The sequence below is a fragment of the Streptomyces sp. NPDC054786 genome (genome assembly GCF_053611685.1).
Genome location: NZ_JBSHAW010000009.1, coordinates 145,157 through 187,851, shown reverse-complemented (window position 1 = coordinate 187,851; position 42,695 = coordinate 145,157). Strand labels below are relative to the sequence as shown.

Here is a 42,695-nt window from a genome sequence, read left to right as displayed (position 1 = left end):
ACAACTTCATCCTGGTTTTTTTCCGCCCCCCCTTGGGGGGGCCCCCCCCCCGCGGGGGGGGGGGGGGGGGGGGGGGGGGGCCCCCCCCCCCCCCCCCCCCCGCCCCACGTACTCCTCGCCCGTCAGGCCCGCGCCCTCAGTCCACCAGCCCCTTGAGCCCCGTCGCCGTCCCGATCGTGACCACGAGCGCGCCCGGCGTACGGGCCAGGTCCCGCGCCACGGCGGACCCGACGGCGGAGGACGGCTCCAGGACCAGGCCCTCCGCCGCCAGCCTCCGGTGCTCCGCCGTGATCGCCTCGTCGTCCAGCGCGACGGCCGTGCCCGCGGTGCGCCACAGCGCGTCGAGCCCCTGCCAGCAGGGCCGCTCCTCCCCGAGGGAGAACGCCACCGTCGGCCCGTGCGCCACCCGCGTACGCTCCTGGTCCGCGCGGTCCTGGCAGCGCAGCGCGGCGGTGAACGGCGCCGCGGCGGAGGGCTCCGCGGCCACCAGCCGGGGCTCATGGGCGATCAGTCCCGCGGCCGCCAACTCCCGGAAGCCGCGGCCGACTCCGGCCAGCAGATCCGCCCGGCTGGTGGGCACCACCACCACATCCAGCCGCTGCCCGGCGAAGTCCCGCGCCAGCTCGTAGGCGACCGACTTGTACCCCTCGTTGGCATACGGATTCCCGCCCGGCGAGGGCGAGGAGTAGCTGGTCAGCGGGTACCACTGGTGTTCCTCGACGGCGCGGGCCATCGCCGCGTTCCGGGCGGCGGTGGTGCCCGGCTGCACCCTCCGCTCGGCGCCCAGCGCATCGATCTGGGCCCGCAGCCCCGCCGGCACCGCCTCGTTGGTGAACACCACACAGCGCAGCCCGGCCCGCGCCGCATACGCCGCGGCCGCCGCCCCCGCATTGCCGGAGGACGCGGCGACCACGGTGCCGGCTCCGGCTGCCACCGCCGCGGCCACGCCGACGGCCATCGCCCGGTCCTTGTGGGAACCGGTCGGGTTCGCGCCCTCGTACTTGAGCCACAACTCCCCGCCGGCACGGCTCTCTTGGGTCCCGTCCGGGTCGCTCCGCAGCCGGACGCACGGGGTGTTGCCCTCTCCCAGCGTGACCGGGGGGCCGGGCACCGGCAGCGCCGTCGGCAGGCCCCATGGCCCGCCCGGATAGGCGGCGAGGTCCACACCGGCCAGCTCCGCGAGCGGCGGCATCGTATTGACGCCGATGCCCTCCGCGGCGCAGGTCGGGCAGCCGGTGAAACCCTCCGCGGCGCGGGCGCAGCGCAGGCAGTGCAGAGGTGGTCGTGAGGTCACCGTGGCTCCAGGGATCGGTTCGGCATCGACTCCGAAAGGTAACAGGTGAAGGTGGTCTTGGCCCCCTACGGTTTCCGTGGGTCTGGCCGTCCGCCCTGAGCTGACGTACCGTCAACTCCCGCCGCGGGGACCGGACCCCGGGCGACGCCCTGCCGACCGCGCGCCCAGGAGGAGACCGTGCCCGACCGCCCGATCGCGCTCGACGAGTACCCGATACACCAGGTCCCGCTGTCCATGCGGCATGTCGCCACCGGCGACCGCAACGCCTACGACCGGTGCATCTTCCACGTCATGGACCACTCCGGCCGCGCCCTGCTGATCGCCGGCCTCGGCGTCTATCCCAACACCGGCGTCATCGACGCCTACGCCACCCTCCGCCTCGGCGACCGGCTGCACGCCGTACGGGCCTCCGACGCACTCGGCGACGACCGCCTCGCCCTCACCGTCGGCCCGCTCACCATCACCGTTGAGGAGCCGCTCGCCCGCCTCCGGCTGACCTGCGCCGCGGACCCCGGCGACCCGGACGGCCTGGCGTTCGACCTGACCTGGACCGCGGCGTTTCCCGCCACCTGGGAGCCGCACCACACCCAGTACCGCGGCAACCGGTTGCTGCTCGAAGGCCGGCGGTTCGTCCAGGCGGGCACCTGCAGCGGCAGCATCCGCGTCGCCGGCCGGGAGCTCGCCGTCACGGCGGGGGAGTGGACCGGCACCCGCGACCGCAGCTGGGGCGTACGTCCGATCCCCGGTGAGGACGCCGGGCGGGCGGCCGAGGAGCTACGGCCCGAGGGCTTCCACTGGATCTGGTGCCCGGTGCGCTTCGACGACCGCTTCGTGATGGTCATCGTCCAGGAGGACGCCGACGGCCATCGCACCCTGAACGAGGCCACCATGGTCCGCGACGGCGTCCACGATGCCCAACTCGGCTGGCCGCACACGGACATCAGCTACCGCCCCGGCACCCGCCACCCCGAACGCGCCGTCATCCACCTCACCGACCCCGCCCGCAAGCCCCTCGAACTCACCGCCGAGATCCTCACCTCCTCACCCCTCGCCGTGGGCGCCGGCTACCCTCCCCGAAGCTCCCAACTCAGTTCGGGCAGGGGGGACCCGCACGCCGACGACTGGCAGCACGGCACCTGGCAGGGGCGCGGCTGGACCGATCGCCGCAGCTACGACCTCGCCGACCCGGCCGCCCACCCCCATGCCGCCTACGGAGTCACCGACCACGCCGCCCGCTTCACCCTCAACGGCCGGACCGGCTACGGCATCTTCGAGCACGGCAGCTTCGGCCGGCACGACCCGAGCGGCTTCACCGGCTATGACTCCGTCGCGGGGGAGGCCGGAAAGTGACCACGGCGCCCCGGCCCCGCACCACCACCCGCGACCCCGAAGCGCTCGCCCGCCGGCTCACCACCTGGCTCGGTACCCGGATCCCCGGCGCCCGCGCCGTCGCCGTGACCGTCCCGGACTCCAACGGCATGTCCAGCGAGACACTGCTCTTCGACATCGACCACCCCCGGCCGCCGTCCCCCACGCTCCCGGCCTCTTCCCCAGGCTCTCCACTCCCCTCGAACCGGGGGAACCCCCACGAGCGAGGAGGGGCGCCCACGGCCTGCGCACTGCGCCTCGCCGCCGACCCCGCCGCGTACACCGTCTTCCCGCGGTACGACATGGCCCGGCAGTACCGCACCATGCGCCTGGTCGCCGAGCACACCGACCTGCCCGTGCCCCGCACCCTCTGGCTCGAAGAGGACCCGTCGCATCTCGGCGCGCCGTTCTTCGTCATGGCCCGCGCCGCCGGCCGCGTCCCACCGGACGTCATGCCCTATACGTACGAGGGGAGTTGGCTGTACGACGCCACCGACGCCCAGCGCGACCACCTGGAAGCCGCCAGCCTCTCGGTCCTCGCCCGACTGCACGACCAAGTCCCGTCCGGCGCGGCCGACTTCCTCGCGACCGCGGGGACGGGAAGTGCGCTGCAGCGTCATATGGAGGCCCAACGGGCCTACTACCACTGGGTCGTTGAGGGGCGTCCTCGCTCCCGGCTCATCGAGCGCGGTTTCGCCCGGCTGGCCGACCACTGGCCCTCGGACCCCGGTGAGACCGTTCTGACCTGGGGCGACGCCCGGATCGGCAATATCGTCTACGACGGCTTCGAGCCGGCGGCCGTACTCGACTGGGAAATGGCCGCCCTCGGCCCCCGCGAACTCGACCTGGGGTGGATGGTCTTTCTCCACCGCTTCTTCCAGGACCTCACCGAGAGCAGCGGCCAACGGGGACTGCCCGGATTCCTGTGCCGCGACCGCATCGAGAGCCGCTACGCCCACCTCACCGGACACCGGCCCCGCGATATGGACTTCCACACCCTCTACGCGGCCCTGCGGCACGCCATCGTCATGCTGCGAGTGGCCTACCGCCGGGTCCACTTCGGCGAGATACCGGTCCCGGCCGACGCCGATGCGCTGATCCTGCACCGGGACACCCTGGAAGCGATGATCGAGGGCCGCTACTGGTGAAGCCGGGCGCCAGTCGCACGGGCCCTGGCGCCGGGACGCTCAGGAGAGCGGGCGCATCCCCGGCACCCGGACCGGGCGGGTCCCGGGCCCGCCGAGGTGCGAGAACGGCTGGCGGCGCCAGTCCAGGCTCTCCGGGAGGGTCAGCAGCATGGCCGCGTCCTGCTCCTGGGTGTCCAGGGTGTCAGCGGTCTCCGGAGCCTCGGACACCGTCCGCCCGGAGCCGTGGCACACCGTCAGACCGAACGGATCCCAGGGCGAGGCGCACAGTGCGTGCTCCGGGAGCGTGTCCTCGTCCGCCAGCAGCGCGATCGGCTGCAGGCAGTCGGGGCAGGTCACGCGGTAGATCTCGTAGGTGTCGAAAGTGTCGTCCGCACCGTCGTCGCCGGAGCTGCCGGGACTGTCGCCCTCCTGGGTGCCGATGTGCGCAGCAGTGGAGTCCTGCTTAAGGCGTCGCATGATGTCCATCCCCCTCGGGTGGGCCGGTCGTACCGCTGACTTCCTGTGACGGGCGGTCCCGGCCACCAGCAGCAATTCCCTTCATGCCGCACGCATAATCGCCGGCACCCCATCGACACCGGGTCACACGTGTGGCATTGGTCACATGGACCGGCGCGGGGGTGTCCACGATCCGGCGCGCGGTGCGCATACGCCCCCGCGCGCAGTAGGTTGAGCGGGTGGAGGAGTTGGACCGACAAATCGTGGATCTGCTCGTCAAGGACGGGCGGATGAGCTACACCGACCTGGGCAAGGCCACCGGCCTGTCCACCTCGGCGGTGCACCAGCGGGTGCGCCGTCTCGAGCAGCGCGGTGTCATCCGGGGCTATGCCGCCATCGTTGACCCCGAAGCCGTGGGCCTGCCGCTCACCGCCTTCATCTCGGTCAAACCCTTCGACCCCAGCGCGCCGGACGACATCGCCGACCGCCTTGCCGAGGTCCCCGAGCTGGAGGCCTGCCACAGCGTCGCCGGCGACGAGAACTACATCCTCAAGGTCCGGGTCGCGACCCCGCTGGAGCTGGAGCATCTGCTCACCCGCATCCGCACCCTCGCGGGCGTATCGACCCGCACCACGGTCGTGCTCTCCACCCCCTACGAGGCCCGCCCGCCGCGCATCTGACCGGCAATCGCCCCCTGCGCGCGGCCCGTCCGTCGGCAGGGGCCAAACTGTCCGGTATGAGCGAGCACCTTCCCGACCCGGCCCGGCAGCACCTTTCCCGCCCGGCCCGGCAGCACTTTTCCCGCCCGGCCCGGCCCCGTACGGTCCTGCTGCGCGGCGGTGAGGTGCACAGCCCCGCGGACCCCTTCGCCACCGCCATGGTCGTGGAAGGTGACCGCATCGCCTGGGTAGGCGAGGAGGGCGCGGCCGACTCCTTCGCCGAGGGTGTGGACGAGGTCATCCAGCTGGACGGTGCGCTGGTCACCCCGGCGTTCACGGACGCACATGTGCACACCACCGCGACCGGCCTCGCCCTCACCGGCCTCGATCTGGTCGGCGTCGGCACGCTTTCCGGCGCGCTCGCCCGGATCCGTGCCTACGCGGACGCGCGCCCCGCGGACCGGATTCTGCTCGGACACGGCTGGGACGCCGCCGTCTGGCCGGAGGGGCGCCCCCCGTCCCGCGCGGAGCTCGACGAGGCCACCGGTGGCCGTCCGCTCTATCTCACCCGTGTCGATGTGCACTCCGCGGTCGTGACGACGGCGCTGCTGGATCTGGTCCCCGGTATCCGCGAGCGGGACGGGTTCCACGACGGTGCCCCGCTCACCGGTGCCGCCCACCACGCGGCGCGCAAGGCCGCCTACGCCACCGTCACCCCCGCCCAGCGGGCCGAGGCCCAGGCGGCCGCGCTCGCCCGCGCCGCCTCGCTCGGCATCGGCAGCATCCACGAGTGCGCGGGTCCCGACATCTCCGGCGAGGACGACTTCACCGGGCTGCTCGCCCTCGCCCGGCAGGGCAACGGCCCTCGTGTCCGCGGCTACTGGGCAGAGGTGATCGCATCCGCAAAGGACGCGGAGCGGGTCCGTGAACTCGGGGCCATCGGCGCCGCGGGCGATCTGTTCGTCGACGGCTCGCTCGGATCGCACACCGCCCATCTGCACGCCCCCTACGCGGACGCCGGCCACACCGGCGCAGCCCAGCTCGACGCCGAGGCCGTCGCCGCCCATGTCGCCGCCTGCACCGAGGCGGGGCTCCAGGCGGGCTTCCACGCCATCGGCGACGCCGCCCTCACCGGCGTCGTCGCCGGGGTACGCGCCGCCGCCGACCGGGTCGGCCTGGACCGTGTCCGCGCCGCCCGGCACCGCGTCGAGCACGCCGAAATGCTCACCGAGCACACCATCGCCGGCTTCGCCGACCTGGCCCTGACCGCCTCCGTCCAGCCCGCCTTCGACGCGGCGTGGGGCGGCGCGGAGGGCATGTACGCCGCCCGCCTGGGCGCCGACCGGGCCCGCACCCTCAACCCGTACGCCGCGCTGCTCAAGGCGGGCGTCCCGCTCGCGCTCGGGTCCGACAGCCCGGTCACCCCGCTCGACCCCTGGGGCACCGTGCGCGCCGCCGTCTTCCACCGCACCCGCGCCCACGGCATCTCCGCCCGCGCCGCGTTCACCGCCCACACCCGCGGCGGCTGGCGCGCCATCGGCCGGGACGACGCGGGCGTCCTGGTGCCCGGCGCCCCTGCCGACTACGCGGTCTGGCGCACCGGCGATCTGATCGTCCAGGCACCCGATGAGCGGGTGGAGCGCTGGTCCACCGACCCCCGCTCCGGCACCCCCGGCCTGCCCGATCTCACCCCCGGCAACGACCTCCCGGTGTGCCTGACCACGGTCGTCGGCGGGCGAACGGTCTTCGGGCCGCCGAACGAGTGACATCGCGCGGGCAGGTGCCGGCGCGGGCTGCGCTTGCCGCTCCTTGCCCCACTTGAGGGCGCTCGCGGCTGACCTGGGACGACGCGAAAACGACGCAGGCGGAGCACCTGTTGACAGCAGGCGGTCGACGGCCGGTAGGTTCGGCCGAGTCCACCACAGGACGTCCGACCGGGAGACCTCCGCGCAGTCGTCGAACGCAGCTGGGCCATGGGGCGGTGCGCCACTTGGGCACACCACCACTGGGAGCCAGGTCCAGCACCAGCGACACGGGGCGACGGAAAGTTTCGGCCGGTCGGCAGGTGCGACCCGGGTGGGGCCCGGACGCTCAGTAGACAACGGCTCTCGGTCGACCCGCAGCCAGCGGGTCCCAGGTCGGCCCGAAGGGCACCGGGCCCCTATCCGCACCGCCGCCCGCCCGCACCCTCCCGCGGTGCCCCCTTCACCTTTTGTGCACCCCATATCCGCAATCCCGGCCTCCCGATGTACGGTCAGCTCACCACCGCACGACCTGCAGGAAGGCCCGCGACCGTGCCATCGGGTTCCGACACCACCGAAGAAGCCGTCAGCGGCACCTCGCCCGACGGCCCGGTGCCACGTGCCGAGACGGGTTCCGCTGACGCACCCCCGCGCCCGGGACGGGCCCGGCGCCTCGCCGCCCTGGTCCGCCGCGAGGCGCTGCGCACCGGCCTCGCGGCCGTCTGTGGCATCGCGCTCGGACTCGCCTTCCCGCCGTACGACCTGTGGCCGCTGTCCCTGGTGGCCGTCGCCGCGCTGTCGCTGCTCACCCGTGGCCGGACCGCCCGGCAGGGCGCCTGGACCGGCTTCGCGTTCGGGCTGCCGTTCTTCCTGATCCTGCTGAAGTGGCTGCATGTCGTCGGCTGGGACGCCGTGTTCGGCCTCTCGGTCGCCGAGGCGCTCTTCGTGACGCTGCTCGGCGCGGCGCTCGCCGTCACCTCCCGGCTGCCCGGCGGACCGCTGTGGGCCGCCTGCCTCTGGGTCGCCGAGGAATGGGCCCGCGACCGGTTGCCGTTCGGCGGTTTCCCGTGGGGCCGGCTCGCCTTCGCCAACACCGGCTCGCCGTTCACCCCGCTCGCCGCGCTCGGCGGCGCCCCGCTGGTGACCTTCGCCGTCGCGCTGGCCGGCGCGCTGCTCGCCGCGTGTGCGGCCACCCTCTGGCAGCTGCGCGACAACGGTTCGCTGCGCCGGGCCGTCCCGGCCATGGAAGCGTTCGGGCTCGCCGCCGCGGTGACCCTGGCCGGCGTCCTGGTACCCGTTCCCACGAAGGCCGATGACACCGTCGACATCGCTGTCGTCCAGGGCAACGTCGAGCAGCCCGGCATGGACTTCCTGGGCCGGCCCATGATGATCACCGACAACCACGCCACCGCCACCGAGAAGCTCGCCGCCGACGTCAAGGCCGGCCGGGCCAAGAAGCCGGACCTGGTCATCTGGCCGGAGAACTCTTCCGACCTCGATCCGTACAGGTATCCGCAGGCTTACGACCGGATCGACGAGGCCGTGAAGGCCATCGGCGTGCCCGTCCTCGTCGGCGCCCTGATCGACCACCCCTCCAAGAAGGGCTATGTCTTCAACGAGGGCATCGTCTGGGACCCGAAGAAGGGGCCGGGCGCTTCCTACACCAAGCAGCACCCGGTGCCGTTCGGCGAGTATGTGCCGTTCCGGGAGCAGCTCAGCAAGATCATCACGCGTTTCCAGCGGGTGCCCCGCGACTTCTACCCCGGTGACCACACCGGCGTTCTCCATGTCGGCCCCGCCCGGCTCGGCGACGTCATCTGCTTCGAGGTCGCCTACGACCAGATCGTGCACGACACCGTCGACGCGGGCGCCCGCGCCCTGGTGATCCAGACCAACAACGCCACCTACGGCCGCTCCGGCCAGCCCGAGCAGCAACTGGCGATGTCCAAGCTGCGCGCCGTCGAACACGGCCGTGCCGTGGTCACCGCGGCCACCAGCGGGATCAGCGCGGTGGTCGCCCCGGACGGCAAGATCACCCACCGGATCCCCGAGTTCACCCAGGGCGTGGTCTCCGCGCGTATTCCGCTGCGCGACGAAACGACGCTCGCCGACCGCGTCGGTGCCGCTCCTGAGTGGGCGCTCGCTATCGTGGGGCTTCTGTCCTGCGCCGCCGCGGTAGTCGTCGGCCGGCGCGGGCGTACGAAGGACGAGAAGGGGCAGCAGTGACAGACGGGCAGCGGCGGTACGGTCCGCTCGGCACCACGTTGGTGATCATTCCGACCTACAACGAGGCGGAGAACATCAAGCCGATCGTCTCGCGGGTGCGGTCCGCCGTCCCCCAGGCGCATGTCCTCGTCGCGGACGACAACAGCCCCGACGGCACCGGCAAGCTCGCCGACGAACTGGCCGTCGGCGACGAGCAGGTCCATGTCCTGCACCGCAAGGGCAAGGAAGGCCTCGGCGCCGCCTACCTCGCGGGCTTCCGCTGGGGCATCGACAACGGCTACGACGTGCTGGTCGAGATGGACGCCGACGGCTCGCACCAGCCCGAGGAGCTGCCGCGGCTGCTCACCGCCCTCAAGGGCGCCGATCTCGTCCTCGGCTCGCGCTGGGTGCCCGGTGGCCGCACCGTCAACTGGCCCAAGTACCGCCGGCTCATCTCCCGTGGGGGCAGTACGTACTCCCGGCTGGTGCTGGACCTGCCGCTGCGCGACATCACCGGCGGCTACCGGGCCTTTCGCGCGGCGGCCCTCGAGGGACTGGGCCTGGACGACGTGGCCTCCCAGGGCTACTGCTTCCAGGTCGACCTCGCCCGCCGTGCCGTGCAGGCCGGGTATCACGTCGTCGAAGTGCCGATCACCTTCGTCGAACGGGAGCTGGGCGACAGCAAGATGAGCCGTGACATCGTCGTGGAGGCGCTGTGGCGGGTCACGGCGTGGGGTGTCGGCTCCCGGGTGGACAAGATCCGCGGCCGCTGACGCCGGACCCGCGCCGGCCGCCCGGAGGCGATCCCTCCCGCGACCCTTGAGGTGATCCCTCCCGCGACCCTTGAGGTGATCCCTCCCGCGACCCTTAGGGGATGCGGCGAAGCGGGCCAGGCACACTTGAGGCATGACGTTCGGAGCCACGCCACCGCCGAGTCCCCGCCCGCCCCAGCGCTCGCGCGCCCGCCGGTTCGTCCCCTTGGCCATCGCCGCCTGGATGGTGCTGGAGATCTGGCTGCTGACCGTGGTCGCGGGGGCTACCAACGGCCTGACGGTATTTCTTCTGCTGGTCGCCGGGGTGATCGTCGGCGGTTATGTGGTCAAGCGGGCCGGCCGCCGCGCCTGGCGCAACCTCACCGAGAGCTTGCAGACCCCCGGCGACCCGGCGGCCGGCAACTCCACCTCGTCCGGCAACGGCACCTCCCGCGACGGCAAGCCGGGCAGCGGCAACACCCTTCCGATGGCCGGCGGGCTGCTGCTGATGATCCCCGGGCTGGTGTCCGACGCACTGGGGCTGCTCTGCCTCTTCCCCCCGACCGGCAAGCTGATCCAGCGCCGTGCCGAGAAGCTGCTGAACCGGCGGGCGGGCCACACCCCGGGCTCGTTCGGCGACGCCTTCCAGCAGGCCCGGATGCACCGGCCTGACGGCAAGGTCGTCCAGGGGGAGGTCATCCGCGACGACGAGCCTTCTCCGCCGCGCCGCCAGGACCCGCCGCTGACGGGCTGAGCACGCCGGTGACCGTGGCGTACGGGCCGAGGACGCAGCAAGGGCCGGGGCCACTGCGAAGTGCAGTGGCCCCGGCCCTTCGTGCTGCTTGGCGCAGGTCCGTTGTCAGGCGGACTTACGGTTGGTGTCGCGCGGATGCACGGCAATGTTCATGGTGCCGGAGCGCAGGACGGCCAGCCTTTCGGCCAGCACCTCCTCGAGCTCCTCGCGGGTGCGCCGCTCCATGAGCATGTCCCAATGCGTACGCGCGGGCTTACCCTTCTTTTCCTCAGGGCCATCGCCATCCACCAGAAGCGAAGGTGCACCGCATACCTTGCACTCCCACTCCGGCGGAATCTCGGCCTCAACCGAGAACGGCATCTCAAATCGATGTCCGTTCTGGCATGCGTACTCCACCGCCTGGCGCGGGGCCAGGTCGATGCCGCGGTCGGTCTCGTAGCTGGTCACCACGAGTCGCGTGCCGCGGAGAGCTCGCTCACTCATGAATCGTGCCTCCCGGGCTTGTCGCCCACAGGACAGGTGTCGCTGTCGTCGTCATCCGGTCAACGTCCGGTCGGCGGTGAAGATTCCCGTAATCGTGATTCGGGACATGCGCCCACCCGTCGCCCACCACCGCCCATGATGGAGGCGCTGTGTGCCGCTGCCTTCCTTCGTGCCGCCCCTTGTTGTACCCACCAGCGCCCGGTTTGTCACATCTGGCAGCAGATGTCACCCAGCGCCATCCTTAGTTGAGCGCGCAGTAACGGTCCGCCTGGTGAGCCAAAGGCGTACACTACCCGCCCGCACGCCCTGGGACTAAATCCGGTCAGGCACAGGATTTCCGGCCGCGGCGATCGCCCGCCCCACCGGCACCCTCGCCAACAGGACAAAACCGATCACAAAGAACGCCACCAGGGACACAATGGCGTCCCGGTAGCTCCCGGTGAGTTGAAAGGCCACCCCGAACACCAGCGGTCCCAGCCAGCTCACGCCCCGGTCGCTCATCTCGTACGCGGAAAAATATTCCGCTTCTTTGCCGCGCGGCACCAGATGGGAGAAGAGCGAACGGGACAGCGCCTGGCTTCCGCCCAGGACCAGTCCGATGCCGACGGCCAGCCCGAAGAACCACCCGGGTGCCTTCGCGGGCAGGAAGTAGCCGGCCGCGATCGTCAGCACCCATGCCACCAGGGAGCCCAGGATCGTCCGCTGTGCGCCGTACCGTCCGGCCAGGCGCCCCATCAGCAGGGCGCCCGCCGCGGCCAGCACCTGGACCAGCAGCACCGCCACGATCAGCGTCGTCTGGTCCAGGCCGAGTTCCTCGGACCCGTACACGGACGCCTGGGTGATCACCGTCTGCACGCCGTCGTTGTAGACGAGATAGGCCAGGAGGAAGGAGAGGGTGAGGGGATGGCGGCGCATCTCGCGCAGCGTCCTCCGCAGCTGCTGCCACCCCTGGCCGAGCGCGGCGCCGGCCGGCCCCGTGGTGACGGCCGCCCGCCGGTCGCGCAGCCGGCGCAGCGGAATCACCGAGAAGGCGCCCCACCACAGCCCCGCCGACGCCAGACAGATGCGCACCGCGGTGCCCGTCGACAGGCCGAAGGAGTCGTGCGCGCCGTAGAGCACCAGGTTGGCGACCAGGACCAGGGCCCCGGCCGCGTAGCCGAACGCCCAGCCACGGGAGGAGACCGCGTCCCGTTCGTCGGGCCGGGCGATCTGCGGCAGGAAGGAGTTGTAGAGCATCATCGACACCACGAACGACACATTCGCGATGACCAGCAGCGCCCCGCCCAGCAGATAGCGCTCGCCGCCCAGGAAGAACATCCCCGTCGTCGCCACGGCGCCCGTGTAGGCGCAGCAGCCCAGCAGCGGCTTCTTGCGGCCGGTCCGGTCGGCCAGTGCCCCGGCGAGCGGCATCGCCAGCACCGACAGCAGCAGCGAGGCGGACACAGCATACGCATAGAAGGAGCCCGCGCGCACCGGAATGCCCAGGGGGTGCACAAAGCCGTCCGCGTCCGCCGCGGCCTTCGCCACCGAGGTCAGATACGGCCCCAGGAACACGGTCAGGACGGTGGTCGAATAGACGCTGTTGGCCCAGTCGTACCAGTACCAGCCGCGCTGTTCACGGCGTCGGGCCGCCGTCTCGTCGACGTCCTCGGCCACGACTTGTGCGCTCTCCACGCCCACCCCGTCTTCCTGTCCCCGTTCACGGCGGCGGACGACGGCCGACGGACCCGGGTACCGGGGTGTCCGCACCTACCGTCCGGCTCGCGACATCCCCCAGGCCGTGGCCTAGACCCAGCACCCTCGCTCGGTCAGCACCGTCCGCAGCGTCTCGATGTGGTCCGTCATGATGCCATCCACCCCGAGGTCCAAAAGCGCCGCCATCCGATCCGCGTCATTGACCGTCCAGACATGGACCTGCATGCCCAGCGCATGCGCGGCGCGCAGGAAGAGCGGGTCGACGACGGGGATGCCCGACTGCCGCTCGGGGACCTGTACGCAGATCGCGCTGCGCCGCACCGCCGCACCCAGCAGCCGGTCCAGCGGCAGCACCCCGCGGCCGTACGACCGGAGCCGCAGACCGGCCACGCCACGCGTGCCGAGCGAGCTCGCCATCCGCCGTCCGGCCAGCCGCTGGGCCCGGGCCACCCGGGCCTCCGAGAACGAACCGACGCACACCCGGTCCCAGGCTTTCGTGCGGCGCAGCAGGCCGAGCAGCGGCGCGAGCGCGGCCTCCGCCTTGAGGTCGACGTTCCAGCGTGCCCCGGGGAACTCCTCCAGCAGCTCCTCGAACAGCGGCAGCGGTTCCTGGCCGCCGACCCGGGCCCGGCTCACCGCCCGCCAGGGGAGCTGCCCGATCGCGCCGCGGGTGTCGGTGACGCGGTCGAGCGTCGCGTCGTGGAAGGCGACGAGCTTTCCGTCCGATGTGGCATGCACATCGGTCTCCAGGTAGCGGTAGCCGAGGCCGACCGCGCGGCGGAAGGCGGCGGCGGTGTTCTCCAGGCCCTCGGCTGCCCCGCCCCGGTGGGCGAAGGCGAGCGGCACGGGGTGGTCGAGATAGGCGTGGCGGGTGCGTATCGCTGAGGTCACTCCGGCAGTATTGCGTGCTCGGGTGAAGGCCCTCCGCGGGCCACCACCTGCGACGGCTTCGCGGGCCCGTCCTTGATCGCGAAGCCGCGGAGGAAGAACTGCGCCAGCGGTCCGATGGCCAGCGCATAGACCACCGTGCCGGCCCCGACGGACCCGCCGAGCAGGAAGCCGGCCGCCAGCACCGTCACCTCGATGCAGGTCCGCACCAGCCGCACCGGACGGCCGGTCCGCAGATGCAGCCCGGTCATCAGCCCGTCGCGCGGCCCCGGGCCGAAATCGGCGGCGATGTACAGACCGGTCGCGGCACCGTTGAGGAGCACGGCGCCCGCCAGCAGCGGGATACGGGCGCCCAGCGAGTGCAGCTCCGGTGTCCAGGCCAGCGTCGCGTCCATCACCAGCCCGAGGATCACCACATTGGACACGGTGCCCAGGCCGGGGCGCTGGCGCAGCGGGATCCACAGCAGCAGGATCAGCGCGCCGGACACGATGGTGACCGTGCCGATCGACAGTCCCGTATGGCGGGATATGCCCTGGTTCAGCACGCTCCATGGCTCCAGGCCCAGCCCGGCCCGCAGCATCAGCCCCATGCTCACGCCGTACAGCGTCAGTCCCGTGTAGAGCTGGACCAGCCGGCGCACCGGCAGTCCCCTCCCCGGGCCGGCTTCCCCGAATATGGACACGATTTTTCCCCCTCCTGGCAGGATTGGACCGACGCATGACACCATGTGGCATGTCCGGGCTCGGGAAGTAGAGCCAATTCGGGGAAGGTGGACTGATCTTCATGGCTCAGTGGACTTCAGCGGTGGGTGCGCCCCAACTCGCCCGGCTGCTCCGGTCGCAGGACCCGCGCGATGCCCAACTCACGGCCGCCGGGCGCCGGTTGCCCGCCTATCGCAGCCTCGCCGACGGCGTCCGCCTGCTCGTACTGGAGGGCCGGGTACCGGTCGCCGCGCGGTTGCCCGCCGAGCGCGAGCTGGCCGCGGCCTTCGGTGTCAGCCGCACCACCGTCGCCGCTGCCTACGAGGCGCTGCGCGCCGAGGGATTCCTGGAGTCCCGGCGCGGCTCGGGCAGTTGGACCGCCGTCCCGGCCGGTAACCCGCTGCCCACCCGTGGCCTGGAACCGCTGCCCCCGGAAGCCGCCGGCTCCATGATCGACCTCGGCTGTGCCGCCCTCCCGGCTCCCGAACCCTGGCTCACCCGCGCCGTCCAGGGCGCCATGGCCGACCTGCCGCTCTACGCCCACACCCACGGCGACTACCCGGCCGGTCTGCCCGTCCTGCGCCAGGCCCTCGCGGACCGCTACACCGCCCGCGGTATCCCCACCATGCCCGAGCAGATCATGGTGACCACGGGCGCGATGGGCGCGGTGGCCGCGATCTGCCGGCTGTGTACGAGCCCCGGCGAGCGGGTGGCCGTCGACTCCCCGTCGTACGCCAATATCCTCCAGCTGATGCGGGACGCCGGCGCCCGGCTCGTCCCGGTCGCGCTCGCCGACAAGCTGGCCGGCTGGGACATCCCGGCCTGGCGCCAGGTGATGCGTGATGCCGCGCCCCGTATGGCGTATGTCGTCGCCGACTTCCACAACCCCACCGGCACCCTCGCCACCGAGGAGCAGCGCCGACGCCTCGTCGATGCCGCCCGGTCGGCCGGCACCCTGCTCGTCGTCGACGAGACCATGACCGAACTCCAGCTGGACCAGGACACCGCACCGCCCCGTCCGGTCTGCGCGTTCGACCCCGCCGGCAGCGCGGTGATCACCGTCGGCTCGGCGAGCAAGGCGTTCTGGGCCGGGATGCGGATCGGCTGGGTGCGCGCCGCCCCCGACATCATCCGCAGTCTGGTCGCCGCCCGCGCCTACTCCGATCTGGGCTCACCGGTACTCGAACAGCTCGCCATCGCCTCGCTCCTGGAGACCGGCGGCTGGGAACAGGCCGTCGACATCCGCCGCGAGCAGGCCCGCGAGAACCGCGACGCGATCGTCGCCGCGCTGCACCGGCACCTCCCCGACTGGGAGTTCAGCGTCCCCCGCGGCGGCCTCACCCTGTGGGCGCGTACGGGCGGACTCTCCGGCTCCCGGATCGCCGAGGCGGGGGAGCGGCTCGGGGTGCGGGTGCCCTCCGGCCCGAGGTTCGGTGTCGACGGCGCCTTCGAGGGCTTCGTACGGCTGCCGTTCACGGTCAACGGAGCCGTCGCCGACGAGGCCGCGGTCCGGCTGGCCGGCGCCGCGCAACTGGTCGCGACGGGCGCACCGGTGGACACCGAGATGCGGCATACGTTCGTGGCCTGACGGCAGACCGGTGGGCGGGCCCGCCGGGCCGACGGGGCTCACCTCTCCGTGCGGACGGCCTCCGCCGACCCGTTGACCGCGCGGGGTTCGCCGCTCTTGCCGGTCCGCACCCGCGGGGCCGCGCCCACCGGCTCGGCGGCGGACCCGGACTTCCCGGCGTCCGGTGCCGCGTCGGCCGCCGCGGCACCGCCGTCCGGCTCCGCCACAGAGGCATCCCCGGGCTTGCTGACGCTCACCGGCCTCCGGGCGTCCGCGGGTTTGCTGACGCTCACCGGCCTGTTGGCATCCGCATCCGCGGAGGCGCTCGCGGCGCCCGGCTTGCCGCCGGCCACCGGCTCGGCCGGGCCCGCCCCGTCGGCCGGGACCGTACGCTCCGGCAGCAACGACAGGACGGCCTGCCGGTGCGCCTGACCGGTGGCGTCGTCGAGCGGGTCGGGCGTGGCCGGCACCTGGAGGCGCAGCACCGGAGCGGACCCCAGGCGCGCATAGCCGCGGCCCGGCGGCACGCTCGCGGTCGGCGTGGTGTGCGGCGGCGCCCCGAGCACCGCCCGTACCTCCTCCGCCGTGGCGGGGCCGAGCACCACCCGCGCCTTGGTGTGCGCCCGTACGGGGTCGCTCAGCAGCTCGGCGCTCTCGAACTGGTCGGCCACGACCACCGTGACGTGGGCGGCCCGGCCGTGCCGCAGCGGCAGCTGAAGCCACCCCTGTGGATCGTCCCGGCCCTCCGCGACCGCGACATGGGCCAGCGCCGTCGGACGGTCCGCAATGATCCACAGGGGCCGCCGGGTGTCCTCCGGCGCGGACCGGCCGGCCTGCCGTGCCCGGTTCGCCGCGATCAGCCGCCGTTCGGTCTCGTGGGACGCCCACTCCAGGGTCGCCAGCGCCCCCGCAAGACCGCTCTCCACCCCCAGCACGCCACGGCGCCCGGCCAGACACCCGTACTCGCCGGTGCCGCTGCCGTCGATGACCAGCACATCCCCGTGCTGCAGCGCCTGCAGCGCGATCGAGCGCAGCAGGGTCGTGGCGCCCGTCCCCGGCTGCCCCAGGACGAGCAGATGCGGCTCGGTGGAGCGCTGCCCGGTACGCCAGACCACCGGCGGCGCATCCCGCTTCTCCTCCCCGGCGGTGACCGGCAGGGTCCGCTGGACGGCGTCCGGGTCGGTGAACCCGAGCACCGTCTCGCCCGGCGAGGTGACGAAGCGCTGCGCACCGATATCGGCGGGCAGCGCGCCGAGCGCGGTCAGGGTGAGCTGATTGGCCAGCTCGTCCCACCCGAAGTGGTACTCCCGGCCACGTCCGGCCTTGGCGTACAGCACCTGCTCGATGCGGACCCGGGACTGGTCCTCACCGTCGGTGAAGTACGCCGGGTACTTCAGCTGCAGCCGGTCGAGCCGCCCGCTGCCGTCGAAGGCGTACTCGGTGAAGACCCGCTCCCAGCCACCGTCGTGCGCATACAGGGGGCTCGGGTCGCCATCGACCGAGAAGTACGGCACCAGCGCCTCGTAGAGCGCCCTCAGCCGTTCCCTCTCGGCCTCACCGGGACCGGTCTCCACCGGCGTACGCTCACGCCCCGCCCAGGCGCCCGCACCCATCACGGCGATCAGGGCGAGCAGCGGCCCGTACGGCACCAGACAGATGACCAGCACACATGCGCCGACGAAGAAGGCCAGTGGACCACGGTGGTCCCGGGGCGTCTCGACCCAGCGCGAGCGGCCGGCCGCAGCCAGCCGGCGCAGCCCCCGGCCGATGGTGATCAGCGGATGGAACACGTCGGAGGCGCTGTCGGCAGCGGTCCGCGCGAGTTCTCGGCTGCGGGCGAGCGAGGTGCTGTTGGCCATGCGGGCGAGCGGTGTGCTGTCGGTCAGGATGCGGGGCAGGGGGCGCCGGGCCACATCGTCTCCTGTTGCTCGTGGCGGTGGTCGTGAGGGCGGGCTCGGTGCGGGCGGCGAGCCGGGAGCGTGCCGCACGCGGAGCCGCCCGGACGGTAGGTGGTACGGCCCGTTCGGGCGGGACCCGTGGAGCGGTACCGGACGAGGACTCCGGGCCCTAGGGCGTGTCGTTTGGATCAGGGCGGATCAGGGAGCGGGGTCTGGTTCGTGCGATCGCAAGGCGGAGGAGGGAGTCGACGCGGAGCGTCGGCGAGTGACGACAACGCGGCGAGCGTGCGTGCCAGACCCCGCGAGCCCGCCATGGTCCAAACGACACGCCCTAGATCTTGATCCCCCCGAGGAGGCTCGCCAGGCTCGCCCCGCCGGCCTTGATGCTGGGCGCGATGGCGGAGCTGGCGAGATAGAACCCGAAGAGCGCGGAGACCAGTGCATGCGACAACTTCAGGCCGTCTTTGCGGAAGAAGAGGAAGACGATGACACCGAGCAGGACGACGCCGGAAATGGACAGAATCATGGGGGTTCTCTCCTGGGTGGTGGGGACGGTCACCATGAGTTCTTCCAGCCTCACAGCACCTATCAAGCCACGAAAAGCTGCAAATGAGTGATTTGTCGTGGAAATTCCCCAAATGGGCGCACTTCCAGGGCGTGCCGCATCGGCGTGTGCTCGGCGTGTCGCGGTCCGGGTCCGCCGACCCGGCACAATCGTGGGGTGTCGAAGCCGAACAAGCCCAACAGGCCGAAGAACGCGCCGCGCCGCCCGGCCGCTGCTGTCGCCCCCGCCGCACCGTGCCCGTGCGGGCGCCCCGAGGCCTACCGCGACTGCTGCGCCCCGTTTCATCAGGGGCACGCCACCGCCCCGACCGCGGAACGCCTGATGCGCTCGCGCTACAGCGCCTTCGCCGTCGGTGACACCGGCTACCTGCTGCGCACCTGGCACCCGACGACCCGCCCCGGCAGCCTCGACCTCGAACCGGCACAGCGCTGGACCGGCCTGGACATCCTCGGCACCACCGGCGGCAGCGCCTTCCACACCGAAGGCACCGTGGAATTCCGTGCGCACTTCACCCTGCACGGCCACGCCGACAGCCAGTACGAGCACAGCCGCTTCGTCCGCGACAACGGCCAGTGGGTCTATCTCGACGCGCTGCCGTCGGTGTAGCCCTGCCCACCGGGCGTCCCCGGCGGACCGAGGCCGGAAGAGCCCCTGTCACCGCTTCGTCCGGCGACAGTTCCTCAGGGCCCCCGGCCCGTCCGGTTCAGAGCCCGCGCAGCTGGTCGATCTCGCGGCGGTCGCGCTTGGTGGGACGTCCGGTGCCGCGCTCGCGCAGCGCGATCACCGGAACCTCCTCGCGCGGCGGGGCCGGCGGACTGTTGTCGATGAAGCACTCGGCGGCGACGGCCGCGCCCACCCGCTTGCGCACCAGCCGCGAGACGACCACGATCCGCTCCCGGCCCGCGTGCCGCAGCCGCACCTCGTCGCCGTTGCGCACGGCATGGGCCGGCTTCACCCGTTCTCCGTTGACCCGCACGTGCCCCGCGCGGCAAGCCGCCGCCGCCAGCGACCGCGTCTTGGTGAGCCGCACGGACCAGATCCAGCTGTCGATGCGGGTGGTCCCCTCGTCTGAAGCCATACCAAGACTCTAGAACGGGTGCCCCGGTGCGCGGCGGCCCAACGGGCCCGGGGCCTGTCCCGCCCTTCCGCCGGACAGGTCCTACGCGGACGACCGCCCGCCCGTCTTCTTGGCCGCGGTTTTCTTGGCGGTGCTCTTCGACGCCGTTTTCCCGGACGTGCCCGCGGCCGTGCTGCGGGTGCTGGTGCTGCTCTTCCTGGCCGTCGAAGCGGCTTTCGCCCGGCCGCCGGAGTCCTTGGGTGCGGCCGCCGACTTCTTCGCGGGAGCTTTCTTCGCGGTGGCCGAGGCGGTCTTCTTCGTCGCCGCCTTCTTCGTGGCCGTGCCGCTCCCCTTGGTGGCGTGCGGCTCCGCCTCGCTCTTCTTCGCCTTCCGTCCCTGTATGGGCGTCACGGACGCCGACTCCGCCTGCGCGTCGGGCTCCCCGCCGCCCCGCGCCGCCCGGACGCTCTTCTCCAGGGCCGCCGTCAGATCGATGACCTGGGCGCCGGATGTGTCCGACGCGGCGGGGGCGGCCGGCTCCTCGCCCTCCAGCTTGGCGGCGACCAGCTCCTCCACGGCCTCGCGGTAGTCGTCGTGGAGTTCGGCGGGGTCCAGCTCACCCAGGGAGTCCATCAGCGTCTCGGCCAGCGTCAGCTCGTTCTCGCGCAGCTCGACATCGTCCGGCGCCACACCGGTGGCGGGCCGGATCTGATCCGGCCACAGCAGCGTATGCATCACGATCGCCCCGTCGTACGCCCGCAGCATCGCCAGCGACTCCCGCCCCCGCATCGCCACCTTGCCCACGGCGACCTTCTGATGGTGCTCCAGCGCCTCCCGCAGCAGCGTGTACGGCTTGGTGGCGGTAGCTCCGTTGGGCCCCAGGTAATAAGCCTTGTCCATCTGGAGCGGGTCGATCTCGGCGGGGTCGACGAACGACAGGATCGACAGCGTCTTGGCGGTCGGCAGCGGCAGCTGGGACAGGTCGTCGTCGGTGATCGGTACGACGGTCTCGTCGCCCGGCGGCTGGTAGCCCTTGCCGACCTCCTCGTTCGGGACCTCCTCGCCGTCCAGCTCACAGATCTTCCGGTACTGGATCTGTGCGCCGTCCTTCTCATGAATGCGTACGAAAGAGACCGACGAGGTGCGGTCGGTGGCGCTGTAGGTCTTCACGGGGATGGTGACCAAACCAAACGATATGGAGCCATTCCAGATAGATCGCATCTTTCATCCCTTATGTGGGATTCTCATCGTATGTCGCCGATCACCGTCGTGGAGGGGCGGCGCCTCCCACTGACCAACCTGGACAAGGTCCTCTATCCCGGGACCGGCACCACCAAGGGTGAGGTGCTGCACTACTGCACCACCGTCGCGGACCCGCTGCTCGCCCACCTCCACGACCGGCCGCTCTCCTTCCTGCGCTACCCCGACGGGCCGGACGGCCAGCGCTTCTTCACCAAGAACGTGCCGCCCGGCGCACCCTCCTGGGTGAAGACCTGCGAGGTCCCCCATTCGACGTCCGGGCCCACCCGGCAGGTCCTGCTGCAGGACCTGCCCGCACTGGTCTGGGCCGCGAACCTGGTCGTCGAACTGCACACCCCGCAGTGGAAGTGCCGGGCCCCGGGCATCGCCGACCGCCTCGTCCTCGACCTCGATCCCGGCGCCCCGGCCACCATCGTGGAGTGCTGCGCCGCGGCGCAGTGGCTGCACGACCGGCTGGCCGCCGACGGCCTGGACGCCTACGCCAAGACCAGCGGCTCCAAGGGCCTGCACCTCACCGTGCCCATCGAACCCACCCCCTCCGAGCGGGTCACCGCCTACGCCAAGACCCTCGCCGTCGAGGCCGCGGCGGCGCTCCCGGACCTTGTCGTGCACAAGATGACCAAGGCCCTGCGCCCCGGCAAGGTCTTCATCGACTTCTCCCAGAACGCCGCCGCCAAGACCACCGCCGTCGCCTACACCCTGCGCGCCCGCCCCACCCCCACCGTCTCCGCCCCGGTCACCTGGGACGAGGTCGCCGAGTGCACCGACCCACGGCAACTCACCTTCCTCTTCAGCGAGATCGCCCCCCGCCTCGCGCACCACGGCGACCTGCTCGCCCCGCTCCTCGACCCCGACCGGGCCCGCCCACTGCCCGGTTCCCCACCCTCCCGTGCGCCCACGGCCCCCGACCGGCCCGGGTCCCCCCGGAGTTCGACGTAGATTGACGGCATGTTGGAGGGGACACCACACACACCACACGACACACTGCCGCTGCGTCTGCCCGACCGGTGGACGGACGGCGGGACAGCCGACGAGGGGCCGGCGCCCGGCGCCGAGGGGGGACCGGACGGGCGGACGCCGCGCCAAGGGCGGCACCGGCAGGCCGACGGCAAACGCGGCGGCGAGGGCGGGGGACTGCAGCGCTCCTCGCTCCTGATGGCGCTGGGGACCGTGGTCTCCCGCGGCACGGGAGTGATCCGGCAGGTGCTCCAGGCGGGCGCACTCGGCACCGGACTGCTCGCCACGACGTACAACACCGCCAACACGGTCCCGATGAGCATCTACACCCTGCTGATCGGCGGCGCACTGAACTCGGTGCTGGTGCCGCAGCTGGTACGCGCCAGGGCCGAGCACGCGGACGGCGGCCGCGCCCACGAACAGCGCCTGGTCACCCTCGTCCTGAGCGTGCTGGCGGTGGGCACCTTGCTCTCGGTCTGGGCCGCGCCGCAGATCGTCGCCCTCTACACACCCGACACGCCCCAACACCACGCCGCCTTCGAGCTCACCGTGGTGTTCGCCCGCTTCCTGCTGCCGCAGATCTTCTTCTACGGTCTGTTCTTCATCCTCGGCCAAGTCCTCAACGCCCGGAGCAAGTTCGGCGCGATGATGTGGACGCCGGTCCTCAACAACCTCGTGCTGATCACGATGTTCGGGATCTACCTCGGCCTGCTGGCCGGGCCCGGCCGCATCGAGGACATCACCTCCGGCCAGATCGATCTCCTCGGCCTCGCCACCACGGCCGGCATCGCCGTGCAGGGCCTGGCCCTGATCCCCTTCGTCCGTGCCGCCGGCTTCCGCTTCCGGCCGCGCTTCGACTGGCGTGGCACCGGTCTGCGCAAGAGCATCACGGCCGCCCGCTGGACCCTGCTGTTCGTGCTCGCCAACCTGGCCGCGATGGTCGTCGTCACGCACTACGCCGGCGCCGCGGACCAGCAACTCCCCACCGCAGGCGTCGGATACAGCGCCTACAGCTACACCCAGATCATCTGGACGCTGCCGCAGTCGATCGTCACCGTCTCGCTGGTGACGGCGCTGCTGCCACGGATGAGCCGCGCGGTCGCCGAGAACCGTCCGGACGAGCTGCGCAGTGACCTCTCCCGTGCGCTGCGCATCAGCGGAGTCGTCATCGTCCCGGCCGCCTTCTTCTTCCTCGCCCTCGGCCCGCAGACCGCCCAACTCCTGTTCGCGCACGGCGCCGTGGACGCAGTGTCGGCCGCGCCCGCCGGGCACATGCTGCAGGCCTTCGGGCTCGGTCTGATCCCGTACTCGGCCCAGTACCTGCTGCTGCGCGGCTTCTACGCCTTCGAGGACACCCGTACACCGTTCTGGATGGCCGTCTGGATCGCCGCCGTCAACATCGTCCTGGCCACCGCGTGCCATCTGCTGCTGCCCACCCGCTGGGCGGTCACCGGTATGGCCGCCGCCTACGCCGTCGCGTACGGCATCGGGCTGGTGGTCACCGCGCTGCTGCTGCGCCGGCGGCTCTCCGGACGCCTCGACGGCCGGCGCCTGTGCCGCACGTACGGCAAGCTGGCCGCGTCCGCCGCCACGGCCGCGGCGGTCGGCTGGCTCGCGGCCCGTGCCTGCACCGGCGTGCCCGTCCCGGCAGGCTGGCTCCCCGCCCTGGCCCTGGCCGCCGGCGGGCTCAGCATGGCGCTGATCTTCCTGGCGCTGGCCCGCGCCATGAAGATCGGTGAGCTGCGCAGCCTGCCCGGACTGCGGTGACCCGGGCGGCGGATCCGCTCACACCGCGCGCGACCGCGGCCAGGACGCCTGAGCGGCCACCGCGAGCCAGCCGATAACCGCACCGACCGTGGTGTCACCCAGGCCCGCGATCTCCGCCAGGGCCGCCAGGTCCGCGTCAGCCGGAGCGACACCTGCCGCGGTCAAGGCGGCCCGGAGGTCCAGCCGCCGGTGGTCGGGCATCGCCACCGGCCCTTGCCGCTGCTGCTCGGGGCGCGGGGGAGCGGGCAGGTCGTAAGGCCGCGGAGGCTCGAAGGGCAGTCGGTCCTCCGGGCGGGGCGGCGGGAGGAAGGGGTGTGCGGTGTACGCGGACGGGTGCGGCGGTTCGTGCGGGTGCGCGGGCGCACCGAGGCGCTCCTCGGGGTGCGGGGGAGCGAGCACATATTCCGGCGTCGCACCGTACGGCGGGGGAGTGGGGCGGAAAGGCGACATGGGGGCCTCCACAACTCGCGGTCCGAAGGGTTCAAGGGATTCGGCGAAGACTGCGTCAGTTCTTCGGAAGCCGGACGGCGCCCATTCGGTTGCGGATGAGGCTCGGGTTCACCCGATGGGCCCAAGGGGCACCGGCCGCTCGCGTCACTGTCGCCGGATGTCCCGCCCGCCCTGACGCACCGTCGCATGCGCACGGGAACCACACGGTGCACCACCACCGGCCCGTGCCGGACGGCTGCGGCCGGGCGCTGGACATCGGATGGCCGAGCTGCTCGCCCCTCCTGGACCCGACGCCGGGACCGGCTGCTTTTTCGGGCCTTCGAGCCGAAAACGGGGTGCGTAAAGCACTTCTGACGAACGATCGGTGATCGACGGCCGTGCGGCATTTTCGGGGGAATTCTGCGGTTGCCACGGTGTGGACACATAACTCACCCTTTCTGTTCACACCGTGGTGATTACCGCAATGGAAAGCTTTCTGCGGCCGTATTCCCAACGGCCGGCGCCGGTCGTGCCCCACATTTTCGCGACTCGGTGCCACAAATCGGGGAGAGGACACCCTTCGTGGACAACACCCGCGTGAACCGTCGCGCCCGTATCGCGCTGGCCGTCGCTGCCGGAACGGTATTGACGGCGGTGGTCGCACAGATCCCGGCCGGTGCGGCGGCCACTCCGGCCGCACATCACCGTGCAACTGCCGCGTCCGTCACCCAGCACTCATCCATATCCGTCGGCGCCTTTGACGACACGTACTACAAAGACGCCATCGGCAAGACCGGCCAGGCGCTCAAGGATTCGCTGCACCGGATCATCAGCACCACCCAGACCGGAAAGCTGACGTATTCCCAGGTCTGGGATGCCCTCAAGGACACCGACCAGGACCCGGCCAACAGCGCGAACGTCATTTTGCTGTACACCGGCCGATCGCAGAGCAAGGACGCCCACGGCGGAAATCCCGACGACTGGAATCGCGAGCACGTCTGGGCGAAGTCCCATGGCGACTTCGGTACCGCCACCGGTCCCGGCACCGACATCCACCATCTGCGCCCGGCGGATGTGTCCGTCAACAGCGCCCGCGGCGACAAGGACTTCGACAAGGGCGGTACGGAGGTCGGTGAGGCGCCGGGCAACTACACCGACGGCGACTCCTTCGAGCCCCGTGACGCGGTCAAGGGCGATGTCGCCCGCATGATTCTCTATATGGCCGTCCGCTACGACGGTGGCGACGGCTTCGCCGACCTGGAGCCCAATGACCAGGTCGGCAACGGCTCCCAGCCGCACATCGGACGGCTCTCCGTCCTGAAGCAGTGGAGCAAGCAGGACCCGCCGGACTCCTTCGAACAGCGCCGCAACCAGGTGATCTTCGACAAGTACCAGCACAACCGGAACCCGTTCATCGACCACCCGGAGTGGGTCGACGCGATCTGGTAGACCGCATCCGGCCGGTCGGGCCGGGGCCGGCGGTCAATTTCGCCGGCCCCGGCGTGGCGCGTACGGCAGTCGGGGCGCTCGCGCATCGGATGGCGTAGGCCAACCAGCGCCCGGCCGAGGTCGTTTTTAGCGTGGGCCACATGTCGACCGCGAGTTGGGCCCCCGTCAGAGTCGTTACCGCAGCCACCGTTTGTGCCGTGAGCCTGCTGGCCGTTCCCGGCCCGGCGGCCGCCGATGGCCCCCATGGCATCGACGACCTGCGGGCCGCCGCGCACGTGGCCGATCCGGTCCACGCCACCAGCCGGCTGGACGGCCGGGGGGTGCGGTTCCTGCCCAGGCCGGACGTGCCGGAGCCACCGGATGTCTCCGCCCTGTCCTGGATGGTGACGGACATGGCGAGCGGCAAGGTCCTCGCGGCCAAGGACGCCCACCGGCCACTGCCCCCCGCCAGCACCCTCAAGACGCTCTTCGCCGTGACGGTGCTGCCGAAGTTCTCCCAGGGGGAGGTCCACACCGTTTCCTTCCAGGACCTGGCCGGTATCGAGGCGGGCAGCTCGCTCGCCGGCCTCAAGGAAGATTTCCCCTATCGCGTCGCGGACCTGTGGCACGGCGTCTTCCTCCGCTCGGGCAGCGATGCGGTACACACCCTGGCCGGCATGAACGGCGGCTGGGACAAGACCATCGACGATATGCAGGAGATGGCGTACAGACTCGGCGCCCGTGACACCACCGTGGCGTCCGCCGACGGGTTCGACACACCGGGCCAGTTCTCGTCCGCCTATGACCTGACGCTCTTCGGGCGGGCCGGCCTGACCGACCCCGACTTCGCCCACTTCGCCTCGACGAAGCAGACGGAGCTGCCGGAGGAAGGTGGTCCGGACGCGTTCGGCATCCAGAACACCAACCGGCTGCTGGTCGGCTCGCACGGCGTCAAGCCGTACGACGGCCTGATCGGGGTGAAGAACGGCTATACGAGCCACGCAGGCAACACCCTGATCGCCGCCGCCCGACGCGACGGCCGGACGCTGCTGGTCACCGTGATGAACCCGCAGTCCGGCAGCCGCAATGCCGTCTACGAGGAAGCCCGCAACCTGCTGGACTGGGGATTCGAGGCGGCTCCCCGGGCCGCGGCCGTCGGCGCGCTGCCCACCCTGGAGCTCGGCGAGGGCAGTGGCCGGTCGCAGCCCGTCGCCCACCGGCCGCGGTCCGTCATGCCGCTGCACAGGGCAGCGGTCGCGGCGCAGCCGGACGTCGACGCCCATGCGCGGTACTGGTGGTTCCTCTCCGCCGCCGGAGCCGTCGGGGTCATTGCCCTCGCCGGGCTCGGCACCGGTCTGTGGTGGCGTCGGCGCAAGCCGCCCGAGGGGGCGGGCGAGGCGTCCGACTGAGGCCGTGCCCTCCCGCCGCCGGTCGTCGTACATCCATCCGATCGGTCAGGGATACGGAGGACGCACGATGGCCTTGCCCGGTGAAGGGCGACGCGTCCGTCACGGTTGTGCGGCCTGCCGGGCGTCGCTCGGTGTAGCGTCCTGATCAGCTGTCGTGGTTCCGAAGTGCCGGGCGCCCGTGTCGCATTCACGGGCGTCCTTGCTGTGTAGCGCGTCTCCGGACCAGGGCGATCACCTCCGGGGTCCGCAGTACGCGGAACCCGATTCGAGCCCATTGAACGAAGGAGACGGAAATGGCGTCCGGCACGGTGAAGTGGTTCAACTCGGAGAAGGGCTTCGGCTTTATTGCGCAGGACGGCGGCGGCGCCGACGTTTTCGCGCACTACTCCAACATCGATGCCACGGGCTTCCGCGAGCTGCAGGAGGGCCAGAAGGTGACCTTCGAGGTCACCCAGGGGCACAAGGGCCCCCAGGCGGAGAAGATCCGCCTGGCGTAGGTCCGGCGGTCTCGCCGTCGGCGCCCGGTCCCGGCCCGGGGGCGGGCGCCGACGCGTGGCACGCCGCGGGCCTCACCCGATCGGCCGCAGACGGCAGCAAAGGGCCGCCTGCCCTCGCGGGCGGGCGGGCCTCCGCCGAGGAGCCGCCGGCTCAGGTCTGCGGCGGCCGGTCCTGGCCCTGTCCGCCGAACTGGTCCTTCATCTTCTCCTGGCCCGTATCGACCTGGCCCTTGTATTTGCCCTGGGTCTTGTCGTCGGCCATGTCGCCGGCCTTGTCGATGCCCTTGTCCGTCTGGCTTTCGTGGCCCTTCAGCATGTTCTTGATCTTGTCCATCATGGACATGAGTCGTCCTCCTCACCACGGTCCCCCCACGTCTCCAGCATCGCCCTCCCCCAGGTGATCTGCATCCGCGCGGCGGGGCAGCGCCGGGGCTTCCCCGGCCCGCCGTGGCGCGCGGTTCAGGAGCCGCTCGGTACCGGTGCCTTCATCCGCTCGCTGATGAACTTGATCGAACCGGCGGCCATGCCCTTCTGGTAGTCCCAGGCGTTGTGCCGGCCGCCCGGTATCAGCTGCAGGGCGGTGTGGATCGGGCCCTTGCCGTAGGTCCGGCAGAACCGCTGTACGGGGGCGGTGACGGCGGTGGACTCCTTGGTGCCGGCCTGGAAGGCGAGGTAGACGTCCGGACCGCCCTTCCGCAGCAGCCGCTGGGCGAGTTTTTCCGGACTGTTGGCTTCCTGCTGTGCCCGATGCCCCGCCCACAACGGCGAATCCGGCACCATGTCCGGGCCGCCGGCTATCGCCGCCTTGAACTTCTCCGGGTGTTTCAGCACGGACTTCAGCCCGGCGAAGCCGCCCGAGGACGACCCCATGAAGGCCCAGCCGTCACGGGACTTGAAGGTACGGAAATTGGCCCTGGCCAGCTGGACGACGTCGTCCGTCAGCCAGGTCCCCATCTTCTGCTGACCGGGTATGTCGCTGGCGTCGTGATAGCGGGTGTCCGGGTTGAGCATCGGCATCACCACGATGAACGGGAGGCTCTTGCCCTCCGCGGTCCACCGGGTGAGGTTCTCCGGCAGCTCGATATCGCCGCCCACCCAGTAATTCGTGACACCGCCGGGCTCCTTCGGGCTGCCCAGGCCATCCGGCAGGGCTATCAGCACCGGAAATCCGCTCTTGGCGTATTTCGGGTCGTGGTACTCCTTCGGCGCCCAGACCCAGACGCTTCCGGTGACGCCGGATTTCGGGCCCCGCAGCGTCGTCCGCGCTATATGGGTGCCGTCGTCCAGTGTCCGGGTGCTACGGAAGTCGCTCTTGGGGCCGGTCGGCATGAGCGTGTCGTCGTCGACGGGCCGGACCCGCGCGGCGCCGCCGTTCTTGGCGCCGGCGTCGAAGTCGACCGGGTTTCCGGTCTCCGAGCAGCCGGTGAGCAGTGCGCAGGCGGCGACGGGCATGGCCGTGAGCGCGACGGCGTGAGGGCGTTTCAAGGGGACTCCGCGACTGGATGATCAAGTGCAAGTGCCCATAAAGAGGGAAAAGAGGCGTCGGAGGTTCCCTTGCCGTGAGCCGTCCTTACGGGCCCGGTTCACCCATGTGGAGCAGTGCGGCCCCGGCGGTATCCTCCGGGCGGCCGTCGGTTCACTCGACGGGCACGGCCGCGCGGTCCGGCCGAGAATGCAGCAGTGAGCGATGAACACCGCAGTGCCGATGACCCCGCGCCGCACGCCGTGCCGTGCGACGAGGAACGACGGCTCGCCAGGAAGGCGCTGGCCGGCCGTGCGCGGGACGGGAACGATCTGTCCTTGTTGATGGACATGCTGGGCCTGGACCCGGGCCGCGATCCGGACCACGAAGCGGCATACGGCCGCCCACCGGACCGTGGCCGGGGAGCCGGGCGCGGCACCGGGCGTGAGCGGCGGCAGGAACAGCGCCGTGACACCTGCCGTGACGCACGGCGGCCCTCGGGCGGGCCCGGGGCGTAAGCCGCACCCCGGCCCGCCCGGCGTTCCCCGGCTGCTACCGGCCGCCCGCGCGGACCATCCGCACCGTCACGATCTGGAACGGGCGCAGCCTCATCCGGACGGCGTGCCCCTGCCGGTCGAGCACCGGACCGTCGTCGGCGGGGCGCTCCAGCAGATCGGTGGCGATGGCGTCGGCCGGCTCGAAGGCGGTGGTCAGGGTGGCCGTGGCGCGCCCGCCGTGTGCCTCGTGGAGGCGGACGATCAGATCGCCGCTCGCATCGTCGGCAAGCTTGACCGCGGTGACCACCACCGCGTCGTTGTCGACCGTGACCAGGGGCGCAACCGCTCCGGCACCGGTGATCCGGCGCTCGGGCAGGTTGATCCGATGGCCCTCGCGCACCGCGTCGCCGATGGCGGCGCCGGGGACGAGCGCATAGCGGAAGCGGTGCAGACCCTGGTCGGTCTCCGGGTCCGGGAACCGCGGAGCCCGCAGCAGGGAGAGCCGGACGGTCGTGGTGGTGCCACGGTCGCCGTCCTCCCGGACGGTACGGGTGACGTCATGGCCGTATGTCGCGTCATTGACCAGGGCCACGCCCCAGCCCGGCTCCTCGAGATGGACGAAGCGGTGCGCACAGGCCTCGAACTTGGCGGCCTCCCAGCTGGTGTTGGTGTGGGTGGGCCGGTACAGATGGCCGAACTGGGTCTCCGCCGCATAGCGTTCGGCATGCAGGTCCAGCGGGAACGCGGCCTTGAGGAACTTCTCGGTCTCGTGCCAGTCGACCTCGGTGTCGATGTCCAGCCGCCGCTGCCCGCGCGCCAGCGTCAGCGACTGCACCACGCGGGAGTCGCCGAACGTACGGGTGACGCGCACCGCCGCGCCGTCCCCGGACACCTCGCCGAGCACGACCTCGTCCGCATCCGTCAGATCGGTGACGACATTGCGGTAGAAGGCGTCGACGTCCCAGGCGTCCCACATGTTGGGGAAGTCCGGATGGATCTGCAGCAGATTCGCCGCACCGCCGGGCGCGACGGTCTCGCGTCCGGCCGCCCGGTCGTAGGCGGAGACCACCAGGCCGCGCCCGTCGATCTCGATCCGCAGCAGATCGTTGCTGAGCGTGAACCCTCCACCGTCGCGTGGCATGGCTACCACCTCGGACCCCTCGCCCACCGAGGGGGCCACGGCCCCGGCCGCGACCCCGCCGCGGGCGTGCGGCGCGGAGTTCACCACCAGCTCCGCGTCTCCGCGGCCGGCCAGCGCGGCCACGGCGGAGGTGATGATGTCCTCCAGCTCGGCGGCGACCGCCGCGTAGGTCGCCGCCGCCTCCCGGTGCACCCACGCGATGGAGGACCCGGGCAGGATGTCATGGAACTGGTGGAGCAGCACCGTCTTCCACACGCGGTCCAACGCCGCGTAGGGATAGGGGTGTTCCGCCAGCACCGCCGCCGTCGCCGACCAGAGTTCGGCCTCCCGCAGCAGCTGTTCGCTGCGCCGGTTGCCGCGCTTGGTCTTCGCCTGGCTGGTGAGGGTCGCACGGTGCAGTTCCAGATACAGCTCGCCCACCCACACCGGCGCCTGGGGATACTCCGCCTCGGCCTTCGCGAAGAAGTCCGCGGGCCTCTCCCACTCCACCGTCGCCGAACCGTCCAGATCACGCAGCCTGCGGGCCTTGGCGATCATCTCGCGGGTGGTGCCACCGCCGCCGTCGCCCCAGCCGGTCGGTGCGAGCGAGTGCCTGGCCACCCCCTTGTCCTTGAAGTTCCGTGCCGCATGGGCGATTTCGCTGCCCGCCATCTGGCAGTTGTAGGTGTCCACCGGCGGGAAGTGGGTGAAGATCCGGGTGCCGTCGATGCCCTCCCAGCGGAAGGTGTGATGCGGAAACGCATTGATCTGACTCCAGGAGATCTTCTGCGTCAGCAGCCATTTCGACCCCGCCGCCTTGATGATCTGCGGCAGCCCCGCGGCGAAACCGAAGGTGTCCGGCAGCCATGCCTCCTCGTTCTCGACGCCGAACTCCTCCAGGAAGAACCGTTTCCCGTGCACGAACTGCCGCGCCATCGCCTCCGATCCGGGCATATTGGTGTCCGACTCCACCCACATACCGCCCGCCGGCACGAACCGCCCCTCCGCGACCGCCTTCTTGACCTTGGCGTAGACCTCGGGCCGATGCTCCTTGATCCAGGCGTACTGCTGCGCCTGCGACATGGCGAAAACGAACTCCGGCTCGTCCTCCAGCAGCGCGGTCATGTTCGACGTCGTACGGGCCACCTTCCGTACCGTCTCGCGCAGCGGCCACAGCCAGGCCGAATCGATATGCGCATGCCCCACCGCGCTGATGCGGTGCGCCGAAGCCCCGGCCGGCGCCGACAGCACACCACGCAGTTCCGCACGGGCCGCCACCGCCGTTGCGTTGACGTCCTGCAGATCCACCGCGTCCAGCGCCCGGCCCACCGCCCGCAGCAGCTCCCAGCGCCGCGGGCTGTCCACCGCAAGCTCCCTCATGAGCTCACCCAGCACCTCGAAATCCTGGATCAGCTCCCACACCTCGGTGTCGAACACCGCCAGATCCATCCGTGCCAGCCGGTACTGCGGCTCGCTGCCCGCCGTCTCCCGGTCACCCAACGGGGTGGGCCGGAAAGGGTGGACATCGAGGACGACGGGGTTGGACGCGGCCTCCAGATGCCACTCGACGCGTTCACCGCCGCGCACCGGCGCACCCACCCGCACCCACTGGTTACGCGGATTGATCGCCTTGACCGGGGTGCCGTCGGGCAGATGGACCAGCGCCTCACACTGGAAGCCCGGCATCCGCTCGTCGAAGCCCAGATCGAGCACCGCCTCCACGGTGCGGCCCGCCCACGCCCGCGGCACCTCACCGCGGACCGTGAACCACGTCGTACCCCAGGGCGCGCCCCAGGCGTCACCCACCGACACCGGCGTATGGGTGGCGGCCAGGCCCTCGGCCACCGGCACGGGCTCGCCCGGTGCGACCCAGGCCGCGACCTCCAGGGGAACCGATTCCGGATACAGCGCGGGCCGGATGCGTTCGTCCAGGACCCGCTGGAGGCGGGCTTCGATCAGTGCGCGGTCGTCATGCATGGGGGAGGGCTCCCTAGCGTTGCGGGTGGGGCGGCGAACCGGTGACCGTCGTGACTTACCAGGGCAGCTGGGTCGTTGACGGCTTCGAGACGGTGAACAGTTCGTGCACGGCGCGCACTTCGAGCCGGGCGGCCGGCTCGCCCGGTGCGGGCCGCAGGCCCGGTACGTAGAAGGCCGTACCGCAGGTGCCGCCGAGGAACTCCCGCTTCCCCTCCGGGAATCGGCGATGCAGCTCGTAATGGCGCACCCGGCCCGTGGCGCGCCGCCAGCTCAGCCGTACCGCGGTCGCCCCGTCCGTGGTGGCGGTGCCGATGACCGTCAGCCCGCTGGGCGCGGCGGGGGATCCGGCGGTATCGCGCACCGCGAGCGCCCCCAGCCGCCAGGCCACCGCGGCGCCCGCGCGGCCGGTCAGCCGCACCCCCAGGGCGTGCACGGTCCCCGGGCCGGCGGAGCCGAGGCGCAGGGACGTGGTGCGCCAGCCGCTGCCGGGCTCCAGGACCCCGGCCGGCAGATAGGAGTACGGGGCCGGTTCGCCCGGCGCCGGCGCCTCCCGCAGCACACGGCGGCGCGGGACGGGGGACGGTTGCCGGCTCATGAGGTGCTCCTCCGGTGGCGGACGGACGGCGACGGCCGGCGGCCCGCCGCGTCGGGTGTGCAGACCTCGGTGATGCCACGGGACGTCAAATGTGCGCTGTCGGCCGCGAGTTCGGCCAGTACGAGAGCCGGGCGGGCGCCCTGGGCGGTGAGTTCGGCCCAGGCCTCGAAGACCGGGCCGCCGGGCGCGCACACCGAGCGGTCGGGCGCGGCCTCGCCCCCGCCGACGTCGACGACCAGAGCGGTGGTCCGCACCGGCGGACGGTGCGTACGGCCGCGCCTCTCCGCGACCAGCGCCGCGAGCGCCTTCCCCGCGGGCTTGACCGTACGGTCGCTGTCGAGCAGCCCCAGCCCGTACTCCAGCTCGGGGAAGTCCGCCAGCGACCGCGACACATCGTGCGAACACCACCAGGTGACGCCCCAGACGTCCGGGCAGTCCAGCGCGTTGACGACGGTGGCCTCGGTGAACCGTGCCGCCCGCCCCTCGGGGATGTGCGGTGCGGGGGCACCGACCTCCTGAAGCCACACCGGGCGGTGCGGGTCCCTCGCCCAGGCCTTGGACAGCTCGATGAGGTAGGCGGCGTGCTGCTCGGTGGCGGTGCCGGTGGGGCCGTGCCGCTGGGCGGTGCCGTTGAACACCCAGGAGTGCACGGCCGTGACGGCGCCCAGCCGGGCGGCCTGGGCGGGGGTGAAGGGATGTCCGTCCCGGTACCAGGCGGCGTCGTACGCGGCATGCAGATGCATCCGCCCCGGCGCGCCCGCCTCGCACGCCGCCAGCATCCGCTCCAGCCAGGCCGTGGCCTGCGCGTCGGTGATCCGGTCGGGGTCCGGATGCGGACCGTCCGAGAACTGGTTGATCTCGTTGCCGAGTGTCATCCCGAGGAAGTTGGGCCGGTCGGCGAGCGCGGCCGCCAGCGTCCGCAGATACTGTTCCTGGCCCGACAGCACCTCGGGGTCGGTGAAGAGGTTGCGGCGGTGCCAGGTCCGCGTCCAGGCAGGCAGGAAGTCGAAGCTCGACAGATGGCCCTGCAGCCCGTCGACATTGACATCGAGGCCGCGTTCGGCCGCGGCGTCCGCCAGCTGCACCAACTGCTCCACGGCGCGCGGCCGGATCAGGGTGCGGTTGGGCTGGAACACCGGCCAGAGCGGGAAGACCCGGATGTGGTCCAGGCCGAGGGCGGCGAGGGAGTCGAGGTCGGCGCGTACGGAGTCCAGGTCGAAGTCCAGCCAGTGGTGGAACCAGCCGTGCGTGGGCGTGTAGTTGGCGCCGAAGCGCGGCCGGGGCCCTTGGCCGGGTGGGGTGTCGGCGCACAAGTGCGCCGGGCGGCGGGTGGTGTGCGGCACGGGCAGGGAGCTTCCTGTGAGTGGGAGCGGGGCGGGGTGTGGCCGGGTGAGCGGTCAGCCCTTGACGGCGCCCTCGCCGACGCCGCGGAAGAAGGAGCGCTGCAGACAGGCGAACAGCACGATCAGCGGGAGCACGGCGATGACGGTGCCCGCCGCGACCAGCCGCTGATTGTCGGCGAAGGTGCCGTGCAGAAAGTTCAGGCCGATGGTCAGGGTGAACTTCGACTGGTCGCTCAGCACGATCAGCGGCCACAGGAAGTCGTCCCAGGCCCCCATGAAGGCGAAGATCGCCACCACCGCGAGGGTGCCCCGGACCGACGGCAGCGCGATCCGCACGAACCGCTGCCAGGCGTTGGCGCCGTCGACGTACGCGGCCTCCTCGACCTCGTACGGCAGACCCGCGAAGGCGTTGCGCATCAGCAGCACATTCATCGCCCCGATGCAGCCTGGCAGCACCACCCCGAGCAGGGTGTTGTTCAGCTGCAGCTCCCGCATCGTCACAAACTGAGCGATCATGATGCTCTCGACCGGCACCAGCATCGCCATGACGAAGACGACCAGCGCGGTCCGACGGCCCTTGAAGCGCATCCGGGCCAGCGCATAGCCCGCGAGCGCCGCGCCCACGCAGTTGGTGAGCACATTGGCGAGGGCGACCTTGAGGGAGTTCAGCGCGAAGTCCCAGACGGGGATGATCCTTGCGACGCCGCTGTAGTTGCCGAGTGTGACCCGGTGCGGGAGCAGGCTCGGCGGAGAGCGGTAGATGTCCTCGCCGGCGCCCTTGAGCGAGGTGGACAGCTGCCACAGGAACGGCCCGATGGTCAGTGCCAGCACGGCGAGCAGCAGGAGATAGCGGAGCAGCAGCTGCCACCGCGGCATCCGCCGCCGCTCGGCACGCTCCCGCCCGGCCCGACGGTCCGGCTCCTGCCGGGCGAGGATGCTCATCGGTCCTCCTTGCGGTTGGCGCGCAGCACCAGCAGCATCAGTCCCAGCGTGAGCACGAAGACCACGACGGACAGCGCGGAGGCATAGCCGACCCGCCCGCTGAGGCCGGTGCCGATCTGCTGGACGAGCATCACCAAGGTGGTGTCCTCACCGCCGGGGCCGCCGGTCGGACCGGCCATCAGATAGACCTCGGAGAACACCTTGAAGGCGCCGACCGAAGAGAGCGCGGCCACCAGCACCATCGTGGAGCGCACCGCGGGGACCGTGACGGTCAGGAAGCGGCGCACCGCCCCCGCACCGTCGACCGCGCATGCCTCGTGCAGCTCCCTGGGGACATTGGCCAGCGCCGCCAGATAAATGATCATGTAGTAGCCGAGGCCCTTCCAGACCGTGACCGCCATCGCGCTGAGCAGCAGCAGCCACGGATCGCTGAGAAAGCCGACCCTGCCGAACCCCAGGCCCTCCAGCAGCGCATTGATCAGCCCGCGGTCGTCCAGCAGCCACACCCAGATCAGTCCGACGACCACGACGGAGGCGACCACGGGCGTGTAGAACGCGGCCCGGAAGAAGGTGATCCCGGGAATCTGCCGCTGCACCAGCATCGCCAGCAGCAGCGGCAGTATCACCAGCAGCGGTACGACGCCGAGGACGTACAGCAGGCTGTTGCGCAGCCCCGTCCAGAACATGGCGTCATGGATCAGTTCCCGGTAATTGGCGCCGCCGACGAACTGCCCCGTGGTGAGGGTGCGCGCATCGGTGAAGGAATGGGCCACCGTGCTCAGGAACGGATACAGGCTGAATGCGGCGACGATCAGCAGCCCGGGGGCCAGAAACAGCCAGGGGCTGGACGGCAGATGCGTACGGATGCCGCTGCGTCGCCGCGGTGCCGGGGGCGGGGGAGCGGTGGCCGGCGAGAGGGCCGTGGCGCCCCGCCTGTGCGGTGTCGTTTCGGTCTTCACCAAGCGCCTCGGTCTCAGCCGGTCTTGAGCAGGCGATTGCACTCGGCGACCGCGCCGTCCAGCGCCGCCCGGGGCGAATGCTTGCCCTGCACCGCCTTGGCGACCGCATTGCGCAGCACGGTCTTCATCTGGTCGCTGAGCAGCACCGGGGTGTAATTCACCGCGGTCTTCAGCGACTTGGCCGAGGCCACCCGCACCCGGGTCGCATCGGTGCCGTCCTCCTTGGTGAAGTACGGGTCGTCCAGCGAGCCCTTGGTGCTGGGGAAGATGGTGACCTCCTTGGCGAAGGCCATCTGGTTCTTCTGGTCGGTGACGAAGTGCGCGAACGCGACCGCCGCCGGCTTGACCTTGCTCTGCGCATTCACCATCAGGCCCTGGACGTACATATTGGCCTTGCCGGTGTTGTTGACCGCGTCCGTGATGCCGATGTGCCGGTAGAGGCTCGGCGCCTCCTTCTTGAAGTTCTCCAGATCGTGCGCGCTGCCCGGATTCATGGCCACGGACTGCTGCTGGAACTTCCGCCCGGCGGACTCGGCCTGCGCGGTGAGCGCCTGCGAGTCCAGCGCCCCGGCCGCATAGAGGTCCTTGTAGTGCCGGAGCAGTTCGACGCCCTTGGGCTCGTTGAAGGTGAACTCCGTACCCTGCGCGTTCATCAGCCGCACGCCATAGCGCCCGAAGTCCTCGATCGACGGGGTGCCGGCGAGCATCGCTATCTTGCGGCCGCTCTTCTTCGCCATCGTCACCGCGTCCTTGAACAGCTGGTCGTAGGACGTCGGCGGCTTCGCCGGATCGAGCCCGGCCTTGGTGAAGAGCTCCTTGTTGTAGAACATCGGCCCGGTGTTCAGATACCAGGGAAAGGCATAGACACCCGGCATCCCCGGCATCCGGTTGCTCCGCCACGCCCCGTCGAGATACTCCCCACGGTATTTCCCCGCCGCCTTTTCCAGGTCGAGCGCGAGCCCGGCCTTGGCCAGCGGATAAGCGAGATCTGGTGACACATTGACGACATCGGGCAGGGTGCCGCCCGCGGCGTCCGCGCTCAGCTTTTCCGGATATCCCTCCGCCGGCTGATCCACCCATTTCACCTTGGCGTCAGGGTATTTCTTCTCGAAGTCCGCAATAACGCCTTCGAAGTAATTCTTGAAGTTGGCCTTGAGATTCCAGGTCTGGAAGGTGACCTGCCCCTCGACCTTCCCGGAGGCGCTGTCCGAGCCGCCGGATCCCTCCGAGGACCCGCATGCGGTCAAGGCGAGCGCCGAGGTGACCAGGACCGCGGTGGCGGCGGCTGCTCGACGGGATAGACGCATGACTGGCGGCTCCTTTGCTTGGATTTGCTCGGATGAGCTCGGACCAGACACGGACGGGGTGGCCGCGACGGGCCGGTTGCCCCCTCGATTTTTGGCAGCCGTAATGAATGCGGCGGACGTTTTCCGGCCGTTGAACCCCCTATTACATGAGGCCTCGGCGACGATGCGGCAGACGCTACTAATGCGTTTTAGTAGGTGTCAATACCTCGGCGTCAAGCTTCCCTGGACGGGACCGGGAAGGTGTTTCCGATCCCGGGCCCGTGCAAGGTTTGACAGGCCACACTGCGCTGATCAGACTGAGGTGCACTAATGCGGTTCAGTTCGAGGGGGAGCCCGCCATGACAGCGCCCGGTGAGGCGGCCCGGCCCAAGCCGGCGCGCCGGCCGACGATCAAGGACATCGCTCGTCGGGCCGGGGTGTCGGAGAGCGCCGTCTCCTTCGCGCTCAACGACCGGCCCGGCGTCTCGCAGGACACCCGCACCCGGGTACGCCGTGTCGCGGAGGAACTCGGCTGGCAGGCCAACAGCGCCGCCCGCGCGCTGTCCGGCGAACGCGCCGGCGCCATGGGGCTGGTGCTCGCCCGGCCCGCGCAGACCCTGGGCGTGGAGTCCTTCTTCCTCCAGCTCGTCTCCGGCATCCAGGAAGTGCTCTCCGCACGGAAGATCGCGCTCCTCTTCCAGGTCGTCGAGGATCTCGATGCCGAGTGCGCGCTCTACCGACGCTGGTGGGCCGAACGCCGGGTGGACGGCGTCCTCGTCGTCGACCCGCGCACCGAGGACCCACGGCCCGAACTGCTCGCCTCACTCGGCCTGCCCGCCGTCGTCGTCGGCGGACCGGCCACCCGCGAGCGGCAGGTCGACGGACCGGGCCGCTCCTCCGAGCCGGCCGCGCCCGGAGCGGCCGCCGCCCCGCCCCACCCGTTGCTCTCCACCGTCTGGGCCGACGACTCCAAGGCCATGGCCCGGGTCCTCGACCACCTCTACGGCCTCGGACACCGCCGCATCGTCCATATCGCGGGGATGCCGGGCCTCGCCCACACCGCACGCCGGATCCGCTCGCTGCGCACCGAAGCCGACCTGCGGGGCCTCGACCACCGGCACGTCCACTCGGTGACCACCGACTACTCCGACGCCGAGGGAGCCGAGGCCACCCGCCGCCTCCTCGACGGCGCCGAACCGCCCACGGCGCTCATCTACGACAACGATGTGATGGCCGTGGCCGGTGCCTCGGTCGCCGCCGAGCGCGGCATCCCCGTACCGGGCACGCTGTCGATCGTGGCCTGGGACGACTCGGCCCTGTGCCGGGTCACCCACCCCCGGCTCACCGCACTCGTCCGTGACACCCCCGGCTTCGGCCGGCTCGCCGCCCAGGAACTCCTCGCGGTCCTCGACGGCGGGCCGCTGCGGACCGTACAGGGTGAACTGCCGCATCTGGAGGCACGGGAGAGCACCGGGCCGCCCGGCGCACCGTAGGCGGCAAAGGCTCCGCCCGCCCCGGGAAGGGCGCCGCGCCGTTCGCCCGGCCGGACGTGCCCGTCCTGCGCCGTGATGCTCCGCGCCGACGCCGGTGCCACACTTGGCGGGCAGGCTCATCGTGCTGCCACCAGCCGGAGGAGGCCGTGCACATGGCCGACAACGGCGAGGTCCCGGCGCCGCCCGCACACCGCCCGCGCGCCCTGGTCACCGGTGCCACCGGCTACATCGGCGGCCGGCTGGTCCCCGAGCTGCTCGGCGCCGGATACGCCGTACGGGCGCTGGCCAGGACACCCGAGAAGCTGCGCGACCACCCCTGGGCCACCCGAACCGAGATCCTGCGCGGCGATGTCACCGACGCCGCATCGGTCCGCACCGCCATGGACGGCGTCGAGGTCGCCTACTACCTGGTGCACGCCCTGGGCAGCGGCCGGACCTTCGAGGACACCGACCGCACGGCCGCGGAGATCTTCGCCCGCCAGGCCCGCGCCGCAGGCGTGCGCCGCATCGTCTACCTCGGCGGACTCAGTCCCCAGGGCATCCCCGAGCGGGATCTGTCGCCCCACCTCCGCTCCCGCGCCGAGGTCGCCGACATCCTGCTGGCATCCGGCGTCCCCACCGCCGTACTGCGCGCCGCCGTCATCATCGGCTCCGGCTCGGCCTCGTTCGAGATGCTGCGCTATCTCACCGAGCGGCTGCCCGTCATGGTCACCCCCAGCTGGGTGCGTACCCGCATCCAGCCGGTCGCCGTCCGCGATGTGCTGCGCTACCTCGTGGGATGCGCCCGCCTCCCCGACGACATCAGCCGGGCCTTCGACATCGGCGGACCCGACACCCTCAGCTACCGCGACATGATGCAGCGCTACGCACGGGTCGCCGGGCTGCCCGAACGGCTGATCCTCCCCGTCCCGATGCTCACCCCACGCCTGTCCAGCCTCTGGATCGGACTGGTCACCCCCGTGCCCCCCGGCCTGGCCCGCCCGCTGGCCGAATCACTGCGCTACGAGGTCATCTGCCACGAGCACGACATCACCCGCTACGTCCCCGACCCGGACCCGCCGGGCCACCCCATCGCCTTCGACGACGCGCTGGAACTGGCGCTGCGCCGGGTACGGGACGCCGAGGTCACCACCCGCTGGTCCAACGCCGCAGTGCCCGGCGCACCGAGCGATCCGCTGCCCACCGACCCCGACTGGTCCGGCGGCAGCCTCTACACCGACCGGCGGGAGCGGACCGTGGACGCCCCGCCCGAGGTGCTGTGGCGGGTGGTCGAAGGCATCGGTGGCGACAACGGCTGGTACTCCCTCCCGCTCGCCTGGTCGGTGCGCGGCTGGCTGGACCGGCTGGTCGGCGGGGTGGGGCTGCGCCGCGGCCGGCGGGACGCGGGCCGGCTCCGGGTCGGTGACTCGCTCGACTTCTGGCGCGTCGAGGAGGTCGTGCCGGGCCGGCTGCTGCGGCTGCGCGCCGAGATGCGGCTCCCCGGTCTGGCCTGGCTGGAGCTGACGGTCGGCCAGGACGCCCAGGGCCGCACGCTCTACGGCCAGCGGGCCCTGTTCCACCCGCACGGACTGACCGGCCACGCGTACTGGTGGTCCATCTCGCCGTTCCACGCCGCGGTGTTCGGCGGCATGGCCCGCAATATCGCGGCCACCGCCGCGGCCGAGCACGCCCGTCCGGCATGAACCGCCCTAGGCGCGCTCCGCGGCCGCTCCCGACGGACTTCGGCCCGCCTGGGATGCTGGGCCCATGACGGAGTGGACCGGTCGTGCGCGCGAGCGGGCAGCCGTGGTGGGGGCGGGGCCGAACGGTCTGGCCGCGGCGGTCACCCTGGCCCGCTGCGGGCTGCAGGTGACGGTGTTCGAGGCGGCCGACGAGATCGGCGGGGGTGTCCGCAGCGGTGAACTGTCCGTCCCCGGTGTGCTGTTCGACCACTGCTCCTCGACGCATGTGATGGGCGCCGGCTCCCCGTATTTGCGTACGCTCGATCTCGCGCCGTACGGGCTGGAGTGGCTCTGGCCCGAGATCGACCTGGCGCACCCGGTGGACTCCGGAGACGCCGGAGCGCTGTACCGGTCCGTCGGGCGGACCGCCGAGGGGCTGGGCGCCGACGGACCTGCCTGGCGGCGGCTGTTCGGGCCGCTGGCCGCCGACGCGGAGGCGCTGACCGACGAGGTCATGCGGCCGCTCCTCAAGGTGCCCCGCCATCCGTTGCGGCTCGCCCGGTTCGGGCTGCACGCCCTGCAGCCGGCCACTCTGGTCGCCCACCGCTTCCGTACGGACGCGGGCCGCGGCCTCTTCGGCGGGGCGGCGGCCCATCTCTTCGGCCCGCTGGACCAGCCGCTCGGAGCCTCCGTGGGACTCATGATCATCGCGGCCGGGCACCGCTACGGCTGGCCGGTGGCCAAGGGCGGCTCCGCCGCCATCGCCGCGGCGCTGGCCGCGCTGCTCACCGAAGCCGGCGGCCGGATCGAGACCGGCGTACCCATCCGCTCGCTCGATGAACTCCCGCCCGCCGCAACGGTGTTGCTCGATCTGACACCGGCGGCCGCGGCAGCGGTGATCGGCGACCGGCTGCCGCCCCGGGTGCGCCGCGCCCACGCCCGCTACCGGCCCGCCCCCGGCGCGTTCAAGCTCGATCTGACGGTCGAGGGCGGTGTGCCCTGGCGCGCCGAGGTCTGCCGGCGGGCCGGGACGGTGCATCTCGGCGGCAGCTTCGAGCAGATCGCCCACGCGGAGCGGGAGGTCCACCAGGGGCGGATGCCCGAGCGGCCGTTCCTGCTGGTCTCACAGCAGTACCTCGCCGACCCCGGCCGCTCCGCAGGAGACCGCCACCCCGTTTCCGCGTACGCGCATGTGCCGTACGGCTACACCGGCGACGCCACCGCCGCGATGCTGGCGCAGTTCGAGCGCTTTGCGCCCGGGACACGGGAGCGCATCGTCGCCGCCACCGCCACCTCGACCGCCGGTCTGGAACGGGGCAACGCCAATCTCGTCGGCGGCGACATCATCGGCGGCGCCAACACCCCGCGGCAGCTGACGATGCGCCCCCGTATCGCCCTCGACCCGTACGGCACCGGCGTCCCCGGCGTCTTCCTCTGCTCGGCGGCCACCCCACCGGGGGCCGGCGCCCACGGGATGAGCGGCCACAACGCGGCACGGTCCGCACTGCGGGCGCTGAGCAGGTATGACCGCGCACGGTGACCGGCAGGGCACTGTGCGCGGTGGCCGTCATCGACGGCGAACCGTCGCACGGCACGCGGACGGCGGGCTCCCGGGCGCGCGCTGCCCGGAAACCCGCCGTCATGGCCGACTCAGTGGTGCTTCACGACGCCGGCTGCCATCCGGCCGCAGTTGGAGCCGGAAACGCTGACGCTGACCGACTCGATCGAGCCGCCCCAGTCCACACAGATGCCCTTCGCGGGCAGATAGACGGGACCGGCGTAGGAGGTGTACTGCCCGCTGTCGTAAACCCAATCGGAACTGCCGTCGGTCGCCGTGAGATACGTGTACATGTACACCGGCTTACCGGGGCTGTTCCGCACCGTCACGACGCAGTTCTTTCCGGTCTTTGCGCTGTACGTCAGGTACACGGTCCCCTTTCCGGTGACCGGCACGGAATTCACTACGCTGTAGCCGCTTCCGCAGGCTCCGTTGTACGCGGCGGCCGTCGTGGCCGCGGATGCGGTGGTGGCCGCTGTCATCGTGGCGATACTCGCCACTGCCAGCACTGCGGATCCTGCGATGGCACGTGAACGCTTCATCGGAATACCCCCGTCGGGTGGAGTGCGTCGCGTGGTCATTTCGCAGTGTTGGACAGCGGTCGGCCGTGGAAGGTTGTACCGCGGAAGTGAATTCCCCGTTGTTCGACCGGTGTTGTCGAAAACGGTGCCCGAGCGGTGCCGCGGCGGACGAGGGCGGAACAACGGCCGGTCCCCGGCGCCGGGGGAGGCGCCGGGGGCCGGCCGGGGGGGCGTGGGGTCGCGGGGGGTTGACTGGGCGGTAGCGAGGACCGTGTGGGGGGTGTAAGTGGCGGTGTATCGGTTTCGGTCACCCACCGGATGG

38 protein-coding genes are annotated in these 42,695 nt (G+C 71.5%); 18 read left to right on the top strand and 20 right to left on the bottom strand.

Annotation, left to right across the window (positions count from 1 at the left end):
• Window positions 1-136: 136 nt before the first annotated feature.
• Window positions 137-1,294, bottom strand: a complete 1,158-nt coding sequence (locus ACWGI6_RS10555; protein WP_453267121.1) for a pyridoxal-phosphate dependent enzyme — start codon at window positions 1,292-1,294, stop codon at window positions 137-139.
• Between the two features lie 177 nt (window positions 1,295-1,471).
• On the opposite strand from ACWGI6_RS10555, the gene ACWGI6_RS10550 reads away from it, so the two are divergent.
• A complete protein-coding gene (locus ACWGI6_RS10550; protein ID WP_453267120.1) occupies window positions 1,472-2,644 on the top strand; it encodes a hypothetical protein in 1,173 nt (390 codons plus the stop codon).
• Window positions 2,641-3,810, top strand: coding sequence for a phosphotransferase family protein (locus ACWGI6_RS10545; RefSeq protein WP_453267119.1), 1,170 nt, complete (start codon window positions 2,641-2,643; stop codon window positions 3,808-3,810). The genes ACWGI6_RS10550 and ACWGI6_RS10545 overlap by 4 nt, the downstream gene beginning before the upstream one ends.
• A gap of 39 nt (window positions 3,811-3,849) precedes the next feature.
• On the opposite strand, the gene ACWGI6_RS10540 is transcribed toward ACWGI6_RS10545, so the two are convergent.
• Entirely contained in the window at window positions 3,850-4,275 is a 426-nt protein-coding gene (locus ACWGI6_RS10540; RefSeq protein WP_453267118.1) for a hypothetical protein, read from the bottom strand.
• 209 nt (window positions 4,276-4,484) lie between these two features.
• Between ACWGI6_RS10540 and ACWGI6_RS10535 the strand changes: the two genes are divergently transcribed.
• From ACWGI6_RS10535 to fxsA, 5 genes are all read left to right on the top strand, one after another.
• Complete coding sequence (locus ACWGI6_RS10535; protein WP_026170119.1) at window positions 4,485-4,925, top strand: Lrp/AsnC family transcriptional regulator; 441 nt, start codon at window positions 4,485-4,487, stop codon at window positions 4,923-4,925.
• Window positions 4,926-4,981: 56 nt separating this feature from the next.
• Complete coding sequence (locus tag ACWGI6_RS10530) at window positions 4,982-6,670, top strand: amidohydrolase (protein ID WP_453267117.1); 1,689 nt, start codon at window positions 4,982-4,984, stop codon at window positions 6,668-6,670.
• Window positions 6,671-7,198: 528 nt separating this feature from the next.
• Window positions 7,199-8,872: an apolipoprotein N-acyltransferase gene (lnt, locus tag ACWGI6_RS10525; RefSeq protein ID WP_453267116.1), complete on the top strand. Its 1,674-nt coding sequence runs from the start codon at window positions 7,199-7,201 to the stop codon at window positions 8,870-8,872.
• Window positions 8,869-9,624, top strand: a complete 756-nt coding sequence (locus ACWGI6_RS10520) for a polyprenol monophosphomannose synthase (protein ID WP_453267115.1) — start codon at window positions 8,869-8,871, stop codon at window positions 9,622-9,624. Before lnt ends, ACWGI6_RS10520 begins: the two co-directional genes overlap by 4 nt.
• Window positions 9,625-9,757: 133 nt before the next feature.
• Window positions 9,758-10,357, top strand: coding sequence for an FxsA family membrane protein (gene fxsA / locus ACWGI6_RS10515; protein WP_453267114.1), 600 nt, complete (start codon window positions 9,758-9,760; stop codon window positions 10,355-10,357).
• Window positions 10,358-10,462: 105 nt separating this feature from the next.
• Here fxsA and ACWGI6_RS10510 read toward each other — a convergent pair whose 3' ends face one another.
• The 4 genes from ACWGI6_RS10510 to yczE form a co-directional block, all read right to left on the bottom strand.
• A complete protein-coding gene (locus ACWGI6_RS10510; protein WP_006601711.1) occupies window positions 10,463-10,840 on the bottom strand; it encodes an RNA polymerase-binding protein RbpA in 378 nt (125 codons plus the stop codon).
• 312 nt (window positions 10,841-11,152) lie between these two features.
• Window positions 11,153-12,514 carry an MFS transporter gene (locus ACWGI6_RS10505; RefSeq protein ID WP_453267113.1) on the bottom strand — a complete coding sequence of 454 codons (1,362 nt, stop codon included), beginning with the start codon at window positions 12,512-12,514 and terminating at the stop codon, window positions 11,153-11,155.
• A gap of 111 nt (window positions 12,515-12,625) precedes the next feature.
• Window positions 12,626-13,426 (bottom strand): glycerophosphodiester phosphodiesterase family protein, encoded by an 801-nt coding sequence (locus ACWGI6_RS10500; RefSeq protein WP_393905784.1) that lies wholly within the window; start codon window positions 13,424-13,426, stop codon window positions 12,626-12,628.
• Complete coding sequence (gene yczE, locus ACWGI6_RS10495) at window positions 13,423-14,106, bottom strand: membrane protein YczE (RefSeq protein WP_453267112.1); 684 nt, start codon at window positions 14,104-14,106, stop codon at window positions 13,423-13,425. The genes ACWGI6_RS10500 and yczE overlap by 4 nt, the downstream gene beginning before the upstream one ends.
• A gap of 101 nt (window positions 14,107-14,207) precedes the next feature.
• On the opposite strand from yczE, the gene ACWGI6_RS10490 reads away from it, so the two are divergent.
• Window positions 14,208-15,713 (top strand): SCO1417 family MocR-like transcription factor, encoded by a 1,506-nt coding sequence (locus tag ACWGI6_RS10490; RefSeq protein WP_453267111.1) that lies wholly within the window; start codon window positions 14,208-14,210, stop codon window positions 15,711-15,713.
• Between the two features lie 38 nt (window positions 15,714-15,751).
• Here ACWGI6_RS10490 and ACWGI6_RS10485 read toward each other — a convergent pair whose 3' ends face one another.
• Window positions 15,752-17,605 carry a hypothetical protein gene (locus tag ACWGI6_RS10485; RefSeq protein WP_453267110.1) on the bottom strand — a complete coding sequence of 618 codons (1,854 nt, stop codon included), beginning with the start codon at window positions 17,603-17,605 and terminating at the stop codon, window positions 15,752-15,754.
• A gap of 316 nt (window positions 17,606-17,921) precedes the next feature.
• Window positions 17,922-18,116 carry a hypothetical protein gene (locus tag ACWGI6_RS10480; protein ID WP_018092434.1) on the bottom strand — a complete coding sequence of 65 codons (195 nt, stop codon included), beginning with the start codon at window positions 18,114-18,116 and terminating at the stop codon, window positions 17,922-17,924.
• Window positions 18,117-18,311: 195 nt separating this feature from the next.
• On the opposite strand from ACWGI6_RS10480, the gene ACWGI6_RS10475 reads away from it, so the two are divergent.
• Window positions 18,312-18,761 carry a YchJ family protein gene (locus ACWGI6_RS10475; RefSeq protein ID WP_453267109.1) on the top strand — a complete coding sequence of 150 codons (450 nt, stop codon included), beginning with the start codon at window positions 18,312-18,314 and terminating at the stop codon, window positions 18,759-18,761.
• 97 nt (window positions 18,762-18,858) lie between these two features.
• On the opposite strand, the gene ACWGI6_RS10470 is transcribed toward ACWGI6_RS10475, so the two are convergent.
• Together ACWGI6_RS10470 and ku are read right to left on the bottom strand one after the other, a co-directional pair.
• A complete protein-coding gene (locus tag ACWGI6_RS10470) occupies window positions 18,859-19,233 on the bottom strand; it encodes an RNA-binding S4 domain-containing protein (protein ID WP_311622382.1) in 375 nt (124 codons plus the stop codon).
• An 81-nt stretch (window positions 19,234-19,314) separates the two neighbouring features.
• Window positions 19,315-20,433, bottom strand: a complete 1,119-nt coding sequence (ku, locus tag ACWGI6_RS10465) for a non-homologous end joining protein Ku (RefSeq protein ID WP_453267108.1) — start codon at window positions 20,431-20,433, stop codon at window positions 19,315-19,317.
• A 30-nt stretch (window positions 20,434-20,463) separates the two neighbouring features.
• Between ku and ligD the strand changes: the two genes are divergently transcribed.
• Both ligD and murJ read left to right on the top strand, forming a co-directional pair.
• Entirely contained in the window at window positions 20,464-21,411 is a 948-nt protein-coding gene (ligD, locus tag ACWGI6_RS10460) for a non-homologous end-joining DNA ligase (RefSeq protein WP_453267107.1), read from the top strand.
• 216 nt (window positions 21,412-21,627) lie between these two features.
• Window positions 21,628-23,196: a murein biosynthesis integral membrane protein MurJ gene (murJ, locus tag ACWGI6_RS10455; RefSeq protein WP_453267130.1), complete on the top strand. Its 1,569-nt coding sequence runs from the start codon at window positions 21,628-21,630 to the stop codon at window positions 23,194-23,196.
• Between the two features lie 18 nt (window positions 23,197-23,214).
• On the opposite strand, the gene ACWGI6_RS10450 is transcribed toward murJ, so the two are convergent.
• Entirely contained in the window at window positions 23,215-23,646 is a 432-nt protein-coding gene (locus ACWGI6_RS10450) for a hypothetical protein (protein ID WP_453267106.1), read from the bottom strand.
• 561 nt (window positions 23,647-24,207) lie between these two features.
• On the opposite strand from ACWGI6_RS10450, the gene ACWGI6_RS10445 reads away from it, so the two are divergent.
• The 3 genes from ACWGI6_RS10445 (at window position 24,208) to ACWGI6_RS10435 (ending at window position 26,959) form a co-directional block, all read left to right on the top strand.
• Entirely contained in the window at window positions 24,208-25,074 is an 867-nt protein-coding gene (locus ACWGI6_RS10445; protein WP_453267105.1) for an endonuclease I family protein, read from the top strand.
• A gap of 197 nt (window positions 25,075-25,271) precedes the next feature.
• Complete coding sequence (locus tag ACWGI6_RS10440) at window positions 25,272-26,462, top strand: D-alanyl-D-alanine carboxypeptidase family protein (protein WP_453267104.1); 1,191 nt, start codon at window positions 25,272-25,274, stop codon at window positions 26,460-26,462.
• A 293-nt stretch (window positions 26,463-26,755) separates the two neighbouring features.
• Window positions 26,756-26,959 carry a cold-shock protein gene (locus ACWGI6_RS10435; protein WP_006601696.1) on the top strand — a complete coding sequence of 68 codons (204 nt, stop codon included), beginning with the start codon at window positions 26,756-26,758 and terminating at the stop codon, window positions 26,957-26,959.
• A gap of 151 nt (window positions 26,960-27,110) precedes the next feature.
• On the opposite strand, the gene ACWGI6_RS10430 is transcribed toward ACWGI6_RS10435, so the two are convergent.
• Window positions 27,111-27,302, bottom strand: coding sequence for an antitoxin (locus tag ACWGI6_RS10430; RefSeq protein ID WP_453267103.1), 192 nt, complete (start codon window positions 27,300-27,302; stop codon window positions 27,111-27,113).
• 116 nt (window positions 27,303-27,418) lie between these two features.
• On the bottom strand, window positions 27,419-28,444 hold the full coding sequence (locus ACWGI6_RS10425; protein ID WP_453267102.1) for an alpha/beta hydrolase: 1,026 nt from the start codon (window positions 28,442-28,444) through the stop codon (window positions 27,419-27,421).
• A gap of 195 nt (window positions 28,445-28,639) precedes the next feature.
• Between ACWGI6_RS10425 and ACWGI6_RS10420 the strand changes: the two genes are divergently transcribed.
• Complete coding sequence (locus ACWGI6_RS10420) at window positions 28,640-28,939, top strand: hypothetical protein (protein ID WP_453267101.1); 300 nt, start codon at window positions 28,640-28,642, stop codon at window positions 28,937-28,939.
• 34 nt (window positions 28,940-28,973) lie between these two features.
• Here ACWGI6_RS10420 and ACWGI6_RS10415 read toward each other — a convergent pair whose 3' ends face one another.
• The 6 genes from ACWGI6_RS10415 to ACWGI6_RS10390 all read right to left on the bottom strand — a co-directional run bounded on the left by ACWGI6_RS10415 (window position 28,974) and on the right by ACWGI6_RS10390 (window position 37,161).
• Complete coding sequence (locus ACWGI6_RS10415; protein ID WP_453267100.1) at window positions 28,974-32,015, bottom strand: alpha-mannosidase; 3,042 nt, start codon at window positions 32,013-32,015, stop codon at window positions 28,974-28,976.
• Window positions 32,016-32,070: 55 nt separating this feature from the next.
• Window positions 32,071-32,610, bottom strand: a complete 540-nt coding sequence (locus ACWGI6_RS10410; protein ID WP_453267099.1) for a GH85 family endohexosaminidase C-terminal domain-containing protein — start codon at window positions 32,608-32,610, stop codon at window positions 32,071-32,073.
• Window positions 32,607-33,923 (bottom strand): glycoside hydrolase 5 family protein, encoded by a 1,317-nt coding sequence (locus tag ACWGI6_RS10405; RefSeq protein WP_453267129.1) that lies wholly within the window; start codon window positions 33,921-33,923, stop codon window positions 32,607-32,609. Before ACWGI6_RS10405 ends, ACWGI6_RS10410 begins: the two co-directional genes overlap by 4 nt.
• 84 nt (window positions 33,924-34,007) lie before the next feature.
• Complete coding sequence (locus tag ACWGI6_RS10400) at window positions 34,008-34,895, bottom strand: carbohydrate ABC transporter permease (protein ID WP_453267098.1); 888 nt, start codon at window positions 34,893-34,895, stop codon at window positions 34,008-34,010.
• Window positions 34,892-35,761: a carbohydrate ABC transporter permease gene (locus ACWGI6_RS10395; protein WP_453267128.1), complete on the bottom strand. Its 870-nt coding sequence runs from the start codon at window positions 35,759-35,761 to the stop codon at window positions 34,892-34,894. Before ACWGI6_RS10395 ends, ACWGI6_RS10400 begins: the two co-directional genes overlap by 4 nt.
• A 107-nt stretch (window positions 35,762-35,868) precedes the next feature.
• Window positions 35,869-37,161 (bottom strand): ABC transporter substrate-binding protein, encoded by a 1,293-nt coding sequence (locus ACWGI6_RS10390; protein WP_453267097.1) that lies wholly within the window; start codon window positions 37,159-37,161, stop codon window positions 35,869-35,871.
• A gap of 338 nt (window positions 37,162-37,499) precedes the next feature.
• Between ACWGI6_RS10390 and ACWGI6_RS10385 the strand changes: the two genes are divergently transcribed.
• The 3 genes from ACWGI6_RS10385 to ACWGI6_RS10375 all read left to right on the top strand — a co-directional run bounded on the left by ACWGI6_RS10385 (window position 37,500) and on the right by ACWGI6_RS10375 (window position 41,834).
• On the top strand, window positions 37,500-38,633 hold the full coding sequence (locus tag ACWGI6_RS10385) for a LacI family DNA-binding transcriptional regulator (protein WP_453267096.1): 1,134 nt from the start codon (window positions 37,500-37,502) through the stop codon (window positions 38,631-38,633).
• Between the two features lie 152 nt (window positions 38,634-38,785).
• Window positions 38,786-40,315: an SDR family oxidoreductase gene (locus ACWGI6_RS10380; RefSeq protein WP_453267095.1), complete on the top strand. Its 1,530-nt coding sequence runs from the start codon at window positions 38,786-38,788 to the stop codon at window positions 40,313-40,315.
• Between the two features lie 64 nt (window positions 40,316-40,379).
• Window positions 40,380-41,834 carry a phytoene desaturase family protein gene (locus ACWGI6_RS10375; RefSeq protein ID WP_453267094.1) on the top strand — a complete coding sequence of 485 codons (1,455 nt, stop codon included), beginning with the start codon at window positions 40,380-40,382 and terminating at the stop codon, window positions 41,832-41,834.
• Window positions 41,835-41,944: 110 nt separating this feature from the next.
• Here ACWGI6_RS10375 and ACWGI6_RS10370 read toward each other — a convergent pair whose 3' ends face one another.
• Window positions 41,945-42,394, bottom strand: a complete 450-nt coding sequence (locus ACWGI6_RS10370; RefSeq protein ID WP_453267093.1) for a spore-associated protein A — start codon at window positions 42,392-42,394, stop codon at window positions 41,945-41,947.
• Between the last annotated feature and the right edge of the window lie 301 nt (window positions 42,395-42,695).

Bases quoted from the DNA above. Each gene is read 5' to 3' on its own strand.
- ACWGI6_RS10540 (WP_453267118.1), bottom strand. From the start codon at position 4,275: ATGGACATCATGCGACGCCTTAAGCAGGACTCCACTGCTGCGCACATC.
- ACWGI6_RS10530 (WP_453267117.1), top strand. From the start codon at position 4,982: ATGAGCGAGCACCTTCCCGACCCGGCCCGGCAGCACCTTTCCCGCCCG.
- fxsA (WP_453267114.1), top strand. From the start codon at position 9,758: ATGACGTTCGGAGCCACGCCACCGCCGAGTCCCCGCCCGCCCCAGCGC.
- ACWGI6_RS10510 (WP_006601711.1), bottom strand. From the start codon at position 10,840: ATGAGTGAGCGAGCTCTCCGCGGCACGCGACTCGTGGTGACCAGCTAC.
- ACWGI6_RS10490 (WP_453267111.1), top strand. From the start codon at position 14,208: ATGGCTCAGTGGACTTCAGCGGTGGGTGCGCCCCAACTCGCCCGGCTG.
- ACWGI6_RS10480 (WP_018092434.1), bottom strand. From the start codon at position 18,116: ATGATTCTGTCCATTTCCGGCGTCGTCCTGCTCGGTGTCATCGTCTTC.
- ACWGI6_RS10470 (WP_311622382.1), bottom strand. From the start codon at position 19,233: ATGGCTTCAGACGAGGGGACCACCCGCATCGACAGCTGGATCTGGTCC.
- ku (WP_453267108.1), bottom strand. From the start codon at position 20,433: ATGCGATCTATCTGGAATGGCTCCATATCGTTTGGTTTGGTCACCATC.
- ligD (WP_453267107.1), top strand. From the start codon at position 20,464: ATGTCGCCGATCACCGTCGTGGAGGGGCGGCGCCTCCCACTGACCAAC.
- murJ (WP_453267130.1), top strand. From the start codon at position 21,628: ATGGCGCTGGGGACCGTGGTCTCCCGCGGCACGGGAGTGATCCGGCAG.
- ACWGI6_RS10450 (WP_453267106.1), bottom strand. From the start codon at position 23,646: ATGTCGCCTTTCCGCCCCACTCCCCCGCCGTACGGTGCGACGCCGGAA.
- ACWGI6_RS10435 (WP_006601696.1), top strand. From the start codon at position 26,756: ATGGCGTCCGGCACGGTGAAGTGGTTCAACTCGGAGAAGGGCTTCGGC.
- ACWGI6_RS10430 (WP_453267103.1), bottom strand. From the start codon at position 27,302: ATGTCCATGATGGACAAGATCAAGAACATGCTGAAGGGCCACGAAAGC.
- ACWGI6_RS10415 (WP_453267100.1), bottom strand. From the start codon at position 32,015: ATGCATGACGACCGCGCACTGATCGAAGCCCGCCTCCAGCGGGTCCTG.
- ACWGI6_RS10410 (WP_453267099.1), bottom strand. From the start codon at position 32,610: ATGAGCCGGCAACCGTCCCCCGTCCCGCGCCGCCGTGTGCTGCGGGAG.
- ACWGI6_RS10400 (WP_453267098.1), bottom strand. From the start codon at position 34,895: ATGAGCATCCTCGCCCGGCAGGAGCCGGACCGTCGGGCCGGGCGGGAG.
- ACWGI6_RS10390 (WP_453267097.1), bottom strand. From the start codon at position 37,161: ATGCGTCTATCCCGTCGAGCAGCCGCCGCCACCGCGGTCCTGGTCACC.
- ACWGI6_RS10385 (WP_453267096.1), top strand. From the start codon at position 37,500: ATGACAGCGCCCGGTGAGGCGGCCCGGCCCAAGCCGGCGCGCCGGCCG.
- ACWGI6_RS10380 (WP_453267095.1), top strand. From the start codon at position 38,786: ATGGCCGACAACGGCGAGGTCCCGGCGCCGCCCGCACACCGCCCGCGC.
- ACWGI6_RS10375 (WP_453267094.1), top strand. From the start codon at position 40,380: ATGACGGAGTGGACCGGTCGTGCGCGCGAGCGGGCAGCCGTGGTGGGG.
- ACWGI6_RS10370 (WP_453267093.1), bottom strand. From the start codon at position 42,394: ATGAAGCGTTCACGTGCCATCGCAGGATCCGCAGTGCTGGCAGTGGCG.